This window comes from Microcoleus sp. D3_18_C4 (genome assembly GCF_036702355.1).
Lineage (GTDB): Bacteria > Cyanobacteriota > Cyanobacteriia > Cyanobacteriales > Microcoleaceae > Microcoleus.
Genome location: NZ_JAUBTF010000002.1, coordinates 103153 through 160823, shown reverse-complemented (window position 1 = coordinate 160823; position 57671 = coordinate 103153). Strand labels below are relative to the sequence as shown.

51 protein-coding genes and 1 other RNA gene (1 of these 52 running past the window's edge) are annotated in these 57671 nt (G+C 46.5%); 30 read left to right on the top strand and 22 right to left on the bottom strand.

Going from position 1 to position 57671, the window contains the following annotated elements:
- Positions 1-70 precede the first annotated feature (70 nt).
- A complete protein-coding gene (locus QUA90_RS01630; RefSeq protein WP_333325901.1) occupies positions 71-2719 on the top strand; it encodes an EAL domain-containing protein in 2649 nt (882 codons plus the stop codon).
- A 272-nt stretch (positions 2720-2991) separates the two neighbouring features.
- Here the strand turns inward: QUA90_RS01630 and QUA90_RS01625 are convergent, their stop codons facing one another.
- Both QUA90_RS01625 and QUA90_RS01620 read right to left on the bottom strand, forming a co-directional pair.
- Positions 2992-4644: an alpha-amylase family glycosyl hydrolase gene (locus QUA90_RS01625; RefSeq protein ID WP_333443543.1), complete on the bottom strand. Its 1653-nt coding sequence runs from the start codon at positions 4642-4644 to the stop codon at positions 2992-2994.
- A gap of 484 nt (positions 4645-5128) precedes the next feature.
- Positions 5129-5848: a response regulator transcription factor gene (locus tag QUA90_RS01620; protein ID WP_333082892.1), complete on the bottom strand. Its 720-nt coding sequence runs from the start codon at positions 5846-5848 to the stop codon at positions 5129-5131.
- A 398-nt stretch (positions 5849-6246) separates the two neighbouring features.
- On the opposite strand from QUA90_RS01620, the gene QUA90_RS01615 reads away from it, so the two are divergent.
- Complete coding sequence (locus QUA90_RS01615; protein ID WP_333443541.1) at positions 6247-8115, top strand: PAS domain-containing sensor histidine kinase; 1869 nt, start codon at positions 6247-6249, stop codon at positions 8113-8115.
- Between the two features lie 249 nt (positions 8116-8364).
- Here the strand turns inward: QUA90_RS01615 and QUA90_RS01610 are convergent, their stop codons facing one another.
- Complete coding sequence (locus QUA90_RS01610; protein WP_333325909.1) at positions 8365-8892, bottom strand: orange carotenoid protein N-terminal domain-containing protein; 528 nt, start codon at positions 8890-8892, stop codon at positions 8365-8367.
- A 327-nt stretch (positions 8893-9219) separates the two neighbouring features.
- Here QUA90_RS01610 and QUA90_RS01605 point away from each other — a divergent pair, with 327 nt between their 5' ends.
- Positions 9220-9588: a hypothetical protein gene (locus QUA90_RS01605; protein WP_333325912.1), complete on the top strand. Its 369-nt coding sequence runs from the start codon at positions 9220-9222 to the stop codon at positions 9586-9588.
- Between the two features lie 190 nt (positions 9589-9778).
- On the opposite strand, the gene QUA90_RS01600 is transcribed toward QUA90_RS01605, so the two are convergent.
- Together QUA90_RS01600 and QUA90_RS01595 are read right to left on the bottom strand one after the other, a co-directional pair.
- Positions 9779-10936: a glycerate kinase gene (locus tag QUA90_RS01600; protein ID WP_333443539.1), complete on the bottom strand. Its 1158-nt coding sequence runs from the start codon at positions 10934-10936 to the stop codon at positions 9779-9781.
- 203 nt (positions 10937-11139) lie between these two features.
- The gene (locus QUA90_RS01595; protein ID WP_333386413.1) at positions 11140-11472 is read right to left on the bottom strand and encodes a DUF565 domain-containing protein; all 333 of its coding nucleotides are present in this window, start codon (positions 11470-11472) and stop codon (positions 11140-11142) included.
- Between the two features lie 347 nt (positions 11473-11819).
- Here QUA90_RS01595 and QUA90_RS01590 point away from each other — a divergent pair, with 347 nt between their 5' ends.
- The 3 genes from QUA90_RS01590 (at position 11820) to QUA90_RS01580 (ending at position 15252) form a co-directional block, all read left to right on the top strand.
- Complete coding sequence (locus tag QUA90_RS01590) at positions 11820-12398, top strand: hypothetical protein (protein ID WP_333082887.1); 579 nt, start codon at positions 11820-11822, stop codon at positions 12396-12398.
- A gap of 319 nt (positions 12399-12717) precedes the next feature.
- Positions 12718-14682 (top strand): glycosyltransferase family 39 protein, encoded by a 1965-nt coding sequence (locus QUA90_RS01585; protein ID WP_333443537.1) that lies wholly within the window; start codon positions 12718-12720, stop codon positions 14680-14682.
- Positions 14683-14724: 42 nt separating this feature from the next.
- The gene (locus tag QUA90_RS01580) at positions 14725-15252 is read left to right on the top strand and encodes a GNAT family N-acetyltransferase (RefSeq protein WP_333443535.1); all 528 of its coding nucleotides are present in this window, start codon (positions 14725-14727) and stop codon (positions 15250-15252) included.
- 400 nt (positions 15253-15652) lie between these two features.
- Here QUA90_RS01580 and QUA90_RS01575 read toward each other — a convergent pair whose 3' ends face one another.
- Positions 15653-16264 (bottom strand): hypothetical protein, encoded by a 612-nt coding sequence (locus QUA90_RS01575; RefSeq protein ID WP_333443533.1) that lies wholly within the window; start codon positions 16262-16264, stop codon positions 15653-15655.
- Between the two features lie 24 nt (positions 16265-16288).
- On the opposite strand from QUA90_RS01575, the gene QUA90_RS01570 reads away from it, so the two are divergent.
- The 9 genes from QUA90_RS01570 to nuoK all read left to right on the top strand — a co-directional run bounded on the left by QUA90_RS01570 (position 16289) and on the right by nuoK (position 23183).
- Positions 16289-16507 carry a hypothetical protein gene (locus QUA90_RS01570; protein WP_333386403.1) on the top strand — a complete coding sequence of 73 codons (219 nt, stop codon included), beginning with the start codon at positions 16289-16291 and terminating at the stop codon, positions 16505-16507.
- Entirely contained in the window at positions 16504-16773 is a 270-nt protein-coding gene (locus QUA90_RS01565; protein WP_333386400.1) for a ParE family toxin-like protein, read from the top strand. Before QUA90_RS01570 ends, QUA90_RS01565 begins: the two co-directional genes overlap by 4 nt.
- Positions 16774-16831: 58 nt before the next feature.
- Complete coding sequence (locus QUA90_RS01560) at positions 16832-17068, top strand: type II toxin-antitoxin system Phd/YefM family antitoxin (RefSeq protein WP_333443531.1); 237 nt, start codon at positions 16832-16834, stop codon at positions 17066-17068.
- Positions 17069-17128: 60 nt separating this feature from the next.
- Positions 17129-18907, top strand: coding sequence for a serine/threonine-protein kinase (locus tag QUA90_RS01555; protein ID WP_333443529.1), 1779 nt, complete (start codon positions 17129-17131; stop codon positions 18905-18907).
- Between the two features lie 351 nt (positions 18908-19258).
- Positions 19259-19649: a transfer-messenger RNA gene (gene ssrA, locus QUA90_RS01550) on the top strand.
- A 611-nt stretch (positions 19650-20260) separates the two neighbouring features.
- Positions 20261-21379, top strand: a complete 1119-nt coding sequence (gene nuoH, locus QUA90_RS01545; protein WP_333443527.1) for an NADH-quinone oxidoreductase subunit NuoH — start codon at positions 20261-20263, stop codon at positions 21377-21379.
- A gap of 103 nt (positions 21380-21482) precedes the next feature.
- A complete protein-coding gene (gene ndhI / locus QUA90_RS01540; protein WP_333042046.1) occupies positions 21483-22058 on the top strand; it encodes an NAD(P)H-quinone oxidoreductase subunit I in 576 nt (191 codons plus the stop codon).
- 116 nt (positions 22059-22174) lie between these two features.
- On the top strand, positions 22175-22798 hold the full coding sequence (locus tag QUA90_RS01535) for an NADH-quinone oxidoreductase subunit J (RefSeq protein ID WP_333230560.1): 624 nt from the start codon (positions 22175-22177) through the stop codon (positions 22796-22798).
- A gap of 79 nt (positions 22799-22877) precedes the next feature.
- On the top strand, positions 22878-23183 hold the full coding sequence (gene nuoK / locus QUA90_RS01530) for an NADH-quinone oxidoreductase subunit NuoK (RefSeq protein ID WP_228042566.1): 306 nt from the start codon (positions 22878-22880) through the stop codon (positions 23181-23183).
- A 98-nt stretch (positions 23184-23281) separates the two neighbouring features.
- Here nuoK and folB read toward each other — a convergent pair whose 3' ends face one another.
- The 3 genes from folB to QUA90_RS01515 all read right to left on the bottom strand — a co-directional run bounded on the left by folB (position 23282) and on the right by QUA90_RS01515 (position 26626).
- Complete coding sequence (gene folB, locus QUA90_RS01525; RefSeq protein ID WP_333082878.1) at positions 23282-23638, bottom strand: dihydroneopterin aldolase; 357 nt, start codon at positions 23636-23638, stop codon at positions 23282-23284.
- Positions 23639-23791: 153 nt separating this feature from the next.
- The gene (locus tag QUA90_RS01520) at positions 23792-25159 is read right to left on the bottom strand and encodes a serine/threonine-protein kinase (RefSeq protein ID WP_333443525.1); all 1368 of its coding nucleotides are present in this window, start codon (positions 25157-25159) and stop codon (positions 23792-23794) included.
- Positions 25160-25342: 183 nt separating this feature from the next.
- Positions 25343-26626, bottom strand: a complete 1284-nt coding sequence (locus QUA90_RS01515) for a glutamate-5-semialdehyde dehydrogenase (RefSeq protein ID WP_333443523.1) — start codon at positions 26624-26626, stop codon at positions 25343-25345.
- Between the two features lie 225 nt (positions 26627-26851).
- Here QUA90_RS01515 and QUA90_RS01510 point away from each other — a divergent pair, with 225 nt between their 5' ends.
- Entirely contained in the window at positions 26852-28576 is a 1725-nt protein-coding gene (locus QUA90_RS01510) for a M48 family metalloprotease (RefSeq protein ID WP_333443521.1), read from the top strand.
- Between the two features lie 327 nt (positions 28577-28903).
- Here the strand turns inward: QUA90_RS01510 and QUA90_RS01505 are convergent, their stop codons facing one another.
- The 5 genes from QUA90_RS01505 to QUA90_RS01485 all read right to left on the bottom strand — a co-directional run bounded on the left by QUA90_RS01505 (position 28904) and on the right by QUA90_RS01485 (position 35466).
- Positions 28904-29977: a class I SAM-dependent methyltransferase gene (locus tag QUA90_RS01505; RefSeq protein WP_333443518.1), complete on the bottom strand. Its 1074-nt coding sequence runs from the start codon at positions 29975-29977 to the stop codon at positions 28904-28906.
- 81 nt (positions 29978-30058) lie between these two features.
- Positions 30059-30781: a peptidylprolyl isomerase gene (locus QUA90_RS01500; RefSeq protein ID WP_333443516.1), complete on the bottom strand. Its 723-nt coding sequence runs from the start codon at positions 30779-30781 to the stop codon at positions 30059-30061.
- Positions 30782-30879: 98 nt separating this feature from the next.
- Positions 30880-31623 (bottom strand): hypothetical protein, encoded by a 744-nt coding sequence (locus tag QUA90_RS01495; RefSeq protein ID WP_333443514.1) that lies wholly within the window; start codon positions 31621-31623, stop codon positions 30880-30882.
- A 151-nt stretch (positions 31624-31774) separates the two neighbouring features.
- A complete protein-coding gene (locus tag QUA90_RS01490) occupies positions 31775-32296 on the bottom strand; it encodes a DUF4242 domain-containing protein (protein ID WP_333443512.1) in 522 nt (173 codons plus the stop codon).
- A 20-nt stretch (positions 32297-32316) separates the two neighbouring features.
- Positions 32317-35466 carry a BTAD domain-containing putative transcriptional regulator gene (locus tag QUA90_RS01485; protein WP_333443510.1) on the bottom strand — a complete coding sequence of 1050 codons (3150 nt, stop codon included), beginning with the start codon at positions 35464-35466 and terminating at the stop codon, positions 32317-32319.
- Between the two features lie 410 nt (positions 35467-35876).
- Between QUA90_RS01485 and QUA90_RS01480 the strand changes: the two genes are divergently transcribed.
- The 7 genes from QUA90_RS01480 (at position 35877) to QUA90_RS01450 (ending at position 43627) form a co-directional block, all read left to right on the top strand.
- Positions 35877-36722, top strand: a complete 846-nt coding sequence (locus QUA90_RS01480) for an SMP-30/gluconolactonase/LRE family protein (RefSeq protein ID WP_333443508.1) — start codon at positions 35877-35879, stop codon at positions 36720-36722.
- A 124-nt stretch (positions 36723-36846) separates the two neighbouring features.
- Entirely contained in the window at positions 36847-38586 is a 1740-nt protein-coding gene (locus QUA90_RS01475; RefSeq protein WP_333443506.1) for a hypothetical protein, read from the top strand.
- A gap of 154 nt (positions 38587-38740) precedes the next feature.
- Positions 38741-39337 (top strand): Uma2 family endonuclease, encoded by a 597-nt coding sequence (locus QUA90_RS01470; RefSeq protein ID WP_333443504.1) that lies wholly within the window; start codon positions 38741-38743, stop codon positions 39335-39337.
- 307 nt (positions 39338-39644) lie between these two features.
- Complete coding sequence (locus QUA90_RS01465) at positions 39645-41108, top strand: DUF1565 domain-containing protein (RefSeq protein ID WP_333443502.1); 1464 nt, start codon at positions 39645-39647, stop codon at positions 41106-41108.
- Between the two features lie 352 nt (positions 41109-41460).
- Positions 41461-41796 carry a photosystem II reaction center protein Psb28 gene (gene psb28, locus QUA90_RS01460; RefSeq protein ID WP_333057059.1) on the top strand — a complete coding sequence of 112 codons (336 nt, stop codon included), beginning with the start codon at positions 41461-41463 and terminating at the stop codon, positions 41794-41796.
- A gap of 186 nt (positions 41797-41982) precedes the next feature.
- Positions 41983-42489, top strand: coding sequence for a MogA/MoaB family molybdenum cofactor biosynthesis protein (locus QUA90_RS01455; protein WP_006632696.1), 507 nt, complete (start codon positions 41983-41985; stop codon positions 42487-42489).
- 277 nt (positions 42490-42766) lie between these two features.
- Positions 42767-43627 (top strand): methylated-DNA--[protein]-cysteine S-methyltransferase, encoded by an 861-nt coding sequence (locus QUA90_RS01450; RefSeq protein ID WP_333443500.1) that lies wholly within the window; start codon positions 42767-42769, stop codon positions 43625-43627.
- Between the two features lie 112 nt (positions 43628-43739).
- On the opposite strand, the gene QUA90_RS01445 is transcribed toward QUA90_RS01450, so the two are convergent.
- The 4 genes from QUA90_RS01445 to QUA90_RS01430 form a co-directional block, all read right to left on the bottom strand.
- Positions 43740-44642, bottom strand: coding sequence for an alpha/beta fold hydrolase (locus tag QUA90_RS01445; RefSeq protein ID WP_333325998.1), 903 nt, complete (start codon positions 44640-44642; stop codon positions 43740-43742).
- A gap of 12 nt (positions 44643-44654) precedes the next feature.
- Complete coding sequence (locus QUA90_RS01440; protein WP_333326000.1) at positions 44655-45101, bottom strand: Mth938-like domain-containing protein; 447 nt, start codon at positions 45099-45101, stop codon at positions 44655-44657.
- 479 nt (positions 45102-45580) lie between these two features.
- Positions 45581-45904, bottom strand: a complete 324-nt coding sequence (locus QUA90_RS01435) for a hypothetical protein (RefSeq protein WP_333326002.1) — start codon at positions 45902-45904, stop codon at positions 45581-45583.
- Positions 45905-46192: 288 nt separating this feature from the next.
- A complete protein-coding gene (locus QUA90_RS01430) occupies positions 46193-47143 on the bottom strand; it encodes a class I SAM-dependent methyltransferase (protein ID WP_333326004.1) in 951 nt (316 codons plus the stop codon).
- Between the two features lie 331 nt (positions 47144-47474).
- Between QUA90_RS01430 and QUA90_RS01425 the strand changes: the two genes are divergently transcribed.
- Positions 47475-48377, top strand: coding sequence for a hypothetical protein (locus tag QUA90_RS01425; RefSeq protein ID WP_333326006.1), 903 nt, complete (start codon positions 47475-47477; stop codon positions 48375-48377).
- 288 nt (positions 48378-48665) lie between these two features.
- A complete protein-coding gene (locus QUA90_RS01420) occupies positions 48666-49607 on the top strand; it encodes a glutathione S-transferase C-terminal domain-containing protein (RefSeq protein WP_333443589.1) in 942 nt (313 codons plus the stop codon).
- Positions 49608-49758: 151 nt separating this feature from the next.
- On the opposite strand, the gene thyD is transcribed toward QUA90_RS01420, so the two are convergent.
- A complete protein-coding gene (thyD, locus tag QUA90_RS01415; RefSeq protein WP_333386345.1) occupies positions 49759-50685 on the bottom strand; it encodes a thylakoid membrane protein ThyD in 927 nt (308 codons plus the stop codon).
- Positions 50686-50832: 147 nt separating this feature from the next.
- On the opposite strand from thyD, the gene QUA90_RS01410 reads away from it, so the two are divergent.
- Entirely contained in the window at positions 50833-52464 is a 1632-nt protein-coding gene (locus QUA90_RS01410) for a DUF3352 domain-containing protein (protein ID WP_333443497.1), read from the top strand.
- A gap of 270 nt (positions 52465-52734) precedes the next feature.
- Here QUA90_RS01410 and QUA90_RS01405 read toward each other — a convergent pair whose 3' ends face one another.
- From QUA90_RS01405 to QUA90_RS01395, 3 genes are all read right to left on the bottom strand, one after another.
- Entirely contained in the window at positions 52735-52932 is a 198-nt protein-coding gene (locus tag QUA90_RS01405; RefSeq protein ID WP_006632682.1) for a hypothetical protein, read from the bottom strand.
- A gap of 196 nt (positions 52933-53128) precedes the next feature.
- Positions 53129-53545: a tetratricopeptide repeat protein gene (locus tag QUA90_RS01400; protein ID WP_333070877.1), complete on the bottom strand. Its 417-nt coding sequence runs from the start codon at positions 53543-53545 to the stop codon at positions 53129-53131.
- A gap of 87 nt (positions 53546-53632) precedes the next feature.
- Entirely contained in the window at positions 53633-53986 is a 354-nt protein-coding gene (locus QUA90_RS01395) for a HesB/IscA family protein (protein ID WP_006632680.1), read from the bottom strand.
- Positions 53987-54231: 245 nt separating this feature from the next.
- Between QUA90_RS01395 and QUA90_RS01390 the strand changes: the two genes are divergently transcribed.
- From QUA90_RS01390 to zds, 4 genes are all read left to right on the top strand, one after another.
- Entirely contained in the window at positions 54232-55884 is a 1653-nt protein-coding gene (locus tag QUA90_RS01390; protein ID WP_333443495.1) for a DUF6930 domain-containing protein, read from the top strand.
- A gap of 166 nt (positions 55885-56050) precedes the next feature.
- Complete coding sequence (locus tag QUA90_RS01385) at positions 56051-56305, top strand: hypothetical protein (RefSeq protein ID WP_333386335.1); 255 nt, start codon at positions 56051-56053, stop codon at positions 56303-56305.
- A 4-nt stretch (positions 56306-56309) separates the two neighbouring features.
- Positions 56310-56510 (top strand): type II toxin-antitoxin system PemK/MazF family toxin, encoded by a 201-nt coding sequence (locus tag QUA90_RS01380; RefSeq protein WP_333386332.1) that lies wholly within the window; start codon positions 56310-56312, stop codon positions 56508-56510.
- Between the two features lie 217 nt (positions 56511-56727).
- Positions 56728-57671 carry the 5' portion of a 9,9'-di-cis-zeta-carotene desaturase gene (gene zds, locus QUA90_RS01370; RefSeq protein ID WP_333443494.1) on the top strand. 493 nt of this gene lie beyond the right edge of the window, so only the first 944 of its 1437 coding nucleotides appear in the window; its start codon is at positions 56728-56730; its stop codon lies off the right edge, out of view.

Genomic DNA, 57671 nt, shown 5'->3' with positions numbered 1-57671 from the left:
TGTATAATACAAGGCAAGTTAAGACTGTGGCTCGCAAAAATGCTGTCAACAGCCCGGGAGATCAAAAGGCATGACCCGCACCAAAGTTACACAAATGTCACGATCGACTTTAGAACAAGAGATTTTACTCAATCGAATTACCAATCGCATCCGCAACTCTTTAGAACTGCAAGAGATTTTGACGACAACTGCCCGAGAAATCCGCAGCTTTTTACAGAGCGATCGAGTAAAAGTTTATCGCTTTGAGACCGACGGTAGCGGTGAGGTCATTGCTGAGTCCATCAACGGTGACAATTTGCCCTCTATGCTGGGTTTGCGCTTTCCACCAGGCGACATTCCCCATAGTGCTCGGGAAATGTTTCTCAAAGCGCGGCAGCGAGTGATTGTAGATGTGGAATTGAAGCATCAAACAATTAATCGGTTAGATTGTCCCGAAACCGGTAAAACTTTAGCAGTTGAAGATATTACCTATCGTCCTGTAGACCCTTGTCACGCTGAATATCTGAAGGCTATGGGGGCACGTTCTTCTCTGACTGTGCCGATTTTGCATCAAAATCACCTTTGGGGGCTGTTGGTGTCTCACCATAGTCAACCGAAACGGTTTAGCGATCGAGAATTGAAAATGGTGCAGTTGCTTGTGGATCAACTTTCAATTGCGATCGCCCAATCTTTTCTGCTGAGTCAAGCTAGACAGCAAGCGCGTGACGAAGCCGTTATTAACCAAATTACCAGTTTGCTGCATTCTCCTCTGGAACTAAACGAAATTCGGAAAGTAGTTCTCGAACAAACTGTCAAGCATTTGCGTGGTTCAGGAGGGCGACTCTACATTGCAGCCGAGTTTGGCGATCGGCCCGCTTTGCTTTATACCTGTGGCCAGCAGCCCGCGGACATCGACCTTGAACTCAGCCCATTTTGGCAGCAGATTATGGGGAGGGCAAACCAAGACGATCCACCACAAACAGCTAATCATACAAGCCAATTAGGTATTTTTGAAAATCTATATTCCCAGCATTACAGCTCAATTGACAGCAATATTTCCAGTTTTCTCGTACCGCACTTGTACGCAATTTCCGATATTTCTAAAGAACCTCAACTCAAATCTGTATCTGCCAATTTAGTCGCAGCTTGCATTCGAGCATTTTTGGCAGTACCGCTGCAATACCGCCAACAGTGCATCGGCTGTCTCACCGTTTTTCGCAGCCCTATACAAACCGAAATTTTGTGGGCGGGCCGTTGCAGTTCGGACACCCGGCACGATCGTCCCCGACAGTCATTTGCAGCTTGGAAAGAAATCAAAACAGGCGAAGCTCAAAAGTGGACCAGCGAAGAACAGAAGCTAGCACAATCTTTAGGAACTCACCTGTACATGGCTGCAATGCAGAGGCGTGTCGAGGCGATGATCCGACATCAAGCTTCTCACGACCCATTAACCGGTTTACCTAATAGATTACTGTTTAATGAAAGGCTGTCTTTAGCTTTAGCTAGCGCTCACCAAAATGGAGAAATGCTGGCGGTAATCTTTCTAGATTTAGATAGATTTAAAAATGTTAACGATACCCTCGGTCATCCAGTGGGCGATTTGTTGCTGCAAAGTGTATCTCGGCGTTTGACTAAGTGTTTGCGCGTGGGGGATTCGATGGCTCGTTGGGGCGGAGATGAATTTACTGTACTGCTGTACAATATCAACACCCCGGAGGAAGCAACTAAAATTTGCAAGCTAATTATCCAGAGTTTAAGCAGTCCTTTTAATTTTGAAGGTCTGGAACTTTATATTAAGGCTAGCTTGGGAATTGCTTTGGCTCCTTACGACGGAGAAGATGCAGAAACTTTGCTAAAAAATGCTGATGCTGCGATGTATAAAGCTAAACAGAAAGGTCGCAATAATTATCAGTTTTACACGCAGGCGATCGGCAGTAAAGTCTCCGAGGATCTTAACTTAGAAAATGATCTTTACAAAGCTCTAAACAAATCTGAGTTTGTCCTGCACTATCAACCGCAAATAAATTTAAATACTGGCAAAATAGCGGGCATGGAAGCTCTGATTCGCTGGGAGCATCCCGAACGGGGTTTGATTCCTCCCGATCGATTTATTCCCTTAGCTGAGGAAACAGGATTAATCTGCCAAATTGACGAATGGGTGATGCGGACTGCTTGCTTGCAAAATCGAGCGTGGCAATTACTGGGATTGCCGCCGATTCGGATAGCAGTGAATTTATCAGCCCGCCAGTTTCTGCAACCTCACACTGTACAAACCATCGCTGAAATTTTATCAGAAACCAAGTTAAATCCCGAATATTTAGAAATAGAAATTACCGAGAGCATTGCGATGACAGATGTGAGCTTCACGGTGTCGGTATTGCAGCAGTTGCAGGACATGGGAATTCACATTTCTCTGGACGATTTTGGCACTGGTTATTCTTCGCTGTGGTCTCTGAAAAACTTTCCCCTCAATAATTTAAAAATAGACAAATCTTTCGTGGCCGATTTGGTGACCGGCAGCAGCGGTGCTACTATTGTGAAACTGGCGATCGCCTTGGGACAGGGGCTGAATTTACAGGTGATTGCTGAGGGAGTGGAAACAGCAGAACAGTTAGCGTTTTTGCGATCGCATCAGTGCGATATGGGTCAGGGTTACTTCTTTAGCAAACCAATACCGGCGGCGGCGGCAACGCAATTGTGCCTAGAAAATCAATCGGGGAAAATAAGGAGTTTAAATTAACCATCAGGAACCGGAACATAAAATAGTTTCTGTTTTGAGTTGTGAATTAGATAAGAACCTGTCAAATAACCCTTATAAGTTTATAGTGATATCAATTCCGGCGCAGGCCGGAATGATATCAAATCCGCGCTTCATCGTCGGGCGTAAAGTCGAATCAAGCTGCCAACAAATAATTCGCGCAATTTTCATTTTTGTGACTTACAGTCAACAGTCAACAGTCAACAGTCAACAGTCAACAATGATTCCGGTGTAACCGGAATTGATATGACAGCTTACTGCCAAACAAACACTTTGGCTTCGTATTCCGGCAAGTCAATCATAATATTGTCATCGCCAGATTCAACATCATAATTCCCAGTCCATTCGTGCCAAGTTCCGTTTGCCGGGAAGTGGGGAACGCTGTAACCTGCCAGATAATTTTCCGACATATTCGCCACTACTACAACTCTCGAACCTTCATCGTTCCAGCGAGTGTAAGCAAAAACTTTCGAGTCGGGATCTTCGTGGAAAAACTCGATGTTTTCTGTGTAAAGTGCTTGGTTATTTTTACGCAGGTGAATCAAGCCTTTGTAGTATTCCCACAAACCTTTATTCAGGTCATTTCCTAGCAGCGTCCAGTCAATTTTAGATTGCTCAATTGTTTTGCCTTTGTATTCGCCAAATTCTTCGCCCATCCAAATCAGCGGCACGCCAACTGCTGTCATTAACAGTACGGTTCCCAACTTCGCCCGCTTGAATGCTGCTTCATCCAAAATTCCGCGATCGCCCAATTCGGCAAAAATGCGATCGTGATCGTGATTGCTCAAATAATTGACTACATTCGTAGCACCCAAGTAACCTTGCCGCTTGCAGTCGATTACCTCTTTGAGCCGTTCTAAATCAAAATTGTCCCCGCAGAGTTGTGGAATTATGGAGTGATAGAAACTGTCGTGCCAGCAGCCGTCCATCGGCCCGTCTAGATTGGTGATGCTGGGCTCGTCGGGAATGTATTCGGCAACGGTATAAAACGGTTTGGGGCCGGCGACATTTTTGGCTTCTTGAACTACCCAGTGCATAAAATCATAGTTAGCAATTTGTCGCGCCGCGTCGAAACGAATGCCGTCGAGATGATATTCTTGAACCCAGAAGCGGACTGTATCGCCAGCAAATCTGCGTGCGGGGAAAGTTCCTAAGTTTTCGTCGTAGAATTCGTAGTTAAATTCCGGGCCCCAATTGTTGTCTGGATCGCGGGGTTCATGGTGATACCAATAATCGTGATCGATTTGAGTGAGGGGGCTCGACGCTTCCGAGTGGTTGTAAATCCCGTCCATGATGACGCGAATCCCACGCCCGTGACACTCGTCTATCAGGTTTTTGAGTTCTTCTGTGGTTCCGTAGCTGGACTCGGCAGCGAAGAAGTAGCGCGGGTTGTAGCCCCAACTGTAGTCGCCTGGGTATTCTTTGAGGGGCATGAGTTCGATCGCATTGACGCCGAGTTCGACTAGGTAATCGAGTTTTTCGACGACGTGTTTGTACTTGCCGCGGGCCAGCGGGTCTGCTTCGCCACCGGAAAAGTCAGCAACGTGCATTTCATAAATCACTAATTCCCGATCGGCTGGTAGCGGTTTATCGTCGTGTTTCCAGACGTAGGTATCCACAATGCGATCGCCATCTTTGATCCGAACAAGGCCGTTTTGAGTAGGATCGTCGATATCAGTCGCGTAGGGATCGACCACATCTACCCACTGATCTGCTTCCAGAAACCAGCTTTTCGACTGAACGCGAAATTTGTATTGATAAACGCCATCCTCCAACTCAACTCGCGTGCGGAAATAACCTTCTTCGTCCTTTTCCATCGGAATCTCTTCCCAATTAGAAAAAGAGCCAATCAAGGCAGCTCCTTTGTTGTAGGGAGCAAATAACTTGAATTCAATTGGGGCGGCCATAATACCTCTTTCTAAAATATTTCAGTAGCAGTTGATACTTTTAATTTCGCAAATTTAAGCGAACTCAGGCATCACTCTACGGATATAATTTCTTTAAGGCTTAACTCTTCCTAAAAGTATCGTAATCTGGCCTCTGTCTCCGCCTTTTATGAGTTGGTATCGCCCAATATTCGCAGTGCGAGCGAAATTTATCTAACAGGGGAACGCTCAAGAATAAGTATTAGTAAAAGGATAGTTTTTTAGCATCTATCTTAAGGTAGATTTACTGGTTAAAAGATTAAAAAAATATCTGTACTGGGATAGATGCGACTTTAAAATTTACTTTTTTTTGACAACAACCCATTCCTCGGCTGGTGCACACTACTTACCCTAATTTTTTGGTAACAATTAGTGAGTCGGTGTGCACTGCACACCCTAAATCAGTGATCGTAAGGTGCGCCTAGCGCACCCTACTTGTAACTTGATTTTGCCTGATGATCAGGCTTCATCCAACCAAGCCAGAACGCAGGGCAAGAACGGCTGCCTGAGTGCGGTCATCAGCGCACAACTTGTTCAAAATATTGCGGACGTGAGTCTTGACTGTACCGACAGTAATGTACAGCTTTTCGGCGATTGCAGCATTGCTGTAACCCTGCACGATCAGTTCCAAAACTTCTAATTCCCGTTCGGTTAAAGGGTAAGTCTCAATGATGTGACTGAACTCAGGTTCAGCAGCCTTAATTGTGACTCTTTTGCCCTCAGCCTTCGGTTCTTCCGGCGCGGCTTCCTGAGTGCGAGCTTGTTTCAGGACGATACGGGCGATCGCCGGATCGATCCAAGAGTTACCTTCGTGAGTTACTTTTACTACATCTAATAACTGATCGAAGCTAATATCTTTCATGCAGTAAGAGTCAGCTCCGGCGGCAAAAGCTGCCAGAACTTCTTCTTCATTGTCCTGAAAAGTCAGAATCAAAATTTTTGTATCAGGATCGGACTCCGCTACCGATTTCTTGAACTTTTGTGTAAGTTCAATGCCATCAAAATCCGGCAAGCCAATGTCTACAATTGCCACGTCAGGTTTTGAAGACTGAAGCAGTTTCAAGCCCTCTGTAGCGTTAGCTGCATCGCCGACAACTTCTATCGTGTCACGCTGTTGTAAAGCTGTGCGGATGCCGACTCTTGTCAGGTCATGGTCTTCTACCAAAGCAACGCGAATTTTACTCATCTTTCTTCCAATAGCCCGCTAAACTTTTAAAATATCATCAACTGACTCAGCTTAACTGAGTAAATTTGAGAATGTGTCCTGATTTAGGGTTTTACAGGCCGCACATCATTTTCAAGCATACTCATGCAGCCGCCAAGAAAGCAAGTTAATTTTTAAGTTATTTTGCGGCGATGCCTACACAAGCCTTCATCGGGACAGGTAAGCTCTCTATGTTTTAACAGTTTAACTGAATTATGCCATTGTCCCCCCCTTGATAGAGGTATAGATACCATTACCCCGATAAATTTAAAGTATAAAAAATTTTGATGCACTTGAGCCGTCAAAATAAATAAAGCTAGCAGCAGGAGTCTTTAGCCGGTGTTAGGGCTCTAGTCCAATGCTTATTTATATAACCTGTTATGACTCAGTATCACGGCAATAACTCTTTTCCCTCGGAGTTTTCCGACTCTGAAATCTTACACAAAGTATCTGAAATAACATCCCCCCAACCGCAAGTTGGCGACTGCGAAACTCAGGACGGTCGCCTGTGGTCGGAAATTCCTCACATAGTTTGGAAAACAAAGGCCGACGGCTGGGCGACTTATTTCTGTCAGCGCTGGGAGGAGTACACGGGCGTACCAGCAGCAGCAGCTTTGGGTTTCCGATATCTGGCGCAGATTCACCCAGAAGACCGCCCTCGTCTATTGGCGAGATCGCACAGTTCTAAGTTCCCGCCGCCAAGCTACGAAATTATATTTCGTCTGCGGACGCGAGAGGGCACTTACCGCTGGAACCTGGTCAGAGGAACGCCCGCTAATGTAGACAGTCAGGAAGTTTTGGAGTGGGCAGGAACCTACACAGAAATCGACGCCATCCAAAAAACTCCAGCCGAACCCCAAGCAGAACCAGAGTTTTTGCCCCATCCAGTGCCCTCGGAAGACAATTTCACAGCAAAAAATTGGTGTGAAGCCCGGACGGTAAGGGACGGGGAACACGAGTTGCACGCGATTGATCGATTTACAAATCAGTTGAGCCAGCGCGCGGGTAGCTTGTGCCAGTTGTTGCAAGGCATTGCGGATGCGACTGTAGAGGCGCTCGCAGGAGCGGAATTTTGCCTAGTTGCTCTCCTGGAGTACGATTGCAGCGGCCTCAAAGTCAGCGCTGTCGGGGGCACGGAAAACTTTGGTGAGGGTAAAACCCCGCACGTGCAAAACAAGCTGCTGTGGGAAGCATTTGCGACGGGAGAGTCTGTACTGTTGCGGTCGGAGTGCCCTGACGGCTGGCTGCCGGCGGCGGCCTGTGCTGCGGCGATCGAGTCGGCGCCAAGCGGGCGTTTGGGTGTGTTGGCCATCGGCAACGGGAAAGACAGCAGGGCGATTGACGGGCATACTCAGCAACTGCTGGCGGTGATGGGAAAACAAGCTGCGATCGCAATTAACAACGCGCTGGCGATCGAAAAATTAAAAAAGCAGGAACAGCTTTTAGACTTGCAAAACGAGCTGCTAATTCGCCAGCAGGAAGAACTGGAAAATCAGGGGCGACGCATTCAACAGCAAAAATTGCAACTGCTAGAAGCAGCCAAGTTAAAATCGCAATTTTTGGGCATTATGTCCCACGAATTGCGAACTCCCATGAATTCGATTATCGGCTTTTCCCAATTGCTGCTGCGCCAGCACAAACAACTGCTGAGCGCCCAGCAAACAGAAATGGTGGGGCGCATTTTACATAACGGCAAAAACCTGCTACTGCTAATTAACGATATCCTCGACCTCTCCAAAATCGAGAGTGGCCGCACAGAATTAAAAATTGAAAAATTTAATTTAGCGCATTTAGTAATGGATGTCGCCCTGGAATTCGGAAATCAAGCCACCGATAAGAACGTGGCATTGTCCGTCAGCGTCTGCTTGCAGGATCAGTTGATAGTTAATGACAAGTTGCGCCTGCGGCAAATTTTGGTGAATCTCGTTTCCAACGCGGTTAAATTCACGCATGAGGGCAGCATTTACATTGAGGTGCGGGAATTAAATCGCGATCGGCTAAGTATCACCGTTCGGGATACAGGAATCGGCATCTGTGAAACCGATCTTCCCCACATTTTCGACAAATTTCGCCAAGGCGACCAAACAACAACTCGCCAATATCCAGGCACCGGTTTAGGACTCGCTATTTGTGCGTCTTTAGTCAAGATGATCGACGGTACAATTACTGCCGAAAGTCAACCCAACAAAGGTTCGATATTTCGGATGGAATTCCCGCGAAAAGTTTACCCTAAAAAACTCACTTGCTGACTGAAAACCTTTTTATATTTATCAGAATGGCAGATTTTAACTGATCATACAAAAACTTTCGTCCCTCTCTAAGACACGAAAGAATAAATATGAGTAAGAGCCAAAAAAGGTTTTACCTACTAATTATAGCGGTAGGGTGCGCCGAGACGCACCCTACATATAGAGGTTTTGGGTAATTCCTTTATTCTTGAGTCCCTCTCTGCTAAGAGGAGAGTTTGTGTAGGATAGGTTGCAACAGCAGACTCTTATCTACAGACTAGAAGTTTTCCCTACTTCCGCCTGAGTAGCAATTGGTTTAACATCGGTGTAGCCCATATTATTAGCTACGTCGCGCAGCACTGTAATTTGCTGTTCAAACTCAAGACCTTCAATTTGACCCAACACGCCATTGACAGCCTCAGTTGCCTCATATCCTTCGGGGATATCGACAATTGTTTCCCCCATACCAATAGCCCAAGCATACCAAACTACCAACTGATTGTTAGCAGTTAAAGCTCCGTAAGCGTGAGAATACGGCGTGTCATCGCCGTTGACAATACCGCGCATTATATTCAGTTGTTGGTCATGGGAAAGCTTGTAAAAATCATCCAGCAGCATGGGAGCTAATTGTGGGTCGGCGGCGGCGGGAGCGGCTGGTGTAACTGAATCTCCCATTTTTTCATAAACAAAATAGAGCAGCGCCAGTTTTTCATCTGTACCCAACCCGTTGATTGTCTGAACGATGTTTTTAGTGTCGTTGGAGAGAGAGTGAGGATTGGTGGCGGCGGGTGAGTTCATAAACAAAATTCCTTAAAAATGCTTCCAGAATATACAAATATCAAGATTTGTAAGTACAAGTCACCATCCCCGAGAGGTAATACGATTTTAGATTTTAGATTTTAGATTTTAGATTAAACAATGGGGAATGGCTTAGTATGTATGGGTTGGGAGCTTGCCTAAAGCTGCATTCTTTTCGGAAAGTGATGTAATGTTAAGGCACTAACCTAGAATAAATCATCCTTAAGATAGAAGCCAACGATACATCTGCGGGTAGATGAAAAAGCCGGGGAGCAAAGTAATAATTGATACAGTGAATTGTTAAATAAAACTAGCAAGGAGTCGGCTATGTCTCAAATCAATACAGAAGTCAATAACACTGAAAACTTTGACGCTCAGCAGATCACTGAAAGCGCGGAAGCTGGAGAACAAAAGTTGCCGACCGTGGATGTATCAGCAGACTACGAAGCTTCAAAAGAATTCAGCGTTAGTGACATCGATCGCACTGGTGCCGGCGCTCAAGCTGCCGCCGCTGCAACTGCACCTAAATTTCCTATTCCCGCCCCTACAGATAATATTGCAAAGCCGGCAGATACAAGCGGCAATCCCGCTGATTTTCGTTCGATGGCTCAGGAAATTACGCCTGCAGGTACACCGGGCGAAGTTACCGACGATTTGATGCAGAAAGCGATCGATCTTGGGACTCCTGGCAGTTAATTTAGAAATTCTCCATCCTCGATGCAAAACCTCTGTATTGTAGGGTGCTGATGCCCCGCCTTAGCCCTATAATTCCCGCGTCAAATCACGTTTTGCATAAGTCCTGAATTGTCAAGTGAGTGCACGATAAGCTGCAATACAGTAGGGACACAACAATGTTGTGTCCTTAAATTTTTAATTTTTAGTGTCCCTAATCGTTTAATTTTAAGTCGATCGCCCGACAAATTTTGCCGACAGTGCGATCGCCCCAAATTTCAATTACTAAATCCACGCGATCGCCCTCCAGCATCGACTTAATAAATAACTCTGGATGCAGCGCTTTCCAGAAATATTCAACAAACCGATTAATCTCAGCTTCTGACATTCCCGACTTCCCCGCCGCCATCATTTCCCGTTCCGCCTGATTGCGCCACACTTGAGAAAGGCGATAATCTTGGGGATACAAAACCATCAACCGATCTAATCGGTTCCACAGCGGCAAATAGTCGTGCAGCTTCGCATTCATATCACGCGCAAACTGACAGTCGTTTTCTGTGGAAATCGGAAACGGTGCAGCCGCCAAAAACTCGTTTAACTTGGCATCAACCACCGGATTCACACCGACAAACCAGCCTTCAAAAAGTACAATATCGGCACCGGAAATAATTTCGCGTTGACTTCTATCTCCTGCACCTCCGTACGCGGATTTGTCAAACCTGGGAATTTCTATGTTTTTAATTATATCCGGTTTGAGGGCATCAGATTGTGGATTGTCAACTGCTGCTAAATGGCGAGTTTGAGAAGCGCGTAACTTGTCTAAAACTGAGATTCCTAAGTCAATATCGTGAGTGCCGGGGGGGCCGCGCCAAATTAAACGCGGGTCTGCTTTTTGGAGTTGTTGGCGATCGGCATAAGTCTTGTAAAGATCGTCTAAAGAAAGGCTGACAGTAGAATATCCCAATTTTCCCAGAATCAGCCTCAAAACTTGGCATAAAGTAGTTTTTCCCGTTCCTTGCACTCCTAAAATTCCTTGAATTAAAGGACGGTTTAAACTTTGTTTGGCAGTCGATAATTGCATGGCCAGCGGCAGCCACAGATTCCACAAAGTTTCGAGGAAAACAGTTGACTTTAGGGGGAAAGTATGCAGATCGTCAAGAAGAGAAAAGAATAAATCGGTTTTGCAGCGGACAACATCGGCTACACTGTCGGGAGTAATGCCAAAAGCGCGCGATCGCAAATCATCCGCAAGTTCCCACAAAGCCAGTTGATCGAAGTCGGGAGCTTTTGGGCGATCCTCTTCCAGGGCTTCGTTAACGCCGGCTTGCCACCGATGTAAAATTTCAACAGGGGTAACAGTCGATCGAGCCATATCCTAAAAACTCTTGATGCGGGGGCGGGTTTTGTACAAATACTATCTGCAATTGACAAATATTTGACCCCACCCAACAACGAATACAAGCCCCAACTCCGGTCGTGGAGAGTTCAAAAATTCCGACCCTAGTTCAAATTAAAATTTTTTAAGAGCACGTTTTTATAAATACTATCTACAGCAGACCAATATTTCACCATTTTTTAAGAACCTAGTTTAAAAGCCTCCACAAATAAATTGTAAGTCAGACCAATTTTCAGAGCATTGAGCATCTCCACCCACAAAGAACCTGCCCCAGGCCGCAGGCGGGCGTAAACCAGCCAGTTGGCGAACTCCGTCAACAACACTAACAGCCCGGCCGCGATAATATCCCAATCAGCGGATTGTCCCGCGATCGTCGAAATAGCTGTTCCCAAAAAAGTGCCGAACAGCAGGCTAATTAACAGGAGCGAAATCCGTCGCCAAGGATTGTTGAGCCAGCCTCGGAAGCGATCGCCCAGAACATCAATTAATCTGTTAATTCGGGTATTCTGCATAAAAGTTATACCATTTGAGATTTGAGATGCGGAATTACTGATAACTATTGGGGTTTGGAGTACGGGCCTATAGTGGTACTCTTTTTTTCAACTGGTATTAAAAGCTATACCGATAAGTAAACAAATGACCCCCCCGACCAACTCCAAATCCTTACCAAAGTCAGTATGTCGCCATCTAAAATCTCAAATTTAACATCTAAGATGGTATTGAGCGATCGCGGACTTATAGCCGAGAACGGTCAAGTAATTAAGTGTAACTGTATCTTGTGGCACAGCAGCCCCTGGTTTTACATTAAAAATAGTTAAGACTCATTACCGGTGCAGTCTATCCTGTAAGCCTAAAATTTATGAATCTTAAAATTTACCAGATCGTAATTGGAGTGTCGATCGTCCTAATTACAGGAATGTTTCTAGGACGTTTTGAAATCACTATCTCCAACGGTTCAAATCCTTCCAGCGATTGGCCCTCACAAGCCACCGCATATCCCCCCACACTCCCCGTTTCCCCAGTCGCCACAGCTTCTGCCGACACGACCAGCGAGCCCAAGCCCGACTCAACACCAACCCCCCCAGATGCAGAGGAGGAATTGCTTTCCTCAGTCCCTGTAAATGCTAAAGCCTCCGGCCTTTTGCGCGTCAGCAACCGCAGCGAACACCCAGTGCGAGTGGCCCTGCTGTCGAAACGGCAAGCCAAGGAATCCTATGGAAAACCCGCGCACTGGGATTTTGCGCCGGGGGAAGGCGGTGGCAAGGGACTGATGCTATCGCTGCCGGAGGGCAAGTTACAAGTCAAACGGGGAGACATTCTGGTGGTTTTTGCTCAGGATGGTTCTCGCCGCTACTGGGGGCCTTTCGTTGCCGGGGAGACACCCTCGCCGGCTTGGAACAGCACAGCCGGAGAATGGCAGTTAATTTTGCAGCCGTGAACGCTTAGCTGCAGGCCAAGATTTTGGTCGAGAAAGACGGTTGATACGGTTTTATTGAGAATGGTGCCGCTATGGGAGTTAACCTCAGATAGCGACATCATTATCAGGAACAGGCTGTCCGGCCTGTTCCACAAAGAGTGAATTTTCTTGTGGGGAGTAGGGGTTGGGCATCCTACGCGCCCATGAAAGCCTTGTTGAGAATGGTGCAACATCTGTGTTTAACCGGATTCGATCGAATGGGGAGTTTCGAGAATGCGAATCTTTCGGTAGACTCTCTATGCGAGCTAAAATTTAAAATCTAAAATCGCAGGAAGTTTGGGTGAAGGAAGTTATTAAAAGTTTGTCAGAGTTTAGAAATCGCCCGATCGCACCTTTGCTGCTATCGATTTTATGGCTGTGCGCGATCGCCTGGGTAGGTTTCTTGTGGAATCTCGGCAACATCGGTTTAGTTGACGAAACGGAACCGTTATTTGCCGAAGCCGCCCGTCAAATGACGGTGACAGGGGATTGGATCACTCCTTATTTCAACGGCGAAACCAGGTTTGACAAGCCGCCGTTGATTTACTGGCTGATGGCGGTGGCTTACCGCACGCTGGGCGTTAACGAATGGGCCGTGCGTCTTCCCTCGGCTTTGTGCGCGATCGGTCTGACTTGCCTCGGATTTTATACCTTATCGAAGGAAGAAGGAAGAAGGAAGAAGGAAGAAGGAAGAAGGAAGAAGGAAGAAGGAAGAAGGAAGGAGGAAGAAGGGCACGACACGGATTCGGACACGGATACACGGATGAATGTAACTGTCTTTCCTCCCTCGCTCTCCCACTCTCCCATTCCCCCACTCTCCCCCTCTCCTAGTATTCCTATTTTTCTTTCTACTCCCTGGATTGGTGCGGCCCTAATAGCTTTAAATCCCCAAACTATTGCCTGGGGACGGACTGGCGTTTCAGATATGCTATTAGTCGCCTGTATGTGTTCGGCACTACTCGCATTTTTTCTCGGTTACACCCTCGAAGAACAGAGAGAAAAAACAGAATTTTCCCCCGTTTCCGCTTCCCGATTTCCTAATAAGTGGTATCTGACTTTTTACGTACTAATTGCCTTAGCAATTTTGGCTAAGGGGCCTGTGGGAATTGTCGTGCCAGCGCTGATTGTTGGTAGCTTCGGGCTTTATTTGGGAAATTTTCGGCAACTTTGGCGCGAAATGCGTCCGGTGTCGGGAATCTTGATTATTCTGGCGATCGCCTTGCCTTGGTACATTTTCGTTATTTTAGACAACGGTCAAACTTATATTGACAGCTTTTTTGGCTATCACAATTTCCAGCGTTTTACGGGAGTAGTCAACAAGCACTCGGCCCCTTGGTATTTTTATTTTTTTGTAGTGCTAGTTGGTTTTGCACCTTGGTCGATTTATTTGCCGGTGGCGATCGCCCGCACCCGTTTTTGGCAGCGCAGTTACTGGCGTCGTCAACCGCGATCGGCTCAGTTGAGTTTATTTGCCCTATTTTGGTTCGGCTGCATTTTTGGCTTTTTCACGATCGCCGTGACCAAATTGCCCAGTTATGTATTGCCTTTAATCCCCGCCGCTGCAATTTTGGTAACGCTGCTGTGGAGCGATATTATTGCAGGCAATGAACCCGAAAACAAGCGGGTAAAGTTAGAAAAAAAACCGAATTCTTTACCGCGAGGGCTGTTAGCTACATACATTTTCAATGTCGTATTTTTATTAATTATAGCCGGAGCAACTTTCTACTGCTACAACTGGCTGGGAGACGACCCGGCAATGCCCAATTTTCCCCAAGCAATTCAGCAGTCGGGATTGCTGATTGTCGGCGGTACGATTTGGATAACTACAGCGGTGGCGATCGCAGTTTTACTTTGGCAGCGGCAACAACGCTGGATTTTGGTTGCTAACTTCATCGGGTTAGTAGCATTTATCATCTTTGGTCTTACTCCCGCCTACAAAGTCGTCGATATCAACCGCCAGTTACCTCTGAGACAGTTAGCGCAGGTTGCAGTTCAACAAAAACTGCCAGGGGAAGAGTTTATTATGGTTGGTTTCTGGAAACCAAGTCTGGTTTTTTATACCGAAGGGCCGGTGACTTACTACCGAGCTGTCAGAAGGGCGATCGATTACATTAAGCAATCTAAAAACGCAAATTCTCCCTCTATTTTGCTGCTGGGATATCCAGAGAAATTTGTGGAATTAGGATTGCAGCCAAGTCAATATCAATTGTTGGATACTCGGGGCGCTTACCAACTCGCCAGGGTTCCGAGACAAGCGTTTCAATAGTGCCTATAGTGTGATCTCATACTTGTTAAACAAGGTAGAAAAATGATTACAACTAAGAATCTTCAACTACTTGCCGTCGAAAGGATTCACATAGAAGCTTTCTTACGAAGTAAAAGCCAGCTTGCAGCAATTTTAAATGTCATAGTGCCTAATAGCTGGCCTCATTTCCCGGAAGCATTTTCCCTCCCTGCTGACGAATCTTCCGAATCCAATCCGCCTCCAACTGACTGGCACAGCTACTTCTTTATTCATCCAAAAAATCAAGTGCTTGTCGGCAATGGAGGTTTCACAGGCTCACCTGATGAGTCGGGGAATGTAGAGATAGGTTATGAAATTGCTTCTGAATATTGGAATCGCGGATTTGCAACTGAGGTGGCACAGGGAATGATTGATTATGCTTTTGATCACGAGGAGGTGAAAGCAGTCATCGCTCACACTTTAGCTGAAAAAAATGCCTCGAATAGCGTCTTGCAAAAAGTGGGAATGAAGTTCATTGCAGAGGTGGACGATCCTGAAGAAGGCAAGATATGGCGATGGCAAATAAGCAGGGATGAATATCATCCGACTTGAACTGTAACGCCGTTTCGCGGTTTAAGCCACTGGTTTTGGCGGTAATTTGAAGGTTCTCGGTTGGAGCATTAAATCTGGCAGATTGAATAAAAGCTATAATCTAGTCACTACCTAAAACCCGAAGCTCGGAGCCTACAATGGTTTCAATTCTCAACAAACCCTCCTCGTTAATCCATGAAATTTGCATTGAAAAAGTTGAGCGGTGGAAGTTGTTCAAATTTAGTGAACGGCTGCAACAGCGTAGGGAAAATTTGTTAGAGAAGAAGGCAGACCAACTAATAGCATAAGAGGCAGCGGAACTAGACGCCATTGGGGAATTAGATCGCATCTTTACCCACATCAATGCAATGATGGTGGCTCAAGATGTCAATCAGCGAGCCGACGATATAGAACGTTTTGGTTAGCCACGCCCTTCAATGTATCCCTTGATAAGTTGGGTAAAAGCTAATATCTCAAGCATTAAGTAAGTGAATAAATTAGCTATTAAAAATGATTTATTAACTTGGCTTTTTTCAATTATTTTTAGTCCCCAACTACCTATTAATAATTCTAGGTAAACGGAAAAGAAAAACATAGGAATCAGTGTAATCATAATTTCCAACGGCAGAAATGGAAAAGAACCAGGCTGTACAGGCACGGTTGTTTGGAAGACGATATGTCCAATAAACGCCCCAATACAGAGGATAATAAAACCTCCCCCAATCGTCGATATGATATTTGTTATAAAAGCAATAAAAATTGCTTTTAGGATACTGAGATTGAGTAGCTTTTTGTGAATGCAAGCTTCTATCGCGATAATGGGAATGAGCAAAATAATTTGATAGAAAACACTCTGACTGAATAATGGAATCCCTGCATTTGCGAGATATAGAGATGTATTTAAGTGCATGAAAAAGCTAATAGAAAACATAGAAGTGGGTTGACCGTAGTTATTAATGATGAGAATTAGCCTACCATTTGTTCGACCTACCCTCAACTTGGCTGAAACAAGGGATAATGGATAGGATGCCATTTTAATTGTAAAAGTGTGGTAGCCATGACTGAGTTACTCGAACGTGCGATCGCCAAGTTGAAAACATTGTCTGCCAGCGAGCAAGATGCCCTCGCTTCAATGATTCTGGAAGAACTTGAAGACGAGAGGCGCTGGGATCAAGCATTCTCCCGTTCCCCAGATACTCTTGCTAAACTCGCAGCGACCGCAATGGCTGAGTATCATGCAGGCAAAACCCAAGAACTCGATCCAGAAACATTGTGAATTCACGCACTACAACCGAGTTCCGTAAATTATTTGCTGATTTACCTGAACAAGTTCAACAGCAGACGCGCGCGGCGTATCGCCAGTTCAAGGAAAACCCAAGTCATCCAAGCCTGCGTTTCAAGAAGGTGCATCCTGACTTACCAATCTACTCCGCCCGAATTAGCAAAAACTATCGAGCAGTTGGTCAGTTGGATGGAGACACTGTAATCTGGTTTTGGGTTGGTTCACACGCAGAGTACGACAAGTTTCTGGGGCAGTTGTAGCAGTGTCTACAGCCAGCCAATATCAATTAGAAAAGTGTATTTAGACAAGTGGAAAATTATGATCCCAATCAATGAAGCTCAACAGCAGTTACAGCAGTTGATCGATTCCGTGAGTCAGTCGTATCAACCGATGGCGATCGCAGGACAGACTAGCAATGCAGTGTTATTATCTGAATCAGACTCCGCATATGTTCAGGAAACACTGTATCTTCTCTCAGTGCCGGGGATGCGGGAATCTATTCGGGAAGGAATGGCAACGCCGATCGAGGATTGCGATCGCTCTTTGGACTGGTAACTTAGCCCACCATACGTGCAATAATCAGCCATATTATCTGGTACGCGATCGCCTGAACCTATGGATGCGCTAATCGGCAAAACTTTACAGGGTGGAAAATACACCCTCGAACAAGAATTGGGAAGAGGCGGCTTTGGAATAACCTTCAGGGCAAATCACCGCTATTTAGGACAGCCTGTAGTCATTAAAACCCTCAACGAATCTCTGCGGCAGCAACCCAATTTTGCTGAGTTCGATCGCAAGTTTCAAGACGAAGCGAGGCGGTTGGCTTCCTGCGTTCATCCGAATATTGTCCGCGTCAGCGATTTCTTTGTCGAAGACGGGCAGCCTTACATGGTGATGGACTACATTGCCGGTCAGAATTTGGGCGATGTAGTCGGTTCAAATAATCCGCTGCCAGAAAATCTCGCAATTCTCTACATCACTCAAATTGGGGCTGCTTTGAAGGCAGTTCATCAAAAGGGTTTGCTGCACCGAGATGTCAAGCCACAAAACATTATTTTGCGCCAAGGTACTCAGGAAGTCGTGCTGATTGACTTTGGCATTGCCCGCGAGTTTACTCCGGGTGCAACCCAAAGTCACACTAATATGGTGTCCGACGGCTACGCGCCGCCAGAACAGTATTTCGCTCAAGGAAAATATACGCCCGCCACAGATGTTTACGGTATGGCGGCGACGCTTTATACTCTGCTGACAGCACAGGTGCCGGTGGCTGCAATTTTGCGTACCAGCCAGCCGATGCCTTCACCCCGCGACTTGCAGCCTCAGCTAAGTACGACAGTCAGCTCTGCGGTGATGCGGGGGATGACGGTAGAAGCTCAAAATCGCCCTGCTACCGTGGATGAGTGGCTGTCGCTGCTGCACGGGCAGCCTCTTGGTGCTGCGTCGCCGAGCACCGGGCCGACGGTGGCGGTGATTCCGGGACACGGGCCTCAGTCGCCTGTGGGATCGAGAACAGCGCCTGCTGTGGTGCCTTCAGGGAACAACAACCGCCAGGTTTGGTGGATTTTGGGGTTCGTGACGATCGCACTTATTGTTGCAGGTTTGGTCGGGATTGCTAGGGTTTTCCTCAGCCGGCCGTCTTCGGAACCCGCACCGGTAGCCCAGGACGATCGCACTTCGACCCCCGCAGATCCAGACGCGCGCTCAAACCCCGCACCCATTCCCGCGCCGACACCAACGCCTTTCTCGCCGACTCCCAGAGAAACTCCGCCGGCTGCTGAAACTCCAGCGCCGACTGCTGAAACTCCAGCGCCGGCTGCTGAAACTCCAACACCGGCTGCTGAAACTCCAACACCAGCACCAGCGCCAACACCAGCGCCTTCTCCGGAGGCTGTCGAACCCACACCAACAGAAAAACTTGTTGACAAAGAGTTGCCGCCCGATCGATCGCCCGCACCCAGCGAACAACCGGGAACCAATGATCAGAAGACTCCCACAATCCCTGGGTATGCGGTTGGTACGCCGGAAAGTCAGATTTTATCGGAATTGGGAGAACCGACTGACTCTCAAGCGCGGGGCTATTGGCCAAATACTCGCACCGCACTTTACGAAATATTGCCAAATCGGATTACTCTCGGCTACATTTACGATCGCGATTCGGGCCAGCTAGTACAAACAGAGGGTTCTTTTGCCCAGTCGGTGGACGATTTGGTAGTGCGAACCGCCTTAAACGGGATGGTGGGCGGCGCCAGCAGCGAGATTTTGCAAGGCTTGGGCGACGTGCAGCAGCGCCGGAGTAATCGGTTTACGTTTAGGAAGGGTTCCCTCGAAGGGATGATCGAACGCAATGAGCGCGATCGGATTTACATCGGCGTCTGGGACGACAACTTGCATTAATTAGGAATTACGCACGGGTGGTCAGAAACCGGGTTTTTTTGCCAGATACTTCGTTACAGCCCGCATTAACAGCAAAAAACCCGGTTTCTTTAGTCCCCAATCGAAAATCTACAATCCCAAATCTAAAATCGACTTGACCACTGTCAATAAACCTTTCAAGGGCGGGCTAGGAGGGCCCACCCCAAAAAAACTGGAACTCTTGTGGAACAGGCATCTTCCCTGTTCAAAAAAATGGTGCAAGATGTAAATATTCCCGACTCAGCTTTGTGCCCAAATCGAAAATCCCAAATCGAAAATCCCATATCGACTTGACGCAACACGAAATATTGTCTATCATAAAAGAACACACGAGGGGCTGTAATGGTTTCGACAGGGTGGCGAAAGCTGCTCCGTGATGCAGGTCGAGAGGGAGTCTACTCTCGTTAATATCGGCTCAAAAAAAATAGTAAATGCGAACAACATCGTTCCTTTCGCTCGCAAAGCCGTAGCTGTAGCCTAAAAACTTCTTGAGCTTGGTTTAGAGTGTATGCCACCTCACTCCGTTAAAGGTAGCATAACAACCCCCAACGGATGCCCTAGCTAAACGTTTCTAGTCGGCTAGCTGGGAAAGCAATCACTAGAAAATCCCCCCATTTGGGATAAAAATGGTTCCCGCCCCGAGGATTAGAGGGGATAAACCTGTGAACGATCGGAAGGTTAATACCCATTTTGGACGGCAGTTCGATTCTGCCCAGTTCCATAAAAGAAGTAGCGTAAAATCAATGGTTTAAGCCATTTGAAAGTTACTTTAAAGCATTAAAAGGGCCCAGAGTTAACTCTGGGCCCTTTTGTTTGGCCTATATCTGGCTTATAGCTGAGTCTAGAGCCTCCTCGCATCCCAGGGCTGTTTCATTCTCAGGAAAATCATGGTTTTGTAGGGGTAGTGCCCCCGTGCCTATCCCCCACCGACGCTCGAATGGGCGTTTCAGCCATCGGGGCAACCATGGGGGTTTGCCCCTACAGATATTGTTTCCCCCTGTTATTAAGAATGGCTAGGAGGGAGCGAGGTTGGAGGCACGAGAGTACGTAAATCCAGATTGATTTCTTACTCAAAATCGATCGGGCACTCAACAGTCAACAGTCAACCCTCAACCGTCAACAGTCAACCCTCAACCATAAATTACCCACCCATTAGTTACGCTGCAGGCTCATATAATTAGAACTTCACCTTGTCTGTGCGTTCTTGGAGCCTGTCGGGGGATATACTATTAGGCGGTAAAGCATTAAAAATCTTTACAAAGACCCCGATTTCTAAGCCTACTCCTACAAAGGACGGGTGAAAAATTATATGCTGATCGCTCAAAAGCTGGACAAATGAACCCAGGAATTGACTTACAAGGAAGTTTCGTAGAAGCCCTCATGAATTTGGGCTTACCGGCGGACATCGCCCAAGTGCTTTGGCTACCGCTGCCAATGTTGCTGATGATTGTCGCTGCCGTTTTCGGGGTACTCACTAGCGTCTGGCTGGAACGGAAAATTTCCGCCGCCGCTCAACAGCGGGTAGGCCCGGAATTCATCGGCCCTCTGGGAGTTTTAGCACCCGTTGCTGACGGTCTGAAGTTGGTATTCAAAGAAGACATTGTACCGGCAAAAGCTGACGCGCTACTATTTACCCTAGGCCCGGTAATTGTGGTGATTCCAGTTTTTCTCTCCTACTTAATCGTGCCGTTCGGAGAGCATATGCTGATCGCCGATATGGGGACAGCGATATTTCTGTGGATTGCCCTGTCTAGCATTCAGCCGATCGGCTTGCTGATGTCCGGCTATGCTTCCAACAACAAATACGCCCTCCTCGGAGGACTCAGAGCCGCGGCTCAATCCCTCAGCTACGAAATTCCCCTAGCTTTGGCAGTATTGGCAGTTGTGATGATGTCCAACAGCCTCAGTACGATCGACATCGTACAGCAGCAAGCAGGCTACGGGATTGTCGGCTGGAACGTTTGGCGGCAACCAGCAGGTTTCCTGATTTTCTGGATCGCAGCACTAGCAGAATGCGAACGGTTGCCCTTTGACCTCCCGGAAGCAGAAGAAGAATTGGTAGCAGGATATCAGACTGAGTACACAGGCATGAAATTTGCTTTGTACTATATCGCTTCCTACGTTAACCTCGTCCTTTCTTGCCTGCTAGTAGCAGTTTTGTACCTCGGCGGCTGGGAATGCCCGATTCCTGTCGGAGTGCTGACAAATGCCCTGGGATTGAGCGAGACAACTCCTTGGTTACAGGTAATTACTGGCTTGCTGGGCATTACGATGACCATGTTGAAAGCCTACTTTTTCCTGTTTCTGGCAGTTCTGCTCCGCTGGACTCTGCCGCGAGTTCGGATCGACCAATTGCTAGATTTGGGATGGAAGTTTTTACTTCCCGTTGCTCTAGTTAATTTGCTATTGACCGCAGCTTTGAAACTTGCCTTTCCCTTTGCTTTTGGCGGTTAATTAATAATAGGTAAAGGGCAACAGCTAAACAAAAATAGCTGTTAACCAATTACCTATTATTAATTATCAATTACCAAAAACTCAAGTACAGAGAGAGAACACCATGCTAAAATTCCTCAATCAAGTAGGCGAATACGCCAAAGAGACTCTTCAAGCTGCTAAGTATATCGGTCAAGGGCTATCTGTTACTTTTGACCACATGAGACGCCGGCCGATTACGGTGCAGTATCCTTACGAGAAACTAATTCCTTCGGAACGTTTCCGGGGTCGAATTCACTTTGAATTTGACAAGTGCATCTCCTGCGAAGTATGTGTTCGGGTGTGTCCGATCAACTTACCTGTAGTGGATTGGGAATTTAACAAAGAAACTAAGAAGAAGCAACTCAAGCACTACAGTATCGATTTCGGAGTGTGTATCTTCTGCGGCAACTGCGTAGAATATTGTCCGACTAATTGTTTGTCGATGACAGAAGAGTATGAGTTAGCCACCTACGAACGTCATGAATTGAATTTTGACAACGTGGCCCTCGGACGTTTACCCTACAAGGTTACAGACGATCCGATGGTGACACCGATGCGGGAATTCGCTTATTTGCCGAAAGGTGCGATCGACCCCCATGAAGTTTCCTACACCGATCGCCGCGCCGGTCTGCGTCCAGAGGAAATTATCGAAAAGTAAGTAATTAGTCATTAGTCAGCAGTCATCAGTCATTAGTGAAATAACCAATTATTAATGACTGCTAACTAATGAGTAAAAACGAACAATAGAAAACTAATAATTGAGGATAAAAAATTGTGAATCTAGCTGAAGGGGTTCAAATTGTTTCATTTGGCATACTGTCGGTAATGATGATTGCAGGAGCACTAGGAGTAGTGCTGTTCTCAAATATCGTTTACTCAGCATTTTTGCTGTGCGGCGTATTTACCAGCATTGCCGGCTTGTACCTGTTGCTGAATGCCGACTTTGTAGCAGCAGCGCAGGTATTGATTTATGTTGGCGCTGTTAACGTCTTGATTTTGTTTGCCATCATGCTAGTAAACAAGCGAGAAGATTTCCGCACAATTCCCAACGCTTGGGTGCGTCAAGTAGCAACTGCACTGGTTTGTGCTGGTTTATTTGCGCTTTTGGGTACGATGGTGGTTTCTACTCCTTGGGCTATTGTCGCGACGACAGGAGCACCGGCCGAAAGTTCGATCGTCACAATCGCCAAACATTTCTTCACCGACTTTTTGCTGCCTTTCGAGTTAGCATCAGTGTTTTTGTTGATGGCAATGGTAGGGGCAATTGTGTTGGCGCGCCGCGATTTCTTCCCGGATGAACTGTCAAAGAAGCTATCCGAAACACCTGCTTTGAGTTTGCCGGAAAGACCTCGCGAATTAGTTTCTGCCGGAGATGTGTCTTCGCCAGAATCTAAGTAATATTATGGTGCGCCTAGCGCACCATAGTGTTAGTTTTGTAGTAACTTTAGATTGAGACAAAATCGCAAAATTTATGCAACTGCAACTCCAGTATTTCCTGTTATTAGCCGCCGCACTTTTCTGTATTGGTATTTACGGTTTGATTACCAGCAGAAATGCAGTGCGCGTGTTGATGTCGATCGAGTTGATGCTGAATGCTGTCAATCTCAATTTGATGGGTTTCTCCAATTATCTCGACCCTGTACAAATTAAGGGCCAAGTATTTACCGTGTTTGTAGTTACGGTAGCGGCGGCTGAGGCTGCGGTGGGTTTGGCAATTGTTTTGGCGATTTATCGCAACCGCAATACGGTAGACATGGAAGAATTTAACTTGCTGAAGTGGTAATTCATCAATAGTCATCAGTCAATAGTCATCAGTCATTAGCGACAAACTAATGCAGATTAAAGACTGATGACTAAGGACTAAGGACTAAGAACTAATGACTAATGACTTCTAGTAATTTCTAGAGTAATTCTACCTCCGAAATCAGGGATGGGGGCAGCAGGTTTCGAGAGTTGTAGTTTAACTTTTTCGACTAACGGTAGTTCTAAAAGCGCTTGAGCAATAGTATCTGCTAGGCGTTCGATTAATAAAAATTTCGACTCTTTGACTAGCTTTTGAATCAGAGTAATGGCGCTGCGGTAATCAAGAGTATGTTGAATATCATCACTTTTTCCAGCTTGCGATAAATCCAGCCAGAGAGTAACATCCACTTCAAACCACTGCCCCAAAACTTGCTCTTCCGGCAGATAGCCCGTATATCCGTAACAGCGAATTCCTGTAAGTTGAATAGAATCCATGTTGCAATAAACTAAAAGTGCGTTGTCTATACCAATTTGTATTAAACCAGATAAAGTTCTCTTTCCCTTCCCTCTCTTTTTTCGCCCTTTTCCTTCTGCCTCTGCGCTCTTTGCGCTCTCTGTGGTTCAATCACTCTTATTCTATCTTAAATTTCACAACTCTCCTCCTTTCTCCAACTTGTCCAGTAAATCCTCAGCAACTTCATACCATTTCCGCCTAATTTCAGCATCTTCAGGCTTTTCTGTCAAGGTACGACCTTGGAATTCTGGATATTTATTGTAATATAATTCATCCACTTTTTGATAGAATATATCTTGATTAATGTTGAGATTTTTACGTCGTTTACCAATCTTTTCTTGACGAACTATTTCGGCTTCTTCTAAGGATGTATCGGGAGGTTGCTGGCGCGAAGTTAATTTAGGTAACTCCGGCAACTTGGGCAACGTGAAACCAGATTTGACTACACTAAAAGCTAAAATTCCTGGCACCAAAACGACAGTTAAACTACCTAGGGTTTTCCAAGGAATTAACTTGAATGTGCTGTTGTGGTTAACAACTTGAGGAGTTTGGTGAACAGGAGTATGATTGCTGGTAGCAGTTTGAGTGGTGTTTTTGAAAGGGCGACCAACAAAGTTCATTGTCACCATTTGGGAAATTATACTGCCAATGTGAGAGAGTTTTGGATCTTTGAGTGCTTCGCGGACTGCTTTTGCAGATTGGTAGCGATCGCCCGGTTGTTCTGCTAACATCCGATCCAATACGCTGGCTAAATTTGGGCTGACACTGACGTGCGATCGCCAATCCCAAGTTTTATTATTGATATCGTACAATTTTTGAGGCTTTTTGCCGCTTAACAGTACCAAAGCCGTGACGGCTAAAGCGTACAAATCGCTAGCAGCAGAAACTTTCCCCAGTCGCATTTGTTCCGCTGGCGAATAACCCTGTTTGCCGATCGCCGTATCCGATTGTCCGTTAAACTGAAGTACGGCATTTGCTGCGATTTGCTTAACAGAACCGAAATCAATTAAAAATGGTAGTTTGTCAGCATCATGCTGAATGATATTATCCGGGGAAATATCGCGGTGAATTAAATTTTTTGAGTGGATGTATTCTAAAACTGGTAAAAGCTGAAATAGCAGTTGAGTAACTTCGGCTTCGGTAAAATTTTTACCTTGCTGCTGGCGCGATATCAATATTTCTTCGTAGGTTTGACCCTTGATATAATCTTGCACTAAAAATAAAGATGGATTCCCGCCCAAATCCGTTCGCAGGAGTTCTCGAAATTTTGGAATTTGCGGGTGTTGGAGGTGGTAAAGCATACTGGCTTCGCGATCGAACAATTCGGCCGCTTTCGGGCTGTGAACCACCGGAGAAAACTCTTTGAGGACGCAATGTTCGTTGTAGCGGTTGATGTCTTCGGCGAGGTAAGTGCGCCCGAAGCCACCGCGGCCTAATTCGCGGAGGATGCGGTAGCGTTTTTCGAGAGTCGAACCAGGGATGAGGAGGGAGGAGTTAGACATAAACCACGGCAAATTGTTCGATTTGGGGAGTCGCCGAGCACAGTATAGCTTATTGTAGCTAAGTTTGTTTGAATGTCAGGGCGATCGCTTTTTTTTGGGATGGATGAAGGAGAAGAGACACTTTGCTTAAGATTCAGTATCTACAGGCTTTTTTATTGTCTGGTTTGATCGGCTATGGAGGATTTACAAATCTCGCTGCGTAAATTCCTTAGCATCTTTCCCTACATAACTAGCAGCAATATGGCCATCCCCAACAACTCGATACTTATAGGTAATCAACCCCTCTAAACCAACAGGCCCGCGAGGTGGCATTTGCTGCGTGCTAATCCCCACTTCTGCACCGAAGCCGTAGCGGAAACCGTCGGCAAATCGAGTCGAACAATTGTGATAAACTCCGGCCGCATCGACTCCATTTAAAAAAGTTTCTGCGGCTTCGCTGTCTTCGGTAACAATGACATCTGTATGTCTAGAACCGTATGTATTGATATGGTTAATTGCCTCTTCCACAGAATCTACTATTTTGATTGACAAAATCAAATCGCTGTATTCTGTAGACCAATCGGTTTCTGTCGCTTCGGCAATATTGTCGAGGATGGCGCGAGTTTTTTCGTCTCCCCGCAGTTCGACTTTTTTATGCTGCAAAGCTTCGGCAACTGCGGGTAAGAAAACGGGGGCGATCGCACTATGGACTAACAAAGTTTCAATGGCATTGCAGGCGGCTGGATACTGGGTTTTTGCGTCTACAGAAATCTCTACTGCTTTCTGAATATCCGCCGCTTTGTCGGCGTACAAATGACAAATTCCGTCGGCGTGTCCTAAGACGGGAATTCGCGTATTTTCCTGCACGAACCGCACGAAGGAATTAGAACCTCTGGGAATAATCAAATCTACATATTCATCCATTTTTAGCAGTTCGATTGTTTCTTCCCGCGTGGTCAGCAACTGCACGACTTGAGGATTGACTGCGGTTTCTGCTAATGCTTGATGTATCACTTTTGTCAATATTTCGCAGGAACGGACTGCTTCTTTGCCGCCTTTAAGAATGACGCCATTTCCTGATTTAATTGCCAATGATACTATCTGAATTAAAGCTTCTGGGCGCGCTTCAAAAATAATGCCTAAAACGCCCAAAGGACAGGTGATGCGCTTCAGAATTAATCCTGTATCCAATTCACGGTGAATTTGCACGACACCTACGGGATCTGGGAGTTTCGCAACGTCGCGCACGCCCGCGATCGCACTTTTCAACTTGCTCTCATCCAACTTGAGGCGATCATACAGCGGTTTCGCTATTCCATCAGTCTGGGCCGCCTTGCAGTCAGCCGCATTCGCCGCCACAATATCCGGCGCAGCAGATTCTAAAGCTTTCGCAATAGCCTCAATAGCTTGATTTTTGGCATCAGTCGACAAAACTGCCAACTTTCTAGCAGATACGCGCGTTTTTTGGGCAATTTCAATAATAGACATGGCAGTAAGTTTTAAATAGTTTTGATTGTTGGTTTTGAATTTTGAGTTGTGAATTGAATCCGCACAAATAAATTTCGGGGCGGTTTTCAGTCTTAACAATTTTAGAGGAAATTCTATATTTTTGTTGAGACCCCTGACAGCAATCCGCATTAACAGGTTAAAACAGGGAAGTATAGATAAAATCCCACGGTCATTTCCATTTGTCAATAACCTTTGGAGATTATTATGTCATCTCATGCCCCTTTACGCAAGGCAGGGCGAGCCACCAAAGCAGGCGTTAAACTGATACAGAAAACTGGCGGAAATCTCGTTTTAGCTTCCGGCGTCACCCTCAGCCTGCTGTTTGGTATGGTGTTAGCGCTATCTTTAGCCTCAGTTTTGATTCTCAGTAGTCCCGATCCAGTTACCGGATTGGCGATCGCACTTCCCATAACTCTGATTTTTAACATCGCTGCTTTTTTCCTATCGCCTTACTTGATGGACTTAAGCCAAAATTGGCTCTACAATACCCGCTGGGTTTCCCTAGCAGAAATTGAAAGCCTCAGTCCCGAAACAGCGAAAGTTATTCAGAAGGTTTGCAAGCAGAAAAAACTCTCTTCTCCGCGTTTAGGAATTATCGACGACCAAAACCCTACTGCTTTCACTTACGGTTCATTTCCCAACAGCGCTCGTTTAGTCGTCAGTCAAGGTCTTTTTACCTATTTAGACGACGAGGAAATTGCCACTGTTTACGCCCACGAACTCGGTCACATCGTCCACTGGGACTTTGCAGTAATGACTTTAGCTTCGACTTTGGTGCAGATTACTTATTTAATTTACACTACAACTCAAAGAATGGGTCGAAGTGGTGGCGAAAAAGCTAAAGATGCGGCGGCTACTGTAGCTGCTGTTGCTTATTTGTTTTACATCGCTGGCACTTATTTATTACTGTATTTGTCGCGGACGCGAGAATATTTTGCCGACCATTTTGCTGCCGAAACTACTGGCAACCCCAATGCTTTGTCTCGCGCTTTGGTAAAAATTGCTTACGGTATTTTGGAAGAAGGACAAAGAGCAACGGAACCCAGCATTTTGTTAGAAGGAACTCGCGCTTTAGGCATTTACGATGCCAAAGCTGCCACCTCTACCGGTACCGCTTACCGGATTTCTTCGGAACCAGAAAAGATTGGACGAGTGTTTCTGTGGGATATGTTTAATCCTTGGGGTTGGTGGATGGAGTTGAACTCGACTCACCCGCTGACTGGTAAACGAGTGCGCGCTTTGAGCACTTATGCCGAACAATTAGGCTTGGATATTGAGTTTGATATGGGTCGAATTGTCGGCGAAGGCAACGATTTGAGCAAGCGGAGATTGTACGGCAATTTTGTGTTCGATTTGCTGCTGTACAGTGCAGAAACTCTGGGCTTAGCGGTGGGTTTTGCGATCGGCATTTCCCTGTATGCTGTAAACCCGATGATGATGGTTGCTTGTCCTTTAATCGGTTTGGGTACGGGAATTTTGCTCAAGACTCTGGTGATGTTCCCGAATTACCAACAAGCAGAACATTTTGATGTTTTAACCTTAATGTCTGACCCTTACGCAAGCCCTTTACGGGGTCAACCGGCGCAACTACAAGGCGAATTAATTGGTCGCGGCGATGCGGGTTATGCCTTCGGTTCAGATTTGAAATTGCAAGACAGAACGGGAATGATTTATCTGCGATATGCTTCTCGTTTTGGGCCACTTGGTAATTTCCTGTTTGGCATGAAACGGGTTGAAAGTTTGATTGGAATGGATGTTAGCGCATTGGGTTGGTTCCGCCGGGGTGTTGCACCTTGGATGGATTTGATTCAGCTTGAAAGCGATAGCGGTACGACGGTTAAGAGTTATCACCGCTTCTGGTCTTTTGTGATGGGTATCGGTGCGATCGCGATCGGTATTGCCTCGCTATTTATATCATTTGCTGCTTGAGAGTTGAAAGGAATAAAGTCCTTACTACAAACAGTTTCATAGTAAAGACTTTATTCCTCTTAAGTCAGGGTTAATAACTTGAGCATTCGTGTCCACTTAAACAGTTGACAAATTAACCTCTTTGTGATTATAATCCCTGGGTGTTAAACCAGGGGCTTAACTTATGATTGAGAACTGTTAAGTGGTTGAGATGATTTGAATTCCGGTGTGGAAGACAATTGCTTCAGATTGATAAATACCGAAAATTGGCTGGTATCCAAAAACCCGCATTTAAGCTGTTTTTTCTTCTGCAATTGTTGACCGATCGCACAAATTTTGCACATGATTTTAGCTCTTTTTGATGATATAATAGTCGTTCTGAAAATCATGAGCTAGTTGCTTGATTTCAACGCTGCTAAACCCAGCTTCACTCAACATTTGCAGCGCTTTTTCTTGACCCCACATCGTGCCTAATCCCATGCCGCCGTAGGCTAAAGAAACAGTCATGCAGTGCATACAAGAAATGGTGTAGAGTAAGGGCGCAATGGGATGCTCTAGATTACCGCCGACATCCGTTGTGGCGCGGATATCTTGCATCAAGTAAACACCATCGGGACACAACGCTTTGTAGATGTTTTGGAGTACAATATCGGGTCTGGCTTGATCGTGAATTGCATCAAATGTGGTGATCCAATGGTAGCGATCGCACTCATCCAATGTGGCGGCATCCTTGACCTCAAACTGGATATTGCTTAATTGCCGCAGTTGGGCTTCGGTGTTGGCATGGGCAATGGCTTCTCCCGAAAAATCGTACCCTGTGAATCGGCTATTCGGAAAGGCGACCGCCAGCTTGTTGAGTGCTCGCCCGCAGCCGCAGCCGACATCTAGCACCTCAATACCCCGTTGCAACGCTTCGGTAAGTCCGGGAATCAGTGGCAGAATGTGGTCAAATAGCGCCGATACCACGGTTTGACCGCTATCTTCTGCCATCACGGCATGAAAACGTTTGAACTCGGAGTAGGGTACACCGCCGCCTTTGTAGAAACAATCAATAATCCGGTCTTCCACCGATGCCAACACCGGAATGAATTGAGCAAAGGGGGCAATGTTGTTAGAAGCCGCAGCCCGTGTCAGAAATGCTGCATATTCTGTCGGCAAAGTGTAGGTTTTGTCGATCGAATTATAATCCACCAACCGACCCGTTACCATTGCACCAAGCCATTCCCTCACGTAGCGTTCGTTCAATCCGGCAGCATCGGCAATTTGTTGACTGGTAGAGGGCGGCAATTCTGCCATTGTGTCAAACAGTTCGGTGCGATGCCCGATCGAAATCATGACGGAGAGTGCGCCACTGTTGAGAATGTCCAGCATCCGTCCGGCGAATGCTTCTGCTTTGGTTTGATCGAATGTTTGTGTCATCATAATTTAAGCGTGATGGTATTCAAAAGTTTCTATTTGGAAGATTGGATGTTGCCAGGGCTACGATCGTCACATTTCTGGCCGTCAATTCAACATTTCACCTATCTGTTCTTGCACCCAAGTTTCAAACAATTCGCGCAGCAAACGTTGACGCATCGCTAAATCGAACTGAGCCGGAATCAATGTTTCTAATCTGATGATCGCCAGCCATCCTTCTACAGGGATAGGATGCCAAAGCTGACCGGGCAGGCTGATCGCCAACAGATGCGCCAAGTTCGGGTGGATTGTGCCGAGTTCCGCCGGGCCAAGGATTCCATTGACTTGAGCTTCTGGGCCTTGGGAATACTCGCGCGCCAGTTCGGCAAAGGATTGCTCTTTTTCTTGAATCCGAAAATACAGTTCTCGCGCAATTTCTGCGTCTTTAACCCGAATCAAAGAATAGATGACTCGATCTAGCGATCGCTTGCGTTGCAGAAAATATGACTCTAGTTTGTGATGCCAATTTTGGTGTTTGAATTTCTCAATTTTGAGCAGCCGCGGAATGAAAACAGTCTCTAAAAATTCCCGACTCATCCCCTGCTGTTTTAGCCAAATCTGTTGTGTGGTTTCGTCCAGCAGTTGATTTTGTTCGTAGAACTGCTGGCTGGCATTCACGATTTCTTCACCGGTGCAATCGATGGGGGCGATCGCTTCATCAATGATGCTTTCGCGGTATAATTGGGGCAGCATTTGGTAGCTGGCAAGTCGAGGAACTATCTCCTCCCCAGAGATCGTGCGATTGCGGATTTGTAATAAAACTGCGGTCATAGCTGTCTGGCTTCAATTAAAGCCATTTGAACGAACAATTGATAGGGTAAGGTGCACAGTGTGCACCCTACAGATAAAGTTTTTACATCCAGGACTTTCTAGTTGGGAATCGGAGTCAAGGTAACAGAGTAATTAGTGTTACCTGTGAATTGAGAGGCTTGAAGATAGTAGTTAGTTGCCGGAGCCAAGTTTTGGACAAATCCTTCGGAAATAGTGCCTCGCTTAACCACACTTCCAATTACCTCACCTGCATCGACGGCGCGATTGTTGTTTTTGTCTTGAATCAATCGGAGATCGGCATCAGCGCTGAGATTATTGAGACCAAAGTGATAAAATCCCTGGGTATTGACAGCGAGATGGATAGTATCGGTGGTGTCGGTGTTACCCACAGAACCTTGATGAGTTCTTGGTTTGTCGTTGGAAAACACGGCACCGAAATCATCTTCTATGGCAAGGACTTTGCTGGGTGTTCCTGCTGCGTCAGCCGATACTCTCAAATTGTAGGGAGTATCGTTGAACGCACGGTTCCGATTGACTTGCACCACGTAATTGCCTGCATCAACGTCAGCAACTGCTGAGGACAAGTTGATTACTTCATCCAAACGCAATCGATCGGAAATAGCAATCTGCTTATCGTTACCATCAACTAAGCCATTGCCATTGAAGTCGCGAAATAGTTGAACATTGAGATCGTCGGTCATACCAACCAGCCCAAGGTTGATATTTTTATCGCTATCCAGACGGAAACTGTAGGTGTCTTTGCTGTTGAGATTACTGATAGTGCGGCGCGGAACTACTACGGCACTATTAGATGGCAAGGTACCAAGGTCAAATTCAGCCATTTTATTTCTCCTTAAAGTGTAAAGGGATGAGTTAATTTGCTGGTTGTTTGATTAACTTGATATCAATCTAACGAGGCGATCGTTCCGAAACCGTTCCGAAAGCGTTCTCGAAGCGTTCCCAAAGCATTCAAGCCCGATCGTCCGCGCGAATTTAAGGTTTGAGAACTTCGGCACACCAAACGCGATCGAAGGGAATTCCAGCTTTACCATGGGCTTCTCGAATCACTTCCGCATCGGGCGCGTTCAGTTCGCACACCACGCGAGTTTTATCCAGCGACGCATAGGAACGCACCCATTCAATACCCCGTTCCTCATAGCACGCTAAAATTAATCGCTGGGCTTCCTTCCACTCTTCATCGGTAAAGCCATTCGGATAGCTTCCCTCCCACACCTTCAGGATGGGTTCGTTCCATACAGGTAGCACACCTTCAGGTTCAATAACTTGGGCTGTCCAAACCTTGCTAAACCCAACATCGGCTTGGCGATAAGCTTGTCGCACAGACTCTGCATCTGGTGCCTCAAAGGTGCAAATCATGCGATCGCGATCGGCTGATAGTAAAGAGTAGTGCCACGTGGCATTTCTTGCCCCAAGACAATCCAAAACTCGCGTATCAGCTAACATTTCTGCGGTTATTGGTTGATCGGTCGTTGTTTCAACTTTGATGAGAGACATAATGACCTCTGTAAGATAATTTAAGCGTTTTTTGCAGGAATTTTTTGCATCTGTTCGATCGCCCGATCGACAGCAGTGCGGGCACGGAAACTCAGCGCAGGACGATCTATGCGATCGCGCAGCGATTCAAACCGCGCGATCGCCCCTTCTCGATCGCCCAAACCTAAAGCACCCTCAATCAAAATTGCCCAAGCCAGAGCAATCTCGCTGGGATGATCGACCGTCTGAGCAGCTTCTAAAGCAGCTTCAGCGCGGGCTGTTGCCAAAAGGGGTCGATCGCACTCTAAATCCACTTGAGCCGCCCCAATCAGCACGTAAGACAGCATCCGTTTGGCATCCACCTGTTGCAAAGTCGCGATCGCCCGCTCCAAAGCAGCATCTGCACCAATTTGCTGAAGCTGATAGTTTGCTAAAGCTAAAAGCGCATTGGCCACCGCACCTTCACTGCCTTCGCCTTGGATTTTGGCGGATACGATCGCCATTTCCTGACAATAAGGCAAGGCCGCAGCCGGATCGCCCGCTTCCAGTTCCGTCATCGCCAAATAGCTGAGGTTATAAAACTCGCACCAGTGATCCTGCTGGGCCGCGGCCGATCGCCACGCCTGTTGCCACAAAACTCGCGCTTGGGCATAGTTCCCGTGATGGCGCTGTACGGCACCCAACCCTTGGTCAATTCCGATGTTCTTCAAACCAACTCTCTCAGCCAGGGACTGCGCCTCTAGCAACAATGCTTCTGCCCGCGCCATTTCCCGTCCAATTTCCGCCAAGCAAGACCCGCCATAGGCCAGCAATCGCACGGCAGTAGCTGGACTCGATGCCCGACTTACCTCTGCTGCCCGCAGCGAGTGTTGGTGAACGTTGGCGAAGTTGCTGCGATCGAAATGCAGGATCACCAAGGCCTCCAGTCCCGTGGCTTCTGCTTCTTCTAAGCCGAGAGCATTTGCTTCATCGATTAAGCGGTGCACCTCCCTGTCGAGTTGAGAAACTCGATCGCCCGTAACGCCTGCGATCGCGCTAACCCGCAGCAATTTTAAATGCAATTGAATGCGAGTGCGATCGTCAAGTCCTTGACACTGCTCAATCCCAAGCTGAGCCAATTCTGATGCTTCCGCGTAGGCAAACAATTTCAAGCAACGTTCGGCGGCACAGAAGGCGCTAGAAGCGGCTAATTCTCGATCGCCCCCGATGGCGGCGTGACGAGCAATATCGCCAGCCCAGGCGTTGTCTGGTGTGGAGAGTTGATGCAACTTATGAGCAATTTGCAAATGGATCAAATGGCGGCGCGGTTGTGACAACTGCCGGTAGACAGCCTGACGCACAATATCGTGAGCAAAGTCATAGCCGATTTCGTCACCGAGAGAGGCGCTGGGACGGATAATAGTTTGTTGTTCGAGCTGTTCGATCGCCATCAGCAATTTCGGCAGCGGATAGTCTGCCACATGAGCCACCGCTGTCGGTTTAAAGCTGCGCCCCAATGCTGCTGCCCAAGGCAAAAATTCGCGAGCCATGTCATCTAATTGGTGGAGACGATCGCGGATCAAAGCCTCTAAATTATCAGCATGAGTAGAGCGATCCTGGGACAATGCCCGGGCAACTTCCAGCGCAAACAGGGGATTCCCGCCACTATCGATAAATACGCGCTCCACTGCTTCTGGAGATAGCTCTAACGGATTAACCGCTTGCTGTCTGCGAATCAATTCAGCCGTTTGTTGTCGATCGAAAGGCTGCAATTCCAGCGTTAGCAGCCGTCGCTCTCGTCTGAGTGCCTGCACCACCCGCGAGATGCCCGCATTCTCCTCTAGTTCCCTGGAACGCCCGGTGCAGGCGAATAAAATCGGCTTATGACTCAGCAAGCGGATGGCGTAATGTAGCAATGCCGATGAGGCTTCATCGATCCACTGAATGTCATCTAGAATGACGATTAACGCAGCCTCACTGGCAGATTGAGCCAGCAATTGTACCACCGCATCAAACAGATGACTGCGTTCGCGCAAGGGTGCCGGAGGCATATCGGGCGGAGCTTTCCCAGGTTGAGCGAGCTCTGGGAGTAAGAAACCTAGCTCTGGCGGAATGTTGAGGGCGGGGGGAATAACGAGCGATCGCAAAACATCAATCCAGATACCGTAGGGTCGCACCATCTCGGCGGCAAATCCGCGTCCCCACAGCACTTGCACCGCCTGTGCCGTGACTCGTAGCTCTTCCAGCAAGCGAGTTTTGCCGATTCCGGGTTCGCCCGCAAGCAAGAGCACTGGCGATGTCTCAGGGGTGGCGTTTGCGGCGCAGTTCGCAAGCAATATCGGCTTTGCCCACTGCTGAATCAATGCCCATTCGCGATCGCGTCCCACTAGAGGCGACAAAGCCAAAGGTGAGGGAAACAAATTCGTTTGGGGTGGCCCGGCGGAGTGAGACGAGGGTTGAATGTCGGGCGCTTCGTCTTCCAGCAACAGTTGCTCGTAGAGCTTGCGAGTGATCGCACTAGGGTCAACTCCTAGTTCCTCGCGCAGCAAAGTCATGCAGCGGTGGTAGACTTGGAGTGCATTGGCGCGATCGCCGTTCAAATGGTGCGATCGCATCAAAGCTGCGTAGCTGGTTTCGTGCAACGGATCGATCTCCAGTAAGCGCTGTGCAGAGCGGATTGCAGCCCGATAATCACCCTGAGCTTCCGACAGGCGAGTCAGAGATTCGAGCGCATGGAGCAATTTCTGTCGCAGGTGTTCGCGCTCTGGAAAAATCCACTCATCCTCACAACTCGGCAGCAAATCACCGCCGTAAAGTGCGATCGCTTGCTCCCAGGCTGTTCTGGCACCGTTAACATCTGCGGCTCGTTCCGCTGCTTCTGCTGCGGCGAATGCCCGTTCAAACTCAGCCACATCCAGCACGAAAGAGGCATGGGGATTCCATTGCAGGGTTTTGGCATCCGCCAGCAGGTAGCGATCGGCATCGGGGAGTCCCTGACGCAGGTGATGCAATTCCCGGCGCAAGTTGGTGCGAGCTTGGGCCTCGGTGGAATCGGCCCAGAATTGAAAGGCAAGCCGCTGACGGGTTTGGGGCATATCGCGATGCAGTACCAGGTAAGCCAACAAAGCTTGCGGGCGCTCTGTTGTGACACCGACAACGGGCTGGTCTGCACAGGAAAGGCAGAATCCGCCTAGTAGTTTGATATCTAACATAGAAAGCATATAGCTAGATATTATTTGTGATTTTAATCCATGCTCCGGCGTGTCAACTTCAGGAATGTCAGCAGGTGGCGATCGCTAATTGAAATGACATTGCTATACTATGTTATCCGCGCGGCGGTCTGTTGGAAGCCACACTTTTGTATTCTTAATATAAATGTAATATAGGTGCGGTATGATCGCTTTTACTACGACTCTCACTCAATGCAATTAACAAGGTCAACATGATCGCCAAAATTGCTACCATCAGCCTCTTGTTTATAGTTTTGACTCTAGCATTCAGCAACACGCTTTTCAAAAATCATCTGTTAAAACCTTTCACTAACAGCAATTTGTCCAACCAATTAACATCTGATTTGACAATCTTGACCGCCCAAACGGAAAACCAGGACAAAAAAAATACCATGCAACGTATTCTCGATGACAGTGCAAAATTAGAAAAACTAGCTGGCGATTTCCAATTTATAGAAGGCCCGATTTGGCATCCAGACGGCTTTTTGCTGTTCAGCGATATTCCCGCCAATATTATCTATAAATTCGGCTCAAATCAGCAAGTTGAGGTATTTCGCAGCCCTTCGGGAAAAGCCAACGGGAATACTTTAGACAAAGAAAACCGCCTACTTACTGGCGAACACGAAAATCGCCGCGTATCCCGCACAGAAAAGGACGGCCAAGTTATCACCTTGGCGGATAGATACGAGGGCAAGCGGCTCAACAGTCCGAACGATTTGGTGGTTAAATCTGATGGCAGCATTTATTTTACCGATCCGTCCTACGGTGTTAGTAAAGATCAGGAAGAATTGGGCTTTTACGGTGTTTACCGACTGGCACCAGACGGAAAATTAACTCTGCTGGTTAAGGATTTGGTGCTGCCCAATGGCATCGCTTTTTCACCAGACGAGCAAAAACTTTATGTCAACAATTCGGAAGCGGGATACATTGCCGTTTTCGATGTAAAACCGGACGGAACTGTTACCAACCAGCAGCTTTTTGCGGAGTTAAAAGACGCTAGTCAAGGCGGAGTTCCCGACGGTTTAAAGGTTGATCTAGAGGGGAATGTTTACAGCACCGGGCCGGGGGGAGTGTGGATTTTTTCGCCGGATGGCAAGCTTTTGGGGAAGATTTCTGTGCCTGAGACGGCGACTAATTTGGCTTGGGGAGACAGCGATCGCAAAACGCTTTATATTACGGGAAGTACAAGTCTGTATCGGATTCGGCTTAAAATTGCGGGCGTGCAGCCTGGAAAATAATCTAAAATTGGGTGGAGTTGAAAGTAAACTGGTTTTTATTAGGGGTAATTGACCGGGCATGATATAATCCTAGGTTTGAGAATCAGTCCTTCCCGATTCTTTAATCTCAAATCTCCAATCTCACATGGTATTAATAGCTCGGTTGCACAAATTTCTAACTGCTACAGTCGATCGCAAATCCCGATCGCACACAATATTTTGGTTAACTCTGAGCCTGACATTTGCCGCCCTCTATGCTATTTTAGGCTTGAAGCAAGCCTTTAGCGGTGAGTATATCGTGCAAGACGATGCGAGGCAGCACGTTTTCTGGATGATGCGATTTGTCGATCCTGAATTATTCCCCAACGATTTCATTGTTAATTACTTTCAATCTGTCGCCCCCGCAGGATACAGCACGCTCTACAAATTAGCCGCAACAGTTGGTATTAACCCGCTATTTCTTCACAAAATATTGCCGCTATTTCTCGGCTTAATCTCGACTTATTACTGTTTTGGGCTTTGTCTAGAAATGCTGCCAGTGCCGATGACTGGGTTTATTGCATCTTTGCTGTTAAATCAGCATATGTGGATGACTGATGATTTGGCTTCCACAACGCCAAGAGCTTTTATATATCCGATATTTCTGGCTTTTTTATATTATTTGTCGCGCAGTTCGTTGCTGCCTTGTTTAGGGGCGATCGCACTTATCGGACTATTCTATCCTCCTTACGCCTTGGTTGCTGCCGCAATATTAGTTTTGCGCCTGTTATGCTGGAAAAACGGCGGTTTGCGCTTGTCGGGCGATCGAACTAATTACCTATTTTGCACTACAGGTTTGGGATTAATATTTTTAGTAATGCTGCCCTATGCCTTAGATAACTCTGAATTTGGCCCAACTTATACCGCAGCAGAAGCGAAGCAAATGGCCGAATTTGCACCAGGTGGAAGAAATGCTTTTTTTCGCCCAAATCCCAAAGATTATTGGTTGACAGGGCGGGGTAGCGGGATGTTTCCCAAGTCGCTGTTTACGCCTGTAACTCACTGTGTCGCGCTGTTATTTCCGCTGCTGCTATTTTTGCGATCGGCTTTTCCCTTAGCAAATCAGATTCAAAGCAAAATCTGGCTTTTGCTTCAGCTATTTCTAGCATCCTCGGCGATGTTTTTTGCGGCTCACGCCACCATTTTCAAGCTATATCAACCCGGTCGCTATACAGCCTATAGCTTGCGATTTATTGTTGTTTTAATAACTGCGATCGCCCTAACTTTAATTATCGATGGAGTCGGTCTTTGGGCTTCAAAAACCACCACAACATTTGATGTAAAAAACCTAGTTGCACTAATTACGACAGCGATTATCGCTATCGCCGTTGTCCTTTATCCCTGCTTGACCGAAAAATTTCCTACCGTTGGGTATGTAGAAGGTAAAATATCGGGTTTGTACAAATTTTTTGAGCAACAACCTAAAGATATCTTGATTGCTTCAATAGCGGGAGAGACTGACCACTTGCCAACATTTAGTCAGCGTTCTGTTCTGGTGGCCAAGGAATATGCAGTGCCTTATCAGAAAGGCTACTACAGCAAATATCAACAGCGACTTAACGATTTAATTCGCGCTCAATACACTCCCAATCGAGCTGTATTGCAAAATTTTATTAATCAATATGGAGTTGATTTTTGGATGCTCGATCGCAATGCTTTCACTCTTGAGTATATAAAGGATGATGGCTGGCTAAATCAATTTGATTCTACACCGGAGGCGACTCTTTCTCTAGAACAAGGGAAAATTCCCGCCTTAGCTTCCGCAATGACAAGTTGTGCTGTTTTTCAAAATGAAATTCTAGTGGTTTTAGATGCTTCTTGTATTGTGAAATTGACCGGGAATTAAGGCGTGGCAGAGCCTTGGGATATGCGTTCTCAGGAAGAGCCTGGGAACTAAGAAGAACTGTTCGGATTCTGAAACTAAAATTGCTGCACGGCTCTTCTGTAGGAGCGATCGCACAATGCGTTATAATGCCCATAAGAGATAATGGTGCGAGTCAATGACACAAGTTCTCGATCGGGAAATTCTCGATGGGCGAGTGGTGCTCAACGGCACTTGGGAGCAATTCAAGTTAATCCAGAAGGTTTCGGAAGATTCCCCTGGCATAAAGTTGTCTTTTTTTGCAGGGGCGATCGAGATTCTGATGCCGGGATTCCAACACGAAAATTTTTCTGAAATCATTGGTTACTTGGTGACTACTTTTCTGCTGCAACAAGGTATTAAGTTTTACCCTTCTGGTTCAATGACGCAGGAGAAGACGCCAGAAGCTTCTACTCAAGCAGACAAATCGTTTTGTTTGGGAGAAGCTAAGTTGATTCCCGATTTGTCGATCGAGGTAGTTTATACTAGCGGTGGACTGAGCAAATTGCCAAAATATCGGGCTTTGGGCGTGCCTGAAATCTGGTTTTGGGAAGATGGCACGCTGCGGCTGTATCATCTCCGGGAAGATGGCTACGAGCAAGTAATTAAGAGTCAACTGTCAGGATTGGAAACGCTGGATATCGATTTGCTAAGACGCTGCATTTTAATGGGTGAAACTGATTTGGCTGAAGCGGTTAAGGTTTTTGGGCAGGGAATCTCGATCGATCGTACATGACAGCAAAACGTTCGATTTTCCTCATGGGCGATCGAAATTTTAGCGGTTTTGGCAACATCTGGAAAAAATAGCATCCCCAGATCCCGGACTTCTTAAATAAGTCGGGTTCTGCTGTTGCTGGGAACGATAAATACAGTCTTTTGTAGGGGGAATCCCCCTGCGGTTGCAACTTCTAATGGGTAATGTTGTGGATATCCTGCAATTAAATAATCTCCGAAATCCAAGGTGAATATAGATCCGGGGTCAAGTTCGCAGACAATGAAAATTGCACAAAAGCTCGCTCGCCAATTATTTCTTTAACAAAAACATGGCAACACTTTACGTCAACCCGCAAACAGGCAGTGATTCCGCAGCCGGCACCCAATCGGCTCCATTCAAAACTATAGCCCGTGCAATCATCGCCCGCGCTGCATCGGGAACTACGATTCAGTTAGCAGCGGGAACTTACAGCGCTGCTAGTGGCGAAAAATTCCCCTTGGAAATTCCTTCGGGAGTAAAACTTATTGGCAATGAAGCTAACAAAGGTAGAGGGATTCTGATTCAAGGCAGCGGCAAATTTCTCAGTCCCACCGCTGCAAGCCAAAATATCACGATACAGCTAGCAACTAATTCGGAATTGCGCGGAGTAACTGTCACCAATCTCGATAGTCGTGGCACGGGAGTCTGGATTGAGTCAACTTCTCCGACCGTAGCTAACTGCACTTTCACACTTTGTAAGCGCGAAGGCGTTTTTGCCACGGGCAGCGCTAATCCTGCGATTCTCGACAACATATTTGTGGCAAACTCTGCGGCTGGGGTGATGATGGCGGGAACTGCTAAGGGAGTAATACGGCGCAATATTTTTCAAAAGACGGGTTTCGGCATTTCTCTGGAAGCTAAGTCGGCTCCTTTGATTGCTGATAACCAAATTTTGGAAAATCGCTCCGGTATAGTTTTAGCGGGGGAATCTCAGCCGATTTTACGCAATAATCGCATCGAAAAAAATACGGAAGACGGTTTGACTGCGGTGGGGAAGTCGCTGCCAGATATGGGTAATGCTCAAGATTTAGGCGGCAATATCTTTCAGAATAACGGCGAATTTGACTTGCAAAATGCGACTGGGGTTAAGATTTTTGCGGGGGGAAATCAGCTCAATTCTTCGCGGGTGAAAGGTTTATTTGATTTGGGCAATGTGACGCCAACTCCGACTCCTGGCGGGCTAAAGTTTAGCGACATCAGCACGCACTGGGCTAAGGATTTTATCGATCGCTTGGCAAAGATGAATATTGTTAGCGGGTTTCCCAATGGCACTTTTCAACCTTACGAGATTGTAACTAGAGCTCAGTATGCGGCTATGTTGGCGAAGGCGTTTGAATTGGTGCAGCGCCGTGATGCGACTGTTTTTAAGGATGTGGCGGCGGATTTTTGGGCCAAGGGAGCGATCGACCAAGCTAATCGAGCTGGCTTTTTGGCTGGATATCCAGACAGCACGTTTCGCCCGGAGCAGAATTTGACTAGAACTCAGGCGATCGTATCTTTGGTAAACGGCTTGCAGTTGGCGGGCGGCAACCCCAATTCTTTGAGCGTTTATGTCGATCGAGCTCAGATTCCCAGTTTTGCCACCGACGAGATAGCAACCGCCACAGAGCGCAAAATCGTGGTCAACTATCCCGCGCGCGAAAAGCTTGCCCCCGCCCACGACATCACCCGTGGCGAGATATCCGCCCTCATCTACCAAACTCTGGTAGCCACAAAGCGGGCCGAGCCCATTAACTCTCCTTACATCGTCTAAGGGAATTGGGAGACAAGAGAGAGGTTGGTTCTTCTGAGATATTGCACCATTCTCAATAATCCTTTCAGGGGGGGATCTCCTGCCCACCCCACAAGAAAATCTACTCTTTGTGGAACAGGCCGGAAACCCTGTTAAGCGAGAATGGTGCAAGATGTGAGTTCTTTGTACCCCAAGTTATCCCATCTCCCCCCCCCTTGTCTCCGATTCCCTCACTCTCCCCCACTCTCACTCACTCTCACGCACTCTCACCCACTCCCACTCGGCCAAGTCTTGATTTGCGAGTACCCGAATCGTTTTATGATTAAACATTAAGAAATTAAGTAAGCAATCCTTAAGGTTCGACTGTCAAATTATGGCTAAAATTCAATTTTCTCGGGGTATAGACGAAGATGCTGTGCCCGAAGTGCGCCTAACCCGTTCTAAAACGGGAGCTCAAGGCACTGCCACGTTTATCTTTGAAAATCCCAAAGCTCTCAGCAGCACCAGTACCGAAGACATTACTGGAATGTACATGATCGACGAAGAAGGCGAACTCCTCACTCGCGAGGTTAAGGCTAAGTTCATCAACGGTCAGCCTGCTGGTTTGGAAGCTCTTTATCTAATGAGAAGTCCCGAAGAATGGGATCGATTTATGCGTTTTATGGAACGCTACTCGGAATCAAACGGCTTAGGATTTAGCAAGGCATAATTGATGGGGAATAGGGCATGGGGTATGGGGCATGGGGTATGTGGCATTGGTTATTGGTTGTTAGTTATTTGATAATGAATAACTAACAACGAAGAAATAACAACTAACTAATGACTTCTTCGCTTTTCCCTCTTCCCTCTTCCCTCTTCCTTCTTGCTTCTTCCTTCTTCCTTCAACATCTGTTATATGACGCAAATTCCTCACCCCGACTTATCTAAAATAACCGTAAACTGCGCTATCATTACTGTTAGCGACACCCGCTCGGCGGAAACAGACAATAGCGGCTTGTTAACTAAGAAGCTGCTAAAAGATGCGGGTCACTCTGTGGTAGCTTACACTGTTGTTAAAGATGATGCAGCCAAAATTGTATTGCAAATGCAGGCTTTTTCCCAGCGTGAAGATGTAGATGCAATCATTTTTAACGGCGGCACGGGCATCGCTCCCCGAGATACGACCTATGATGTGATGGAGAGTTTGCTTGACAGGATTTTACCAGGATTTGGGGAAATATTTCGGTTTTTGAGCTATCAAGAAATTGGTTCGAGGGCGATCGCCTCTCGCGCAGTTGCAGGCGTCTATCAAGGCAAGTTAGTCTTTTCTCTTCCGGGCTCTAGCAATGGCGTGAAACTAGCTGTGGAAAAGCTAATTTTACCGGAATTAGTTCACTTGGTGACGCAGTTGCGCGGAGGATGAGAGCGAAAGTTCGGTTAATTTATTGACAATCAAGCAATTTGGTTACAAATCGTCCGAGGCATCCGTGGAGTGAGAAAAAAGCTTTTAATCCTCATCGCAAGCCCCCGGTTTGATCGGTGAGGTCGCTTTCTTCAATCTCTTCAATCTCTTCAATCTAAAATCTAAAATCTAAAATCGACTGACTGCATTCACCGCAAGAAACGGGTGGCTTTGAGCCTAGTATATGGCTAAAGTAAGGAAACATCAAAATTCCCCTGACTTAGACTAGATGATTTCGATGCAGAATGCCAGTGTCTATGCTAGCGAAGATTATCACCGGATTGCTCGGGCGATCGCCTTTATGCGACAACACCACCTAAACCAGCCGAATCTGGCAACTGTGGCCCAACACATAGGACTAAGTGAATATCATTTTCAACGGCTATTTACTCAATGGGCCGGCATTAGTCCCAAGCGGTTTTTGCAATATCTGACAGTTGAATATGCCAAGTCAAAAATCACTCAGACTAAAAGCCTTCTAGACCTAACATTGGACGTGAGACTATCAAGTCCCGGACGATTACACGATTTATTTGTGAACTTAGAAGCAATGTCACCAGGGGAGTTCAAAGCAGGCGGAGCAGGTTTGCAAATTCGCTATGGCATTCATGATACCCCCTTTGGCAAATCTGTAATCGCGACAACTGCCCGCGGTATTTGTAATCTTTATTTCTTGGATACAACAGACGAACAAACCGCCGAACAAAGACTGCAGTTGACCTGGAAAAAAGCTGAAATCATTCGTGATGAGCAAGCCACTCAATCATTGCGTGACCTGATTTTCACTTCAGAAACTCTCAGCGAGCAAAAATCACTAACGCTCTTGGTAAAAGGCACTAACTTTCAGATTCAAGTTTGGCGAGCACTTTTGCAATTGCCATTTGGGGCGATCGCAACTTATCAGACTATAGCTCAAATGGTAGCACGCCCAACTGCTGCTAGAGCTGTAGGAAATGCGATCGGTAACAATCCTATCGGCTATCTAATTCCGTGTCACCGTGTCATTCGAGAATCTGGAGAACTCGGTGGGTATGGCTGGGGAGTAGAGCGTAAAACAGTCATGTTAGGTTGGGAAGCTAGTCATACAATTTGCGATTGATTATCCTTTTGGTTTGTTGGCGTGGCAATTATGAACCGCCCGGTGCAGACCCGCACGCCCGGTGGTTTAGGAGGGAAGAGCTAAATACCCTTCTCGACCCGATTATGCAGCCCTACTTGAGACTCCGATTGTAGAAATCAGCAACTTTGTCAACGTAAATCTTGGGGTTGGTATTGTAGCTTTCTGGATGTTTCTTCGCATTGGTTTCCCAGTATTCGGCTGAAGGATATGCTCCTCTAAGTTGACGGGAGTTTTCTATAGGAGTATAAGGATCGATCGCACTATGAATAATCAAAACTGGTCTAGGGGAAATACGACCTATCTCCTGCACTGGCGTAGAAGAAGTTAGATCATATCCAGTCAACAAATGTCCAAACATCATGGTAGAAAGAAGAAATATCCCAGGTAATCCTGAAGCTGACTGCCAATGCTTCTGAATAATTGGATAAACCTCAGCGTAACCACTGTCAGTGACCACTGCTCCGATGTCAGAGTCATCTGCTGCTGCTCCAATTACAGTAGCAGAACCCATTGAAAAACCTAAAACCCCAATCTTTTTTGGCTTAAAGCCCCTGATTTTAAGCCAATCCACTGCTGCAATAACATCTCGCCTTTCTGTAATTCCAAAGGTGAAACGAGAATCAGCACTTTGCCCATGTCCTCGCAGATCGATCATAAGTATCGAAAAGCCTTTTTGATTCATAGCTGAACCAAACTCGGCAAACTTTCCAGCAAGCTCACAAGTCCGACTGGAATTCAATCCATGCACTAAAATTAATACCTTGTCTGTTGCTTGTTCTGGAATAAACCAACCAGCAATCTCCACGCCATCAGGTGTACGAAATGTTACATTTTCAGGAGGAACAGCAAAAACAGATGCTTTAAGAGGGTCAAAGCATCTGTTTGGCTTTGAAAGAGTATGTCCTGCATAAGCGGAGATGCCGAAATAGCCAACCACTAGAAATGCTGAGATACCAGAAGCTAACTTGATAAAAAGAGGCTTTTGGGCTTTCATCTATTTTGTTACCTAGTTCTTGCAGATTATTTTCAGCGAATGTTCGATAGAATTTCCTGGCTGCATCGGTACCGCGTTAGCAAGTTGAGTGAAATATTCCCCGACCTTCTTCCCTTGTTGCATTAAATTGTTGAAAAGGTCTACAGCCAATTTGGTAGGCCCAATATAATACTCAATACCTCTTTGATTCAGCAGTTCTTCAGTTTCGGGACAGGTATGTAGCATGAGTTCCATACCACGTGTCAAAACCATAAATTCTATACCTTGCTCTAAAATTTCTTCGATATCAGCAGGTTGAATACCTGGTTGGTGACGAGTACCTGTGAGTCTCCAATCCCATTCCTTAGAACCTCCAGGCCATACTTTACAATCTTTGAATTGACAAGTTTGGCCGTCAGTGGTTACTTTAATACGTCCCCAAGAGATATGAGTAATCAGGCTTTGATGACAATTGCTCATAATATTGTGTATTTATAAAAAAGATAAACAAAAGACATTTAACTAATGTAGATAGGAGCGCCCAACCGCTAAATTGAGATGCCCCCATTAACTTTAGTTAAACTGAAATTATCTCTATTCAGTAAATCAAGGCTCGTTTACAAACATCAAGTCCTTGAGTTAAGCATTCCTCTCGCCACTTTCGAGATATGGGTGCAAACATTTCTACCAACAGATGTTTTGTCCATTCATAGTTCTGGTGTGACTTACGCTCAGAAACCCGGTTTCTACCCTATGTCGATAGACCGAAAATAAATTTTATGGTCAAGGTCAATCTACACTAAAAATAGTGGGTTTCGCTAGCTTTCTAATCATATTGTTTCCGGTTGCATCAGTATTGTTCAAATATCCCAACAGTCAGTTGTCAGGAAATCATAATTTTACTCAACATTCAACAATCATCTCATTCGTGCAACCGGAATCACTATCACCAAGATAGGTTATTCGATGAAAATCCCAGCAACTTTGTCTCCATTCATAGTCATGTGTGCCACAAATTCATCTCCACCATCTTCAAAACTCAGCTTCCACAAATAAATCGGAAAATTACCTTGTTTTATTTCACCAAAATAATTAATTGAGTATCCCTTTTGCAGGCGGGAAGCAAGCTGCTCGCTAACATCGTCAAACATTTTTTGTGTAATGCTCGCTTTGTAGCCTGCATCACCGACTGTAGTAAAAAGCTGGTAATTTTTCGATGCTGTCGCATCCAAGATAACCTGCAAACAATCGATGACGTTTTGAGAGGGGTCGGTCGGGTTCATGCTCATGTCCTTCTTTTAGGGTTCTATCAAAATGTCTAACAAATGGCGCTGTGAATAGCTTCTACGGCTGTCTAATATCAAATCCGGTAGCATCGCCATTATTTATCAGTAGGGGGTGCGAGCGCAGAAATTTTAAAATCCACAGATTAGACTATTTACACTCACCCACCGCCCCAAGGATTGAATAATATCTATGCAACTTTACCATTTATAGCAGTTTTCAATCGAATTAAATAAAGACAGCGTTAGACACGGCACTGCCGTGTCCTACCCGATATCTGTACTTCACTATACTGAAAATCGCTCTATTGCCTCAGCAACAACAGTGCGGTGTCGGACTGTATTGCAAGTAATTGTCGGCTGTGCAAAACCGGAATCTACCAAAGCTTGCTCAATATCCAACCCAAAATACTGATCCAAATAAGGCTCCGTACTCTTGAGCAAAGTCAAAATATAAGGAGGCATTTTGGCATACACTTCCGACTGAGGATTCATATCCATAATTGTCAAATGTCCGCCAACACGTAGCAAACGCCTCGCTTCCCGGAAAATTTCTCTCGTAGCTTTCTGTGGCAATTCGTGACAAACTAAACAAATAGAAACTAAATCAAAAGCAGCCGCAGGCAAACCAGTAGATTCAGCAGCAGCGTGCACCCAAGTGGGAGATTTGTGATTTAAAGATTCAGATTCTCGCTGTTGGGAACGGTATTTAGCAACTGCTAAAAAATAAGGCGACAACTCTACCCCAGTCATCTTCGCTTGCGGGTAAATATCCTGAAGGGCAAAGGTACTCAGGCCCACGCTGCATCCCAAATCAACAATATCCTGCGGTGAAGAAGCAATTTTAGATTTGATGACTTCGTGATAGCTGGCGCGGAGTTTAGCATCGCCTTCTGCACCTGCTTCCGGCCAAATTGTGGCGTGAACTGTACGGGCGGCCACTTCAACTTCTGTAGCAGCTTCCCAACTCATATTACCTTTTTCATAAGCGTGGAATGATGTTAGATAATATTTCGGGTAAACAAGATCGGGATTTTGAACGCTGAGCAATTCTGCATCCCAATTCCGGGACAAAAGTGCTTGGGATTCTTGTCGCCAATGCACTCCGATTTTTTCTCCTCTTTTTATCATCATTTCCCGCGCTTGGTGCTTGGCTAGATTAGCCAAAGGCTTGATGGAAAGGACGCCATTTACTAAGCGCGAGGCTAATCCCGGAGTTTTCTTAACTGCAACCGTCATGTTTTATGTTTTTCTATTTTGCGCCACTTATTTTAACACGCTTAGGCGATTTTGAGTCGGTTAATATAATGAAACTTAACTTTATGCTGGCGAGTGAAATGCAAATGTTTGGTGAAAAAGACTTTTTTTAATGAACCGCAGAGGGCGCTGAGAACGCAGAGTTAGAGAAGAGAGAAAAGATCAGAGTAGGGCAAAAGTGGATCGGGTGGTATAATATTTATTTGTGCTTACCTACTTCCTTCTGGGGAATTCATCGGGAATCTGGAATCGGATTTGCCGAAGTTGGAGTATTTGGAAGAACACTTTAAATCGGGCTATTCAGGAGTTTGTGATGAGCAAATCTATTGTGGAATTGGTTGACAATTTGCCGTCTGGTGGCGTCACTGTGATGATGCTCAAATCCCTCGATTTTGTGGTTCCGGGGGAGTGGCATAATCTAACTGGTTTTGAGAATACTATTCAAGCGGTGACAGGGGAAACAAAGCGCAAATTAGTTGATAAAATTCGCGATCGCGCGATCGAGCTTTACGCCAACCCCAACGAACCCTATCAAGGCGTAGTCAGGCTTTACCAGTTAGCAGACAGCGCCGACAGTGCGTTAGGTGCAACGGCTATGGCGAATAAAATCGGCGAAAACATCGGCTTTCTTTCCTTTCTCAACCGCCTCACTCCCAAAGCTGACACAACTCAAACGATCGACTTGTGCGTCAAAGTGGCGATCGAGCTAATTGCCTTCTGCAAACTTAACAATATTTCCCTTGACAATGTGGGAAGCTTTGGTAATTATTTATCCCATTACAAAGGCGAATCTCTGATGCGGATGGCTGCATTAGTTTGCGCTGACGGTTTAATTCCCCTTGGCCCGGACTTCATTCGAGTAGCACAAAATACCCTAGGCGGATTGAATCCTTCAACTTTGCAGCACAACTCAACATTCCAAAATATCAGCAACCTAATTCCCGGCGCAAATAATTCACAAAAGTTCGGATTTGTGACAACAACTTTCGCCTCAGCGCAAGGTTGGATGAACAATTTAGTACAGTCTCGCGGCTTAACTCCCGCCATAGTTTTAGGCAATCTCAAGCAATACGTTGATGTTACCGATGACAAATTGGATTATGTGGCCGCGTTTTTAGACATGACTACCAATTATTACGAACATACGGGAATTCAGACGGTTGCTCGCCGATTGATCGATCGAGCTTATGCTGAAATAGCCTCTGGCAGATCCTAGAAAACTCGTCGCTCATCATTCTCAAGAACAGGCAAGATGCCTGTTCCACAAAAATTAAATTTTATTGTGGGCCGTTGCTCCTAGCCCGCCCGGAAGGCGGGAGTGCATTATTAATTGCTGAAACCATTGCTTAGTTTGCCTTCTTCCTTCTTCCTTCTTCCTTCTTCCTTCGGCTGTGAGTTAAAATAAGCAGATTATGTTTAGCAAACCTCTTTTAATCGCATTGTGAAAAACAAATCACTTCCTTCATCCGTAACAGTCAAGCTAGGCAAATTTGTCTGGACATCAATGTGGCAATTAATGATGTCCAAACTAGCGCCGCCCGATCGCACGGGAGCATACATTCGCCCCAGCAGCAGTTTCCGCAACTTTGTCAGCACTGCACCAGACAACCCTCACCAGCCCGCTGCGGGACGGTATCGCCTCTTCGTGGGTACGGGATGCCCTTGGGCTCACCGCACTCTGGTGACGAGGGCGCTCAAAGGGCTGGAAGATGCGATATCGGTGTCGATTGTCTATCCCTCTGAAGGGGGAATGTGGGTGATGGAGTCGGAGACTTTTGGCTGCAACACGATGCCGGAACTTTACCAGTTGGCTTTACCGGGCTATCAGGGGCGGTGTACGGTGCCGGTGCTGTGGGATGACTCGAAAAAGACGATCGTCAATAACGAGAGTTCGGAAATTATTGTGATGCTAAACTCGGAGTTTAACGAGTTTGCTAGCAATCCTCAAATGGATCTTTATCCTCTGGATTTGCGAGAACAAATTGACGAGTGGAATGAGAAGATCTACCAATCGGTGAATAACGGCGTTTATCGCTGCGGTTTCGCGCAATCTCAAGCTGCTTATGACTCGGCTTGCAGTGAATTGTTTGCTGTTTTAGACGATATCGATCGATCGCTCTTGAGGAGTCGTTACCTGTGTGGCGATCGGGTGACTTTAGCAGACGTGCGGCTTTTTACTACTCTATTCCGTTTTGATGCCGTTTACTACAGCTTGTTTAAATGCAATGTGCGCCGCATTCAAGATTACGAGCATTTGGGAGCTTATCTGCGCGATTTGTACCAGTTACCGGGAGTTGCGGGCACTTGCGATTTGGAGGCTGTGAAGCGCGATTATTACGGCAATTTGTTCCCGCTGAATCCCGGCTGCATTATCCCCGCTGGACCCGATCCGGCGACTTTGCTCAAAGCTCACGATCGCGCAGGGCTCAGAAACCGGGTTTCTTAACTTAATCTTGATTAGGATGCCAGAATTATCGCAGAAACCCGCTTGGATTATCTGCGTGGGCATCAGAAACCGGGTTTCTTACCAAAATCGGGCGTGAAGATGCCAGAATTATCGCAGAAACCTGGTTTCTTGGACAAGGAGGATGTGACTTCTAACTTCCCGATAAAATCTCTTCGAGTGCTAATTTCAGCGTCGGATATTGATATTGAAAACCGCTAGCTAAAGTTTGTTTCGGCAACACTTTCTGCCCTTCCAAAACAAGCTTTGCCCCGTCTCCCAACAGCATTTCTAAAGCAAAACCTGGCACCGGCAACCAAGAAGGCCGCTGCAAAACTTCCCCTAAAGTTTGACACAATTCATTCATCCGCACCGGATTAGGTGCTGTCGCATTCAAAACGCCTTCAACTTGCGGATTTTGCAAAGCGTACAAAATTAAATCAACCACATCCTCGCGATGAACCCAAGAAAACCACTGTTTTCCTGTCCCAATCGGGCCGCCTGCAAATAGTTTAAAAGGTGGCAGCATTTTTGCCAACGCGCCTCCCATTCCCAAAACTATCCCCAGCCGCAAAATTGCTAGCCGCGTTCCCGCATTTTTTGCAGGTTGGGCTGCTGCTTCCCAGTCTTTGCAAACTGCTGCTAAAAAATCGTTTCCCGCGAGGCTCGTTTCGTCAAATTCAGCGGTTTCGCTGGTTCCGTAATAGCCGATCGCCGATGCGCTAACCAACACAGATGGTCTAGGATTAGCATTGACGATCGCTTCCACCAATTTTGCCGTCGTCAGTTTGCGACTGTCGAGAATTTCTTGCTGGCGCGCCTCCGTCCACCTTTCCTCAGCAATCGGAACCCCAGCTAAATTTACAACACCATCGCAGCCCGCGATCGACTTTTGCCAATCACCAGACTCCGCCGGAGTGTAGGCGACAACTTCCAAATTCGGATAAGCTGAAGCGGGAAAAACTCGGCCAGCCTTCGCCGCATCCCTGCTCAAAACCACCACTTGATGTCCCGCAGCTTGCAGCTTCTCCACCAGCCGGCTACCTACAAATCCCGTTGCTCCCGCGATCGCTACTTTCATCTTTTACCAATAATGCACAGTTCTAGCAGTTTAGACGATCGTCCAAACTTGTTTTGAATTATACAAAAATAAACAGCAGCCTCGATCGCCTCCCCACAAGCTTTCTGTATTTTGATTAAACTGATATGGACGCGAGGAACACAAACCATGCCAGCAAAAAAATCAAAGCTTCTAATTGCTGCCTCCATCGCCGCAGCAGGTAGCGCTGCGGTCTACTTTTACTTCCAGGGTTTGAGCCAACAAGTATCCAACCCTCAAGACAGCGCCAAAGTTGTGCCCGACGAAGCAATGATGGCCGCGTTTATCTCCCCCAATCCCCAAGCGTTGGCCCAGTTGCAGCGATTTGGCACGCCAGGGGCTCAAAAGTTGATCGGTCAGGGTTTGAAGGGCTTTCAAGAACAAAGCTTGGCAGGCACTCAAATCGACTTTGACAGGGACTTAAAGCCTTGGTTAGGGGGGGTGATGGTCGCTTTCCTGCCCCCTGATGCTGTGACGAATACAGAGCCTCCAAAACTGCTGGTAGTAGTCAGCGTGAAAAATAAAATTAGCGCTTGGAATTTTGCTAATAAATTAAAATCTCAGCCCGGTGCAACTACTCAAGAAACCGAGTATAAAGGAGTTAAAATTTTTGAAATTGCAGAGCCAACTGGCAAGCGCTACAGTGTGGCTTTGCTGAACGACCAATTAGTGATGGCTCCTTTGAAAAAGCCTGTGGAATTGGCGATCGATACTTTTAAAGGAGAACCCTCCCTCGCTACGCAGCAGAGTACAACTAAGTTTTTTTCTGAGAGTGCTGGTGTCAAGAATCCGATCGCAACTGTTTATATTGCTGACTATCCTGCGGCAATTGAGCAATTGAAAGCTAATTTGCCCGCCGATATCCAGTTGCCTTGGACAGTGTTTTCGCAGTTCAAACAAGTTAAGTCTTTGGTTGCGGGAATTGGGGCGGATAGTGAGGGATTGAGGGTAAAAACTATTGCTCAGTTAGAGCCTAAATTCGTGCAGCAAAATCCACAATTTGCATCGAAATTGTTGCCCAGATTTCCCGTCGAAACCATTGCGTTAGTCGGTGGCAAGGGAATTGATCAAATTTGGTCGCAAGCAACCGCTGAGGCACAAGATAGCCCGGAAGTTGACAGGGGAGTTCAGCAGGTGAGGAATAGTTTTAAGCGGTTGGATTTGGATGCGGATCGAGAGGTTTTTGGTTGGATGAATGGGGAATTTGCGATCGGGGCGATCGGTTCCAATCAAGGGATTTTGTCTCAGTTGGGGATGGGGGCGGCGATGATTTTTGAAACCAGCGATCGCCCTGCTGCCGAAGCAACTCTGAAAAAACTCGATGCGATCGCCAAAAGCAATCCTACAGTCAGTGTCGCCCCCAGACAAGTTCAAGGCAAAGAGGTTACGGAGTGGCAAATACCCCAGCAAGGCACTTTATTCGGGCACGGTTGGCTGAATGAAAATTCTGTGTTTGTAGCTTTCGGCGGGCCTTTAGTTGATGTGATTACTTCGACGCCGCCCCAGCCGTTAAGCAGCAGTCCGAGTTTTCAGGCGATCGCTACTTCTTTACCGCGGGCAAACCAAGGTTACTTTTACATAGATATGGAAAAAACCATGTCTTGGGCTAACCAATATTTGCTTGCAGTACAGCCAAATTTAGTTTCACCGCCCGTCGCTGAATTGCTGAATTCTCTCCGAGGAGTTAGCGTAGCCACAGCTTCTACACAACCAACAACTGCTGAGTTGGAGATGCTTTTTGCCTTGAAATCTAACCGGTAATTTTTCCTCCTATTCTTCTATCCCTTAATATCCTTTCCGGTTGCATCGGAATAATCACATCGAGTCAACAGTTAACACTCAACCATTCAGTTTTTCGACCCGCCCGTCAACTGTCAACAGTCAACAATTCCGGAGGAGTGCAACCGGAATTGATATAAATCCCGTACACGACTTCGTGGCCGGAGTTTTTTCTGACAAAAAAAAGATGCTGCCCTCAATGGAGGGCAGCTACTCAAATAAAGCATCTTAAAGTCTCTCACAACTTCAGAATTAACCTTCAGACATTCCTGATTTATTCGGCAATTGCAAATCATCCGGATCTACGTAGTGACAAACTGCTTTGTCCATGCAAATCAAGGCCCAGCCGGATTTATCGATGCTCATCAACTTGTAAGAAGCTGGCTGAATAAAGAAACCTTTGTGGTTGCGGGTTGCTGGTTTGATGTTAACGTGGCTGTCAGTGCTCATGTTTTTACAACTCCTAGTATTATCCTAATAAAATCTGAAAACCGCTGAGCGGATTTGGCAATCGTCTAAGTTTTCAAATACTAGCACTGACTTCCTGAGTTTTCCATAAAGTTATTTATTGATTTATTACGATGTCGTAATAAACCGCACAGCCGATTTCTTCGATCCCCGCCCAAAAATCGACTTGTTTGCGTGGTTACGGCTCCAGAAGCCACTGTTTAACACGGGCGAGACTCTTCCAGTCGGGTTTTCTCTTTAATCCTTCTTCAAAATTTTTTTTAACTTCGTCGAGCAACTCTTCCGAAGCCATGAGAAGTTGCTGAGCCACTTCGACGTGGGGGCGCACTCCTTTTTCTTTGAGATCGAGGATCGCTACTGCTAGGTTGATGCGAGCTTGTGGGTCATGAGGGTTCAATTTAACGGCTGTTTTCGCTGCCTTTTGAGCCGGTGCAGGTTTATTTTCCAACAGGTAGAGCCACGCGAGGCTAGCCCAGGCATTGCCATTCTTGGGAGCTTTTTCGCACACTTCTTTAAACACGGGGATCAGATTAGCCGGGGCTTCGCCAGCTTGGTAGCGATCGAAACCGTCTTTAAACAATTCTTCAGGGGTCATTCGATTTTAGATTTTAGATTTGGGATGTTGCATGGAAAAGGGCATGGGGCAGTTAACAACTTTCTGCCCCATGCCCTCTTTTCCGATTTATGTAGAAAAAGAACTGCCACAACCGCAAGTTTGAGTTGCGTTGGGGTTAGTAAACTGAAAGCCGCCCCCGATCATAGCATCGCTGAAGTCGAGAACCAAACCGTAGAGATAAAGAATGCTTTTGCGATCGCAAACTACCTGAAAACCGTCGTAGTCGAACACTTCATCGTCGGATTTCACAGTGCTTGGATCTGCGAAATCCATCACGTAGGACATTCCAGAGCATCCGCCCTGCCGCACCCCTACCCGCAAGCAGAGGTCTTTACCTTGTTTTTCTCTCAGGGCTAAAACTTGACGGACAGCAGAGTCCGTCATTTGAATGCCGCGCTTTTCAGAAATGGCTTGAGTCATAATTTGCCGAACTCCTGAGACTGTCTAATGCAAAGAGTTTAATCTTATTGCTCCATTGTACAGGCATTCGCCCGAAGGCATTCGGTTAGATGCTGAAGGCAGAATTTTTAGCTTCTAACTTTTAATTAGCGTGGGGCATCGTTCCCCAGCTTGATGTCCTCTCCCCCTATAGGGTTTATGATTGAGAAGCAGCGGTTGACCGGCTACCGGCACCGCAACAATGCTTCACCCAACGGGCTTACTCTATGGCAGCGCTGAATCGCTCTACTCTTCGTCGGCTACAAAACTTACCTCAAATTCCCAGCGTGTGGGAGGGCGATCGCCGACCCTTATCTAATGCTGACTCGCACATGATGCTAGATGACGATGACATTCTAGAAGGTGGTGGCGAGTGCATTCTCTGGGTCGATGGCTCCGAGGGAGTCGTGAGGGCTATGGACATGGTAGGCCCAGATGCCGGCCCAGAGGCGATCGTCCGGGCCCTGCTACGGGCAATGGAACATCCCCAAAGTCCGGCTCCCGCAGTCCGCCCCCAAAAAATAGTAGTCAAAAACCGAGAAATTCAATTTTATCTGCGGGGCGTACTTCAAGATTTAGGCATTTCCATTGACTACGTGCCGGAATTGCCCTTAATTGACGAAATATTTCGCGGTATGGAAGAGGTCGCCATCAACAGACCTCCTGAGTTGCCTCCTCAGTATGCTGAAGTTTTAATGGAAAAAGCTGCTCAAATTTGGCAAGATGCTCCGTGGCGGACTTTGAGCGAACACCAAATTATATCTATTGAAATCAATCAGTGGGATGTCGCCAGCCTCTACGTGTCCGTATTGGGCCAAGGCAGAATGGATTACGGAGTTTTACTTTACCGTTCTCTAGAATCCTTGAAACGGTTTCGAGAACGAGTCGTCAACGATGAATCTTTTGAAGATTTAGAACAGGCTTTTTTAGGGCAAGACTGTTTGTTTGTTACCTTTGAAAGTGCAGCAGATATTGATGAGGACGACGACGAGGACGAAATTGATTTAGCCGATTTGCCTCCATCGGAAATTGAACCAAATTTCGGCAACCTACATCCTTTAGAAGGATTGCGATCGATTCTTTACGAAGAAGAAGCCCTCACGATGTTAGTTGCTCTCGAAGCATTTCACCGCTTTTTCCGCAACGGTCGCCGGAAATTGGGATCAGATACTTTTCCCACTCTTAGCAGCCGCTACCGCATCTCTGTTCCGCAGTCTGACGGAGAAATTCAACAGGTATCCGTTAAAGTTTCCACGATGCCGGATGTGTCAGACGAATTATTACAGATGCTCGGTGATGACGATGATGACGATGATGACGATGATGATGAATTTGACAAGCCACTGCTGCGGGACGATTTGGTGCCGCAAAATTCATTTTTGAGTCTCGGCGCCGTACCTTGGGAAACGGTAGATTTCCTGCGCCAAAGTGTCCAGTTTCACCAAGGTGCAGAAATTGATATTAATGCCGCCGGAGATGGTTTGCCGGTGGTGATGATCCAAACTTCTCATCCGAAGGCAAAAACTATGATTCAGGATTTGAAAGAAGCTGGAGGTGTGAAGGGGATTGGTTTTAATCCGGGCGAAAATCCGTTTCAGGATGAGCAATACGACTTGGGTATTTTGCAAACCAAAAATGGGGAGCTGTATTTGTTTGGGGAGTTTAATGAAGACGATCCGGTGCATCAAGAAGCTCGCAAGAAGTGGGATCGCCGCTGTAAATTAACCAACGGTTGGTGCGGTTTGATTATTGCTAAAGGGTTGATGGGTGCTTCTCGCGGTCAGCCTCAGTTTAAGGATATGATCGCTTTGCTTGAGGTGCGCTGGGTGTCTGCTAAAGAGTTGGGAATTGGGCCGCTTCAGTTGATGCCGATGTTTTAAAGTTAGTTGACTGTTGGCAGTTGACTGTTGGCAGTTGGCAGTTGGCAGTTGGCAGTTGTTAATTGCTTGGGACTGCTAATAACCAATAACCACCAACCAACAACATTAGTCAGCAGTCAACCGTCATCAGTCATTTTTTTTATTTGAATTAGCAAGGAAAATGATTATGTCAAATTCTACTGAAAAGCGAGAAGTGTTAGTCACCCTTGATGCTGAATTCGCGGAGAAAATAGATCAGCTTACTGATGATTGGACGGAGGCGATCGAACAAGCTCTCCGTCTCTGGTACGCTAAGCAAATAGAAGATAAGTTGCGGAAGTTTTATCAAAACCGCAGCCAAGAAGATATTGAGTTTGAGGAAGAATGGGCAACATTTGCTCAGGAACAAATGGAAGAAATTTTAATAGAGGAAGGTCTTTGATACAATGACAGAAGCTTATCCGCGACAAGGCGAAGTTTATCTTGTTAGAGCTTTGCGAACGATCGGAGATAGCAAAAAGCGTCCTGTTGCTGTCGTTTCCATAGATAGCCGGAATGAATTGAGCCGTACTGTACTGATTGTCCCTTTTACTAGCGATTTGAGAGGGGGCGAAACTCCGACTAGGGTTTTGATTACGGCACGGTGAAGGAGGGTTAGAATCTGACTCGCTGGCTGTCTGCGACCAAATTCTAGCTGTCCAAAAGACTTATCTGGAACAAGACCCTTACGGTCAAATTAGTGCCGATGTCCTAGCAAGAATTCAGAGGGCTATACAAATGTCGATCGGCATTTATGAACTTTGAATGCTTCGGAAATTCTAAATTTTGTTACAATTTGTAAAAATACTGTAAAGGATAGGTAAAATGCGGGTTGCGATCGCAGGTGCGGGACTGGCTGGAATGACCACAGCAGTCGATTTAGTGGAGGCCGGCCACGAAGTAGAAATTTTTGAATCCCGCCCCTTTGTCGGCGGCAAAGTCGGAAGTTGGGTAGATCCCGACGGCAATCACGTTGAAATGGGTTTGCACGTTTTCTTCGGCTGCTATTATAACTTATTTGCTCTGATGAAAAAAGTGGGAGCATTTGACGATTTGCTCCTCAAAGAACACGTCCACACTTTTATCAATCGAGGCGGCGAAACCGGTTCTTTAGATTTTCGCTTTCCGGTGGGTGCTCCTTTGCACGGATTGAAGGCATTTTTCACGACATCCCAGCTATCCGTACAAGACAAAATTCAAAATGCGATCGCCCTGGGAACTAGCCCGATCGTCCGGGGTTTGATAGACTTTGAAGGAGCGATGAAAACTATCCGCGATTTGGATAAAATTAGCTTCGCTGACTGGTTCCGCAGTCAAGGTGGCAACCAAAACTCGCTCAAAAGAATGTGGAATCCGATCGCCTACGCACTGGGTTTTATCGACACTGAAAATATTTCAGCCCGGTGTATGTTGACAATATTTCAATTCTTTGCATCAAAAACCGAAGCCTCTGTCATGCGGATGCTGGCTGGTTCTCCCAACGAATATTTGCACAAACCCATTGTGGAATATTTGGAAAGCAAAGGAACGAAAATTCACACGCGGCGCAGAGTCCGAGAAATTCAGTTTGAAGAAGGCGAAGAAACCCGCGTAACAGGCTTGCTAGTAGCTAACGGCGAAACAGAAGAAAATATTACCGCAGACGCTTATGTTTTTGCATTAGATGTGCCTGGAATTCAGAAAATATTGCCCCCAGCTTGGCGCAAATGGTCAGAATTTGATAACATTTATCAATTAGATGCGGTGCCGGTTGCTACAGTACAATTGCG

What these genes read in the sequence shown, in the direction of transcription:
- QUA90_RS01630 (WP_333325901.1), top strand. Translation starts at nt 71, where the DNA reads ATGACCCGCACCAAAGTTACACAAATGTCACGATCGACTTTAGAACAA.
- QUA90_RS01625 (WP_333443543.1), bottom strand. Translation starts at nt 4,644, where the DNA reads ATGGCCGCCCCAATTGAATTCAAGTTATTTGCTCCCTACAACAAAGGA.
- QUA90_RS01620 (WP_333082892.1), bottom strand. Translation starts at nt 5,848, where the DNA reads ATGAGTAAAATTCGCGTTGCTTTGGTAGAAGACCATGACCTGACAAGA.
- QUA90_RS01615 (WP_333443541.1), top strand. Translation starts at nt 6,247, where the DNA reads ATGACTCAGTATCACGGCAATAACTCTTTTCCCTCGGAGTTTTCCGAC.
- QUA90_RS01610 (WP_333325909.1), bottom strand. Translation starts at nt 8,892, where the DNA reads ATGAACTCACCCGCCGCCACCAATCCTCACTCTCTCTCCAACGACACT.
- QUA90_RS01605 (WP_333325912.1), top strand. Translation starts at nt 9,220, where the DNA reads ATGTCTCAAATCAATACAGAAGTCAATAACACTGAAAACTTTGACGCT.
- QUA90_RS01600 (WP_333443539.1), bottom strand. Translation starts at nt 10,936, where the DNA reads ATGGCTCGATCGACTGTTACCCCTGTTGAAATTTTACATCGGTGGCAA.
- QUA90_RS01595 (WP_333386413.1), bottom strand. Translation starts at nt 11,472, where the DNA reads ATGCAGAATACCCGAATTAACAGATTAATTGATGTTCTGGGCGATCGC.
- QUA90_RS01590 (WP_333082887.1), top strand. Translation starts at nt 11,820, where the DNA reads ATGAATCTTAAAATTTACCAGATCGTAATTGGAGTGTCGATCGTCCTA.
- QUA90_RS01580 (WP_333443535.1), top strand. Translation starts at nt 14,725, where the DNA reads ATGATTACAACTAAGAATCTTCAACTACTTGCCGTCGAAAGGATTCAC.
- QUA90_RS01575 (WP_333443533.1), bottom strand. Translation starts at nt 16,264, where the DNA reads ATGGCATCCTATCCATTATCCCTTGTTTCAGCCAAGTTGAGGGTAGGT.
- QUA90_RS01570 (WP_333386403.1), top strand. Translation starts at nt 16,289, where the DNA reads ATGACTGAGTTACTCGAACGTGCGATCGCCAAGTTGAAAACATTGTCT.
- QUA90_RS01560 (WP_333443531.1), top strand. Translation starts at nt 16,832, where the DNA reads ATGATCCCAATCAATGAAGCTCAACAGCAGTTACAGCAGTTGATCGAT.
- QUA90_RS01555 (WP_333443529.1), top strand. Translation starts at nt 17,129, where the DNA reads ATGGATGCGCTAATCGGCAAAACTTTACAGGGTGGAAAATACACCCTC.
- nuoH (WP_333443527.1), top strand. Translation starts at nt 20,261, where the DNA reads ATGAACCCAGGAATTGACTTACAAGGAAGTTTCGTAGAAGCCCTCATG.
- ndhI (WP_333042046.1), top strand. Translation starts at nt 21,483, where the DNA reads ATGCTAAAATTCCTCAATCAAGTAGGCGAATACGCCAAAGAGACTCTT.
- folB (WP_333082878.1), bottom strand. Translation starts at nt 23,638, where the DNA reads ATGGATTCTATTCAACTTACAGGAATTCGCTGTTACGGATATACGGGC.
- QUA90_RS01520 (WP_333443525.1), bottom strand. Translation starts at nt 25,159, where the DNA reads ATGTCTAACTCCTCCCTCCTCATCCCTGGTTCGACTCTCGAAAAACGC.
- QUA90_RS01515 (WP_333443523.1), bottom strand. Translation starts at nt 26,626, where the DNA reads ATGTCTATTATTGAAATTGCCCAAAAAACGCGCGTATCTGCTAGAAAG.
- QUA90_RS01510 (WP_333443521.1), top strand. Translation starts at nt 26,852, where the DNA reads ATGTCATCTCATGCCCCTTTACGCAAGGCAGGGCGAGCCACCAAAGCA.
- QUA90_RS01505 (WP_333443518.1), bottom strand. Translation starts at nt 29,977, where the DNA reads ATGATGACACAAACATTCGATCAAACCAAAGCAGAAGCATTCGCCGGA.
- QUA90_RS01500 (WP_333443516.1), bottom strand. Translation starts at nt 30,781, where the DNA reads ATGACCGCAGTTTTATTACAAATCCGCAATCGCACGATCTCTGGGGAG.
- QUA90_RS01495 (WP_333443514.1), bottom strand. Translation starts at nt 31,623, where the DNA reads ATGGCTGAATTTGACCTTGGTACCTTGCCATCTAATAGTGCCGTAGTA.
- QUA90_RS01490 (WP_333443512.1), bottom strand. Translation starts at nt 32,296, where the DNA reads ATGTCTCTCATCAAAGTTGAAACAACGACCGATCAACCAATAACCGCA.
- QUA90_RS01485 (WP_333443510.1), bottom strand. Translation starts at nt 35,466, where the DNA reads ATGTTAGATATCAAACTACTAGGCGGATTCTGCCTTTCCTGTGCAGAC.
- QUA90_RS01480 (WP_333443508.1), top strand. Translation starts at nt 35,877, where the DNA reads ATGCAACGTATTCTCGATGACAGTGCAAAATTAGAAAAACTAGCTGGC.
- QUA90_RS01475 (WP_333443506.1), top strand. Translation starts at nt 36,847, where the DNA reads ATGGTATTAATAGCTCGGTTGCACAAATTTCTAACTGCTACAGTCGAT.
- QUA90_RS01470 (WP_333443504.1), top strand. Translation starts at nt 38,741, where the DNA reads ATGACACAAGTTCTCGATCGGGAAATTCTCGATGGGCGAGTGGTGCTC.
- QUA90_RS01465 (WP_333443502.1), top strand. Translation starts at nt 39,645, where the DNA reads ATGGCAACACTTTACGTCAACCCGCAAACAGGCAGTGATTCCGCAGCC.
- psb28 (WP_333057059.1), top strand. Translation starts at nt 41,461, where the DNA reads ATGGCTAAAATTCAATTTTCTCGGGGTATAGACGAAGATGCTGTGCCC.
- QUA90_RS01455 (WP_006632696.1), top strand. Translation starts at nt 41,983, where the DNA reads ATGACGCAAATTCCTCACCCCGACTTATCTAAAATAACCGTAAACTGC.
- QUA90_RS01450 (WP_333443500.1), top strand. Translation starts at nt 42,767, where the DNA reads ATGCAGAATGCCAGTGTCTATGCTAGCGAAGATTATCACCGGATTGCT.
- QUA90_RS01445 (WP_333325998.1), bottom strand. Translation starts at nt 44,642, where the DNA reads ATGAAAGCCCAAAAGCCTCTTTTTATCAAGTTAGCTTCTGGTATCTCA.
- QUA90_RS01440 (WP_333326000.1), bottom strand. Translation starts at nt 45,101, where the DNA reads ATGAGCAATTGTCATCAAAGCCTGATTACTCATATCTCTTGGGGACGT.
- QUA90_RS01435 (WP_333326002.1), bottom strand. Translation starts at nt 45,904, where the DNA reads ATGAACCCGACCGACCCCTCTCAAAACGTCATCGATTGTTTGCAGGTT.
- QUA90_RS01430 (WP_333326004.1), bottom strand. Translation starts at nt 47,143, where the DNA reads ATGACGGTTGCAGTTAAGAAAACTCCGGGATTAGCCTCGCGCTTAGTA.
- QUA90_RS01425 (WP_333326006.1), top strand. Translation starts at nt 47,475, where the DNA reads ATGAGCAAATCTATTGTGGAATTGGTTGACAATTTGCCGTCTGGTGGC.
- QUA90_RS01420 (WP_333443589.1), top strand. Translation starts at nt 48,666, where the DNA reads ATGTGGCAATTAATGATGTCCAAACTAGCGCCGCCCGATCGCACGGGA.
- thyD (WP_333386345.1), bottom strand. Translation starts at nt 50,685, where the DNA reads ATGAAAGTAGCGATCGCGGGAGCAACGGGATTTGTAGGTAGCCGGCTG.
- QUA90_RS01410 (WP_333443497.1), top strand. Translation starts at nt 50,833, where the DNA reads ATGCCAGCAAAAAAATCAAAGCTTCTAATTGCTGCCTCCATCGCCGCA.
- QUA90_RS01405 (WP_006632682.1), bottom strand. Translation starts at nt 52,932, where the DNA reads ATGAGCACTGACAGCCACGTTAACATCAAACCAGCAACCCGCAACCAC.
- QUA90_RS01400 (WP_333070877.1), bottom strand. Translation starts at nt 53,545, where the DNA reads ATGACCCCTGAAGAATTGTTTAAAGACGGTTTCGATCGCTACCAAGCT.
- QUA90_RS01395 (WP_006632680.1), bottom strand. Translation starts at nt 53,986, where the DNA reads ATGACTCAAGCCATTTCTGAAAAGCGCGGCATTCAAATGACGGACTCT.
- QUA90_RS01390 (WP_333443495.1), top strand. Translation starts at nt 54,232, where the DNA reads ATGGCAGCGCTGAATCGCTCTACTCTTCGTCGGCTACAAAACTTACCT.
- QUA90_RS01385 (WP_333386335.1), top strand. Translation starts at nt 56,051, where the DNA reads ATGTCAAATTCTACTGAAAAGCGAGAAGTGTTAGTCACCCTTGATGCT.
- QUA90_RS01380 (WP_333386332.1), top strand. Translation starts at nt 56,310, where the DNA reads ATGACAGAAGCTTATCCGCGACAAGGCGAAGTTTATCTTGTTAGAGCT.